This window comes from Paenibacillus sabinae T27 (assembly GCF_000612505.1).
GTDB classification, from domain to species: Bacteria; Bacillota; Bacilli; order Paenibacillales; family Paenibacillaceae; genus Paenibacillus_AQ; species Paenibacillus_AQ sabinae.
In genome coordinates this window covers 3,680,878-3,738,548 of record NZ_CP004078.1, presented here as the reverse complement: position 1 = coordinate 3,738,548, position 57,671 = coordinate 3,680,878, and the positions used below count along the sequence as shown (strand labels likewise).

Annotated in this window: 53 protein-coding genes, 3 tRNA genes, 2 pseudogenes and 1 riboswitch (2 of these 59 only partly in view); of the genes and pseudogenes, 49 read left to right on the top strand and 9 right to left on the bottom strand. The window is 47.6% G+C overall.

The annotated features are described in order from the left end of the window. Positions 1 to 66: the beginning of a TraR/DksA C4-type zinc finger protein gene (locus tag PSAB_RS17295; RefSeq protein ID WP_025335845.1), read on the bottom strand. It extends 663 nt beyond the left edge of the window; only the first 66 of its 729 coding nucleotides appear in the window; it begins with the start codon at positions 64 to 66; the stop codon falls past the left edge of the window. A 210-nt stretch (positions 67 to 276) separates the two neighbouring features. Here PSAB_RS17295 and lspA point away from each other — a divergent pair, with 210 nt between their 5' ends. From lspA to PSAB_RS17220, 16 genes are all read left to right on the top strand, one after another. After that, on the top strand, positions 277 to 786 hold the full coding sequence (lspA, locus tag PSAB_RS17290) for a signal peptidase II (RefSeq protein ID WP_025335844.1): 510 nt from the start codon (positions 277 to 279) through the stop codon (positions 784 to 786). 2 nt (positions 787 to 788) lie between these two features. Beyond that, positions 789 to 1,751, top strand: coding sequence for an RluA family pseudouridine synthase (locus tag PSAB_RS17285; RefSeq protein ID WP_025335843.1), 963 nt, complete (start codon positions 789 to 791; stop codon positions 1,749 to 1,751). A gap of 132 nt (positions 1,752 to 1,883) precedes the next feature. Next, positions 1,884 to 3,137, top strand: a complete 1,254-nt coding sequence (locus PSAB_RS17280) for an LL-diaminopimelate aminotransferase (protein WP_025335842.1) — start codon at positions 1,884 to 1,886, stop codon at positions 3,135 to 3,137. Positions 3,138 to 3,499: 362 nt separating this feature from the next. Beyond that, the gene (pyrR, locus tag PSAB_RS17275; RefSeq protein ID WP_025335841.1) at positions 3,500 to 4,081 is read left to right on the top strand and encodes a bifunctional pyr operon transcriptional regulator/uracil phosphoribosyltransferase PyrR; all 582 of its coding nucleotides are present in this window, start codon (positions 3,500 to 3,502) and stop codon (positions 4,079 to 4,081) included. A gap of 1 nt (position 4,082) precedes the next feature. Continuing rightward, positions 4,083 to 4,991: an aspartate carbamoyltransferase catalytic subunit gene (locus PSAB_RS17270; protein ID WP_025335840.1), complete on the top strand. Its 909-nt coding sequence runs from the start codon at positions 4,083 to 4,085 to the stop codon at positions 4,989 to 4,991. A 102-nt stretch (positions 4,992 to 5,093) separates the two neighbouring features. Further along, entirely contained in the window at positions 5,094 to 6,407 is a 1,314-nt protein-coding gene (locus PSAB_RS17265; RefSeq protein ID WP_025335839.1) for a dihydroorotase, read from the top strand. Between the two features lie 83 nt (positions 6,408 to 6,490). Continuing rightward, positions 6,491 to 7,669, top strand: a complete 1,179-nt coding sequence (gene carA / locus PSAB_RS17260) for a glutamine-hydrolyzing carbamoyl-phosphate synthase small subunit (protein ID WP_025335838.1) — start codon at positions 6,491 to 6,493, stop codon at positions 7,667 to 7,669. A 4-nt stretch (positions 7,670 to 7,673) separates the two neighbouring features. Then, positions 7,674 to 10,895, top strand: a complete 3,222-nt coding sequence (gene carB / locus PSAB_RS17255; protein WP_025335837.1) for a carbamoyl-phosphate synthase large subunit — start codon at positions 7,674 to 7,676, stop codon at positions 10,893 to 10,895. Positions 10,896 to 11,083: 188 nt separating this feature from the next. Then, entirely contained in the window at positions 11,084 to 11,800 is a 717-nt protein-coding gene (pyrF, locus tag PSAB_RS17250; RefSeq protein ID WP_038597286.1) for an orotidine-5'-phosphate decarboxylase, read from the top strand. Further along, the gene (gene pyrE / locus PSAB_RS17245) at positions 11,797 to 12,438 is read left to right on the top strand and encodes an orotate phosphoribosyltransferase (protein WP_025335835.1); all 642 of its coding nucleotides are present in this window, start codon (positions 11,797 to 11,799) and stop codon (positions 12,436 to 12,438) included. Before pyrF ends, pyrE begins: the two co-directional genes overlap by 4 nt. Positions 12,439 to 12,640: 202 nt before the next feature. Next, positions 12,641 to 12,805 carry a hypothetical protein gene (locus tag PSAB_RS25995; protein WP_165094904.1) on the top strand — a complete coding sequence of 55 codons (165 nt, stop codon included), beginning with the start codon at positions 12,641 to 12,643 and terminating at the stop codon, positions 12,803 to 12,805. 81 nt (positions 12,806 to 12,886) lie between these two features. After that, positions 12,887 to 12,963: transfer RNA gene (locus PSAB_RS17240), tRNA-Met, on the top strand. Between the two features lie 54 nt (positions 12,964 to 13,017). Continuing rightward, positions 13,018 to 13,091: transfer RNA gene (locus PSAB_RS17235), tRNA-Ile, on the top strand. Positions 13,092 to 13,229: 138 nt separating this feature from the next. Then, complete coding sequence (locus PSAB_RS17230; RefSeq protein WP_025335834.1) at positions 13,230 to 14,048, top strand: protein-glutamine gamma-glutamyltransferase; 819 nt, start codon at positions 13,230 to 13,232, stop codon at positions 14,046 to 14,048. Between the two features lie 54 nt (positions 14,049 to 14,102). Beyond that, positions 14,103 to 14,807, top strand: a complete 705-nt coding sequence (locus PSAB_RS24660) for an Ig-like domain-containing protein (protein ID WP_084266553.1) — start codon at positions 14,103 to 14,105, stop codon at positions 14,805 to 14,807. A gap of 282 nt (positions 14,808 to 15,089) precedes the next feature. Then, a riboswitch (cyclic di-GMP riboswitch) is annotated at positions 15,090 to 15,176 on the top strand. A 240-nt stretch (positions 15,177 to 15,416) separates the two neighbouring features. Then, positions 15,417 to 15,866, top strand: coding sequence for an ASCH domain-containing protein (locus PSAB_RS17220; protein ID WP_025335832.1), 450 nt, complete (start codon positions 15,417 to 15,419; stop codon positions 15,864 to 15,866). Positions 15,867 to 15,868: 2 nt separating this feature from the next. Here PSAB_RS17220 and PSAB_RS17215 read toward each other — a convergent pair whose 3' ends face one another. Beyond that, complete coding sequence (locus PSAB_RS17215; protein ID WP_051529877.1) at positions 15,869 to 16,273, bottom strand: NucA/NucB deoxyribonuclease domain-containing protein; 405 nt, start codon at positions 16,271 to 16,273, stop codon at positions 15,869 to 15,871. Positions 16,274 to 16,449: 176 nt separating this feature from the next. Here PSAB_RS17215 and PSAB_RS17210 point away from each other — a divergent pair, with 176 nt between their 5' ends. After that, entirely contained in the window at positions 16,450 to 16,965 is a 516-nt protein-coding gene (locus PSAB_RS17210) for a hypothetical protein (RefSeq protein WP_025335830.1), read from the top strand. A 163-nt stretch (positions 16,966 to 17,128) separates the two neighbouring features. Then, positions 17,129 to 17,401: a YolD-like family protein gene (locus PSAB_RS17205; protein WP_025335829.1), complete on the top strand. Its 273-nt coding sequence runs from the start codon at positions 17,129 to 17,131 to the stop codon at positions 17,399 to 17,401. Here PSAB_RS17205 and PSAB_RS25990 read toward each other — a convergent pair. After that, the gene (locus PSAB_RS25990) at positions 17,398 to 17,553 is read right to left on the bottom strand and encodes a hypothetical protein (protein WP_193373902.1); all 156 of its coding nucleotides are present in this window, start codon (positions 17,551 to 17,553) and stop codon (positions 17,398 to 17,400) included. The genes PSAB_RS17205 and PSAB_RS25990 overlap by 4 nt on opposite strands. Positions 17,554 to 17,684: 131 nt before the next feature. Here PSAB_RS25990 and PSAB_RS17200 point away from each other — a divergent pair, with 131 nt between their 5' ends. Beyond that, complete coding sequence (locus PSAB_RS17200; protein ID WP_025335828.1) at positions 17,685 to 18,029, top strand: WGxxGxxG family protein; 345 nt, start codon at positions 17,685 to 17,687, stop codon at positions 18,027 to 18,029. Between the two features lie 139 nt (positions 18,030 to 18,168). After that, positions 18,169 to 18,254, top strand: a tRNA-Leu gene (locus PSAB_RS17195). A 167-nt stretch (positions 18,255 to 18,421) separates the two neighbouring features. Here the strand turns inward: PSAB_RS17195 and PSAB_RS17190 are convergent. The 5 genes from PSAB_RS17190 to PSAB_RS17165 form a co-directional block, all read right to left on the bottom strand. Beyond that, positions 18,422 to 19,633 carry a tyrosine-type recombinase/integrase gene (locus PSAB_RS17190; RefSeq protein ID WP_025335827.1) on the bottom strand — a complete coding sequence of 404 codons (1,212 nt, stop codon included), beginning with the start codon at positions 19,631 to 19,633 and terminating at the stop codon, positions 18,422 to 18,424. Between the two features lie 77 nt (positions 19,634 to 19,710). Then, on the bottom strand, positions 19,711 to 19,980 hold the full coding sequence (locus tag PSAB_RS17185; RefSeq protein WP_025335826.1) for a helix-turn-helix domain-containing protein: 270 nt from the start codon (positions 19,978 to 19,980) through the stop codon (positions 19,711 to 19,713). A gap of 592 nt (positions 19,981 to 20,572) precedes the next feature. Beyond that, positions 20,573 to 20,773: a helix-turn-helix domain-containing protein gene (locus tag PSAB_RS17175; RefSeq protein WP_025335824.1), complete on the bottom strand. Its 201-nt coding sequence runs from the start codon at positions 20,771 to 20,773 to the stop codon at positions 20,573 to 20,575. 50 nt (positions 20,774 to 20,823) lie between these two features. Continuing rightward, positions 20,824 to 21,216 (bottom strand): sigma-70 family RNA polymerase sigma factor, encoded by a 393-nt coding sequence (locus PSAB_RS17170; RefSeq protein ID WP_025335823.1) that lies wholly within the window; start codon positions 21,214 to 21,216, stop codon positions 20,824 to 20,826. A 403-nt stretch (positions 21,217 to 21,619) separates the two neighbouring features. Beyond that, a complete protein-coding gene (locus PSAB_RS17165; RefSeq protein ID WP_025335822.1) occupies positions 21,620 to 21,826 on the bottom strand; it encodes a helix-turn-helix domain-containing protein in 207 nt (68 codons plus the stop codon). 316 nt (positions 21,827 to 22,142) lie between these two features. Here PSAB_RS17165 and PSAB_RS17160 point away from each other — a divergent pair, with 316 nt between their 5' ends. The 23 genes and pseudogenes from PSAB_RS17160 to PSAB_RS17045 all read left to right on the top strand — a co-directional run bounded on the left by PSAB_RS17160 (position 22,143) and on the right by PSAB_RS17045 (position 51,922). Next, a complete protein-coding gene (locus tag PSAB_RS17160; protein WP_158442599.1) occupies positions 22,143 to 23,849 on the top strand; it encodes a sensor histidine kinase in 1,707 nt (568 codons plus the stop codon). Further along, entirely contained in the window at positions 23,834 to 25,435 is a 1,602-nt protein-coding gene (locus tag PSAB_RS17155; protein WP_025335820.1) for a response regulator transcription factor, read from the top strand. The genes PSAB_RS17160 and PSAB_RS17155 overlap by 16 nt, the downstream gene beginning before the upstream one ends. A 203-nt stretch (positions 25,436 to 25,638) precedes the next feature. Next, positions 25,639 to 26,607 (top strand): ABC transporter permease, encoded by a 969-nt coding sequence (locus tag PSAB_RS17150; protein WP_025335819.1) that lies wholly within the window; start codon positions 25,639 to 25,641, stop codon positions 26,605 to 26,607. A 16-nt stretch (positions 26,608 to 26,623) separates the two neighbouring features. Beyond that, entirely contained in the window at positions 26,624 to 27,511 is an 888-nt protein-coding gene (locus PSAB_RS17145) for a carbohydrate ABC transporter permease (protein ID WP_025335818.1), read from the top strand. Positions 27,512 to 27,598: 87 nt separating this feature from the next. Next, a complete protein-coding gene (locus tag PSAB_RS17140) occupies positions 27,599 to 29,122 on the top strand; it encodes an ABC transporter substrate-binding protein (RefSeq protein ID WP_025335817.1) in 1,524 nt (507 codons plus the stop codon). A gap of 36 nt (positions 29,123 to 29,158) precedes the next feature. Continuing rightward, positions 29,159 to 30,442, top strand: a complete 1,284-nt coding sequence (locus PSAB_RS17135) for an alpha-amylase family glycosyl hydrolase (RefSeq protein ID WP_038596009.1) — start codon at positions 29,159 to 29,161, stop codon at positions 30,440 to 30,442. Positions 30,443 to 30,900: 458 nt separating this feature from the next. Then, complete coding sequence (locus PSAB_RS17130) at positions 30,901 to 32,610, top strand: sensor histidine kinase (RefSeq protein ID WP_025335816.1); 1,710 nt, start codon at positions 30,901 to 30,903, stop codon at positions 32,608 to 32,610. After that, positions 32,607 to 34,016, top strand: a complete 1,410-nt coding sequence (locus tag PSAB_RS17125; protein ID WP_025335815.1) for a response regulator transcription factor — start codon at positions 32,607 to 32,609, stop codon at positions 34,014 to 34,016. The genes PSAB_RS17130 and PSAB_RS17125 overlap by 4 nt, the downstream gene beginning before the upstream one ends. Positions 34,017 to 34,039: 23 nt before the next feature. Continuing rightward, positions 34,040 to 35,686: an extracellular solute-binding protein gene (locus tag PSAB_RS17120; protein WP_025335814.1), complete on the top strand. Its 1,647-nt coding sequence runs from the start codon at positions 34,040 to 34,042 to the stop codon at positions 35,684 to 35,686. Positions 35,687 to 35,963: 277 nt separating this feature from the next. After that, a complete protein-coding gene (locus PSAB_RS17115; protein WP_038596005.1) occupies positions 35,964 to 37,688 on the top strand; it encodes a type 2 periplasmic-binding domain-containing protein in 1,725 nt (574 codons plus the stop codon). 79 nt (positions 37,689 to 37,767) lie between these two features. Continuing rightward, complete coding sequence (locus PSAB_RS17110; RefSeq protein ID WP_025335812.1) at positions 37,768 to 38,685, top strand: ABC transporter permease; 918 nt, start codon at positions 37,768 to 37,770, stop codon at positions 38,683 to 38,685. A gap of 13 nt (positions 38,686 to 38,698) precedes the next feature. Continuing rightward, positions 38,699 to 39,592, top strand: coding sequence for a carbohydrate ABC transporter permease (locus tag PSAB_RS17105; protein ID WP_025335811.1), 894 nt, complete (start codon positions 38,699 to 38,701; stop codon positions 39,590 to 39,592). Between the two features lie 4 nt (positions 39,593 to 39,596). After that, the gene (locus PSAB_RS17100; RefSeq protein WP_226991719.1) at positions 39,597 to 40,919 is read left to right on the top strand and encodes an alpha-amylase family glycosyl hydrolase; all 1,323 of its coding nucleotides are present in this window, start codon (positions 39,597 to 39,599) and stop codon (positions 40,917 to 40,919) included. A 23-nt stretch (positions 40,920 to 40,942) separates the two neighbouring features. After that, positions 40,943 to 41,974 (top strand): LacI family DNA-binding transcriptional regulator, encoded by a 1,032-nt coding sequence (locus tag PSAB_RS17095; RefSeq protein WP_025335809.1) that lies wholly within the window; start codon positions 40,943 to 40,945, stop codon positions 41,972 to 41,974. Between the two features lie 124 nt (positions 41,975 to 42,098). Next, positions 42,099 to 42,608, top strand: a complete 510-nt coding sequence (locus tag PSAB_RS17090; protein WP_025335808.1) for a hypothetical protein — start codon at positions 42,099 to 42,101, stop codon at positions 42,606 to 42,608. A gap of 84 nt (positions 42,609 to 42,692) precedes the next feature. Then, complete coding sequence (locus PSAB_RS24655) at positions 42,693 to 43,943, top strand: CBM35 domain-containing protein (protein ID WP_158442598.1); 1,251 nt, start codon at positions 42,693 to 42,695, stop codon at positions 43,941 to 43,943. A 275-nt stretch (positions 43,944 to 44,218) separates the two neighbouring features. Next, positions 44,219 to 45,372: pseudogene (locus tag PSAB_RS17075) on the top strand (IS3 family transposase). Positions 45,373 to 45,508: 136 nt separating this feature from the next. Further along, positions 45,509 to 45,912, top strand: a pseudogene (gene tnpA, locus PSAB_RS17070) (IS200/IS605 family transposase). A 370-nt stretch (positions 45,913 to 46,282) separates the two neighbouring features. Beyond that, positions 46,283 to 46,510 carry a DUF6199 family natural product biosynthesis protein gene (locus tag PSAB_RS26585; protein ID WP_025335805.1) on the top strand — a complete coding sequence of 76 codons (228 nt, stop codon included), beginning with the start codon at positions 46,283 to 46,285 and terminating at the stop codon, positions 46,508 to 46,510. A gap of 110 nt (positions 46,511 to 46,620) precedes the next feature. Continuing rightward, a complete protein-coding gene (locus PSAB_RS17060; RefSeq protein WP_025335804.1) occupies positions 46,621 to 47,547 on the top strand; it encodes a hypothetical protein in 927 nt (308 codons plus the stop codon). Positions 47,548 to 47,692: 145 nt separating this feature from the next. Then, positions 47,693 to 49,021, top strand: coding sequence for a galactokinase (locus PSAB_RS17055; protein WP_038596002.1), 1,329 nt, complete (start codon positions 47,693 to 47,695; stop codon positions 49,019 to 49,021). Positions 49,022 to 49,188: 167 nt separating this feature from the next. Further along, complete coding sequence (locus PSAB_RS17050; protein ID WP_025335802.1) at positions 49,189 to 50,730, top strand: spore germination protein; 1,542 nt, start codon at positions 49,189 to 49,191, stop codon at positions 50,728 to 50,730. Further along, the gene (locus tag PSAB_RS17045; protein ID WP_025335801.1) at positions 50,720 to 51,922 is read left to right on the top strand and encodes a Ger(x)C family spore germination protein; all 1,203 of its coding nucleotides are present in this window, start codon (positions 50,720 to 50,722) and stop codon (positions 51,920 to 51,922) included. The genes PSAB_RS17050 and PSAB_RS17045 overlap by 11 nt, the downstream gene beginning before the upstream one ends. Positions 51,923 to 51,941: 19 nt before the next feature. Here the strand turns inward: PSAB_RS17045 and PSAB_RS26650 are convergent, their stop codons facing one another. Next, positions 51,942 to 52,169 carry a YczF family membrane protein gene (locus tag PSAB_RS26650; protein WP_025335800.1) on the bottom strand — a complete coding sequence of 76 codons (228 nt, stop codon included), beginning with the start codon at positions 52,167 to 52,169 and terminating at the stop codon, positions 51,942 to 51,944. Between the two features lie 154 nt (positions 52,170 to 52,323). On the opposite strand from PSAB_RS26650, the gene PSAB_RS17035 reads away from it, so the two are divergent. The 6 genes from PSAB_RS17035 to PSAB_RS26490 all read left to right on the top strand — a co-directional run. Next, complete coding sequence (locus PSAB_RS17035; RefSeq protein WP_025335799.1) at positions 52,324 to 53,427, top strand: GerAB/ArcD/ProY family transporter; 1,104 nt, start codon at positions 52,324 to 52,326, stop codon at positions 53,425 to 53,427. A 227-nt stretch (positions 53,428 to 53,654) separates the two neighbouring features. After that, entirely contained in the window at positions 53,655 to 54,407 is a 753-nt protein-coding gene (locus PSAB_RS17030) for a methyltransferase domain-containing protein (RefSeq protein ID WP_025335798.1), read from the top strand. A gap of 70 nt (positions 54,408 to 54,477) precedes the next feature. Further along, positions 54,478 to 55,287, top strand: a complete 810-nt coding sequence (locus PSAB_RS17025; protein WP_226991718.1) for an aminoglycoside phosphotransferase family protein — start codon at positions 54,478 to 54,480, stop codon at positions 55,285 to 55,287. Between the two features lie 32 nt (positions 55,288 to 55,319). After that, positions 55,320 to 56,087: a YdcF family protein gene (locus PSAB_RS17020; protein ID WP_025335796.1), complete on the top strand. Its 768-nt coding sequence runs from the start codon at positions 55,320 to 55,322 to the stop codon at positions 56,085 to 56,087. A 162-nt stretch (positions 56,088 to 56,249) separates the two neighbouring features. Next, the gene (locus PSAB_RS17015; RefSeq protein WP_025335795.1) at positions 56,250 to 56,708 is read left to right on the top strand and encodes a GNAT family N-acetyltransferase; all 459 of its coding nucleotides are present in this window, start codon (positions 56,250 to 56,252) and stop codon (positions 56,706 to 56,708) included. Continuing rightward, positions 56,709 to 57,671, top strand: partial view of a GNAT family N-acetyltransferase gene (locus PSAB_RS26490; RefSeq protein WP_084266552.1) — the 5' portion only. The gene runs 180 nt beyond the window's last position; 963 of the gene's 1,143 nt are visible here — the first part of the coding sequence; its start codon is at positions 56,709 to 56,711; its stop codon lies beyond the right edge, outside the window. It begins immediately after the preceding gene.

Genomic DNA, 57,671 nt, shown 5'->3' with positions numbered 1-57,671 from the left:
ATCGTCCCGCTGCTGGACAAGAAGCCCGTGCAGGTGGTCAAGCTGCTCCGAGGTCAGGTGATTCATAAGTCTCGGCTCCTTTCCTTGTGCCTTTTTCCTTACTAGGTTGGCCTGTTGCTTCGCTTTTTACCGCTGGCAAATTGTGCTCCGGATAAGACTGCGGAAGCGATGGGTCAATGGACGGGTTCTCAAGCCTTGTGCTACAATATACGAGTCTTTATACATGTTTTGGATCGCTTTCGGGCGGGAAAAATAAGAACGGAGTGACTAGCTGAAGTGGTGTACTATCTGATCGCGCTCATTGTGTTTTTGATTGACCAGGGAACGAAATACTTAATCTCCTCACGTCTGCAGCTCGACGAGCAAATCCCGGTAATCGGGAATTTTTTTCTCATCACATCTCACCGCAACCGCGGCGCCGCTTTCAGCATTTTGCAGAATCAGCGCTGGTTCCTCATCCTCGTGACTGTTGTTGTCGTGGTCGGAATCGTCTGGTACCTGAATAAGGTCAGAAAGACGCGCCGGCTGCTGCCTTTGGCGCTTGCGCTTGTGCTTGGCGGGGCGATCGGCAACTTTCTCGACCGGCTGTTGACAGGCGAGGTTGTCGATTTTCTGCAGTTTAATTTCGGCAGCTATACGTTTCCGATCTTTAACGTGGCGGATTCATGCATTGTCGTCGGCGTGGCGCTCATCATTCTGGATTCCCTCCTTGATATGAAGGGCGGGGGCCAGACGGAAGTAACCGAAGTGAAGGAAACCGGCGAGGCAAAGGAAGGGAATGAATAGTATTGAATAAGGACGCTCTTAATGAGCGGACGGAAGGCGAAAGCCCGGACAACGGGGTCGCTTGGACCGTTCAGGAAGAATACGCCCGTGAACGTATCGACAAATATATTACCGAGGCTTGGGAAGAAGACATTTCACGCTCCCAGGTGCAGCAGTGGATTGAAGCCGGACTTGTCACGGTTAACGGCCGTACGGTAAAAGCGAACTACAAGCTGTCGCCGGAGGATTTGATCTCGGTGACGGTGCCTGAGCCCGCAGCCGCAGAGCTGACCCCGGAAAATATTCCGCTTAATGTCGCCTACGAGGATTCGGACCTAATCGTTGTGAACAAGCCGAGAGGCATGGTCGTGCATCCGGCGGCGGGGCACCCTTCCGGCACACTGGTCAACGCCTTGATGTATCACTGCAAGGACCTGTCGGGAATCAACGGCGAGATTCGTCCCGGCATCGTTCACCGGATCGATAAGGACACCTCCGGCCTGATTATGGCCGCCAAGAACGACGCCAGCCACAATTCGCTCGCGGCACAGCTCAAGGCGCATAGCGTGACCCGGCGTTATCTTGCGGTTGTTCAGGGCAATGTGGCTCATGACCAAGGGACCGTTGACGCGCCGATTGGCAGAGACCCGCATGACCGCAAGCTGTATACGGTAACGGAGAAGAACAGCAAGACCGCCGTTACCCATTTTACCGTGCTGGAGCGGTTCGGCGATTGTACCTTGCTGCAATTGCAGCTGGAAACCGGACGCACTCACCAAATCCGGGTGCATATGAAGTTTATTGGACATCCGCTCGTCGGCGATCCCGTATACGGACGGAGCAAAGGAATATTTATGGAAGGCGGACAGGCTCTGCACGCGGCCGTACTTGGTTTTGTGCATCCGTCCTCCGGAGAATATCTGGAATTTTCGGCTCCGCTTCCGGGAGACATGGAAGATCTGCTGGCCCGTCTGCGAAGCAGATAAGTACAAATGAACTGCGGATTTGTCCATTGTGTTGCAGCGGCTGTTGCGTCATATTTAACAATATGGAAATGAATAGGCTGAGCGTTCGTTCATCCGTTTACTATTTCAAAAGCCAGGAGTGAGAACACCTTTATGAGTATCGAACAATACCAGGATACGTTTATCCAGAACAATTTCGCGGATCGCATCGGCGGAGCGAACTACGGCAAGGATACCAACATCTATAAATTTGAGAAGATCAAACGCGCCAAGGCTGCGGCCAAGAAGGATTTTCCCGATATCGAATTGATCGATATGGGCGTCGGCGAGCCGGACGAAATGGCGGATGCTGGCATCGTCGCCAAGCTGGCCGAGGAAGCGGCCAAGGAAGAGAACCGCGGTTATGCGGACAACGGCATTGCCGAATTCAAGGAAGCGGCGGCCCAATATTTAAAGGACGTATTTAATGTGAACGGCATTGACCCGGCTACCGAGGTACTGCATTCCATTGGCTCGAAGCCGGCGCTGGCCATGCTCCCTTCCGCTTTTATCAATCCGGGAGATATTACGATCATGACCATTCCGGGCTATCCGGTGCTGGGCACGCATACGAAATATCTGGGCGGCCAAGTCTACAATGTCGAGCTTAAGAAGGAAAATAACTTCCTTCCCGACCTGAGCTCCATTCCGGAAGACATCGCCTACAAGGCGAAGCTTCTTTACCTGAACTATCCGAACAACCCTACGGGAGCCAGTGCAACTCCGCAATTTTTTGCTGAAGTCGTAGCCTGGGCGAAGAAGTACAATGTCGTCGTCATTCATGACGCCCCTTATGCCGCGCTGACCTATGACGGCCTGAAGCCGCTGAGCTTCCTGTCTGTTCGCGGTGCGAAGGATGTTGGCGTAGAGCTGCATTCCCTGTCCAAATCGTACAACATGACGGGCTGGAGAATCGGGTTTGTGGCCGGCAATCCGCTGATCGTCAAAGCTTTCGGCGACGTGAAGGACAATAACGATTCCGGTCAGTTCATCGCTATTCAGAAAGCGGCGGCTTATGGCCTGGCTCATCCTGAAATTACAGAAGCCATCGCGGCCAAATATTCCCGCCGACACAACCTGCTGGTGGACGCGCTGAACAGCCTTGGCTTTAAGGCAACGAAACCGAAAGGCTCCTTCTTTATGTATGTTGAAGCGCCAAAGGGAATCAAAGGCGGACGCCGCTTCGAGTCGGGCGAGGATTTCTCCCAATATCTGATTCGCGAAAAGCTGATCTCGACCGTGCCTTGGGATGATGCCGGCGCGTTCGTTCGCTTCTCCGTCACCTTTATCGCCAAGGGTGAAGAAGAAGAGCTGCGCGTTATTTCCGAAATCAAGCGCCGCCTCAGCGACGTGGAATTTGAATTTTAATCAAGCTTTTGCGTTTAACAGCCTCCGTGCCGATTTTCGGTTCGGGGGCTGTTTTTTGCTGTAGAATCCGCTGGTAAATTTGTATAGGTCCGGAGTTGACATGGGCTGTCCGTTCTGTCATAATTCTAATGATAAATGAATAGCGCCTTTAAATCAGTCCCGTGAGGCTGGCAAGGTAACGTGAATCGAGGTTCGCGGCTTTTTAAGTGAGGTATCCGTCTGTCTGTACGGAGCTCTTTTGCTGCGCGCTTGTCACCGTTCTTCAATCTGCGGATTCCACTCCTTGCCTGCTTCAGGCAAGGAGTTTTTGATTTCCACCACAGATATGGGGATACGGCGCATTACCTGGAGGGTAACCTGGCATGATTATCGAGAAGAATGTCATTATGGACGAGACGGCGATTCGCCGGGCGCTATCGCGCATAGCGCATGAGATTCTGGAGAAGAACAAAGGCATCGAAGATTGCATGCTGATCGGTATCCGCACCCGGGGCGTATATCTCGCACGGCGGATCGCGGAGCGAATCAAAGAGATCGAAGGCGCCGATGTTCCTTGCGGCGAGCTTGACGTCACTTTTTACAGAGACGATCTGGAGCCGGGGAAGAATAAGAATGCGAACGACGGAGATTGTAACGGAAAAGGGACGTTGATCCTTCCCGCCAACATTTCGGGTACCCGGGACAAAAAGATTATCCTGTTCGACGATGTTCTCTACACCGGACGGACGATTCGGGCGGCGATGGACGCGCTGATGGACTGCGGACGTCCGCGGATGATCCAACTGGCGGTTCTGGCCGACAGAGGCCACCGCGAAGTGCCGATTCGCCCGGACTATGTGGGCAAGAATGTGCCGACCTCAAGGCATGAATCGATTGAAGTGGCGCTGAAAGAAGTCGACGGCACGGACGAAGTGCACATACTATCGAACTGGGAGGCAAAATAATATGATGACAGCTACCCGAGTAAAGGAACGGAGCCTGCTTGGACTTAGAGGTTTGGACGCGGCGGAAATTTCCGCGATACTGGACAGAGCGGCGTATTGGGACAAGCAGACGGAGAAGGCAAGCTCGGTGCTGGCCTCGCGGTTTGTCTCCAACATGTTCTTCGAGAACAGCACGCGCACCCGCTTCTCGTTCGAAATGGCCGAGAAGCGTCTCGGTGCCCAGGTTCTGAACTTCACGGCAGCGGCTTCCAGCGTTGAAAAAGGCGAGTCGATCTACGATACCGTCCGCACGCTGGAGTCAATGGGCATCGATGCAGGCGTCATCCGGCTGAAGCCGGCGGGCGTGCTGGCCCAGCTCTCCGAGAAAGTATCCATTCCGCTGATTAACGCCGGCGACGGGAACAATGAGCATCCGACGCAGGCGCTGCTGGACCTGTACACCATGCTCAAGACCTTCGGAGACATCAAGGGTCTGACCGTATCCATCATCGGGGATATAATGCACAGCCGGGTAGCACGCTCCAATCTGTGGGGGCTGACCACGATGGGAGCCAAGGTGCAGTTCTGCGCGCCGGAGAATATGAAAGCCCCAGAGCTGATGGATTATGCGCCTTATGTCTCGATGGAGGAAGCGCTGAGAGCGGACGTGGTTATGATGCTGCGCGTACAGCTGGAGCGGCACGCTTCGGGAATGCTGTCATCGGCGGAAGAGTACCGCCGGCAGTTCGGCCTGACGGAAGAACGGGCCGCGAAACTGGCTTCGCACACGGTCATTATGCATCCTGCGCCGGTCAATCGTAATGTCGAAATTGACGACGCGGTAGTCGAAAGCGCGAAATCGCTGATTTTTCCGCAGATGTCCAATGGAGTTCCGATCCGGATGGCGGTCATTGAAAGAGCGATCCGATAAACCCCTGCTGATAAAATTAATAAATATACACAGATATGAATTTTTATTATATAATAACGATAGAGCCCGGATGCTCTTGTCGCGGGCAGAAGGAGAAGCAACGTGATTATCAAAAATGCCAATGTTTTGAATGCGGAAGGCGTCTTGGAACGCAAGCACATCCAGATTGAGAACGGTACGATCTCCGCGATTCTGAATGGGAACGAGACGATCGCCGAAGGTTCGGAAACGATTGATGCCGCCGGCAAGCTGCTGGTTCCGGGGCTAATCGATATGCACGTGCATTTGCGCGAACCGGGTTTTGAACATAAGGAGACGATTGAGACAGGCAGCCGTTCGGCGGCCAAGGGCGGATATACGACGATTGCCAGCATGCCGAACACCATGCCGGTAACCGACAGCCCGGAAGTGGTGAAGCTGGTGCAGGACAAGGCCCGCGCGGCCGGACTGGTCAAGGTGCTGCCTTACGCCGCGATCACGAAGAGTCAGCAGGGGCAGGAGCTTACGGATTTTGCCGCGCTGAAGGAAGCCGGAGCGATTGGCTTTACGGATGACGGCGTAGGCGTGCAGACGGCTCAAATGATGAAGGATGCGATGAGCATCGCGGCATCCATGGATATGCCGGTCATCGCGCACTGCGAAGACAACTCCCTGGTTGTGGGCGCACCGGTAGCTGAAGGAAGCTTTGCCCGCAAGCACGGGCTGAAGGGCATTCCGAATGAGTCGGAAGCGATCCATGTCGGCCGGGATATTTTGCTGGCTGAGGCGACGGGCGTGCATTACCATGTGTGCCATGTCAGCACGGAACAATCGGTTCGGTTGATCCGCCAGGCCAAGGAAATCGGCATCCGCGTGACCGCCGAGGTATGTCCGCATCATCTGCTGCTGTCGGAGGAGGACATCCCGGGGCTTGACGCCAACTGGAAAATGAATCCGCCGCTGCGCTCGCGCCGCGATGTGGATGCCTGCATCGAGGCTTTGCTTGACGGAACGATCGACATCATTGTGACGGACCACGCGCCGCACAGCGCCGAAGAGAAAGCCAAAGGGATGCAGGCTGCACCGTTCGGCATTGTCGGATTCGAGACGGCATTTCCGCTGATGTATACGAAATTTGTCGCCGCAGGCAAGATGGATCTTGCCCTGCTGGTCAAGAGAATGACGGCCGATCCGGCCCGCGTGTTCAGGCTGAACACCGGTGTGCTGGAGCCGGGAGCTCCGGCGGATGTAACGCTGATCGATCTGGAGACGGAGAAGGAAGTCGACCCGGAAACCTTCGCAAGCAAGGGCCGAAACACGCCGTTTACAGGCTGGAAGCTGAAAGGCTGGCCGGTGTTGACGATTACGGACGGTCGGGTTGTATGGAGCGAGGAACTAGAAGAGAACCGGAAGAACGAAGCGGAGCAGCAGGCCTAACAAGCTGACAAGCGAACGGGACACTCCGGCGTTAACAGGAAATATACAGTTTGAAACTACAGAATGAAGAGGAGTGGAAAGGGATGCAGGCAAGATTGCTGCTACAGGACGGAACGCTGTTTACCGGCACCGCATTTGGGGCGGAAGGCGAGAAGACTGGCGAGGTTGTATTTAATACGGGGATTACGGGATATCAGGAGGTATTGTCCGATCCTTCGTACTGCGGGCAAATCGTTACGATGACGTATCCGCTGATCGGGAATTATGGCATCACTCGTGATGACTTTGAGTCCGTGCGGCCTTTCGTACACGGCTTCGTTGTGCGCCGTCATGAGACGGTGCCCAGCAACTGGCGGGCCGAGTACAGCGTCGATGACCTGCTGAAGGAGTACGGCATACCTGGGATCAGCGACATCGATACCCGGATGCTGACACGCATCATCCGCCACTATGGCACGATGAAGGCGATCCTGACCACCTCCAACAAGCCGGTGGAAGAGCTGATGGAAATGATGAACGATACCTCGATTGACGAGCTGCGTAACCAGGTGGCACGCACTTCCACTGCCAGCGCATACAGCAGTCCGGGAACGAAGGAAAAAATCGTGCTCGTGGACTACGGCGCCAAGACGGGGATTCTGCGCGAGCTGAACAACCGCGGCTGCGACGTCATCGTCGTTCCCCATAACGTGACCGCGGACGAAATCCGCCGTATCAATCCGGACGGCATCCAGCTGTCCAACGGTCCTGGGGACCCCAAAGACGTGCCTTACGCCGTCAAGACGATTTCCGAGCTGCTCGGCGAATACCCGATCTTCGGCATCTGCCTGGGACACCAGCTGTTTGCACTGGCCTGCGGCGCGGATACCGAGAAGCTTAAATTCGGACATCGCGGCGGCAACCATCCGGTCAAGGAACTGTCGGGCGGACGCTGCTACATCACCTCGCAGAACCACGGCTACACCGTTAACGAAGACTCGGTAAAAGGCACGGAGCTTGAAGTGACACACATCAACAATAACGACAAGACGATTGAAGGGCTGAAGCATACCCGCTACCCCGCTTTCTCGGTGCAGTACCATCCGGAAGCGGCTCCGGGACCGCATGACAGCAGCTACCTGTTCGACCGTTTTCTGGAGATGATTGCGGAGCACAAACGGAATACTCCCGCAATTTCCCGTCAAGCCCAGCATGCGGCGAACGCGCGGATCGCGGCGCCTACCCCGAAACAGCAGCTTGAAGCCGTGAAAGGAGCCTACTAATAGAATGCCTAAGAACGATAAGCTTAAAAAGATACTCGTGATCGGCTCAGGGCCGATTGTCATCGGCCAGGCGGCCGAATTCGACTATGCCGGAACGCAGGCCTGCCAGGCGCTGAAAGAAGAAGGCGTAGAGGTTATTCTGATCAACAGCAACCCCGCCACCATCATGACCGATACGAATATGGCGGATAAAGTATATATTGAACCGATTACGCTTGACTTCGTTACCGGCATTATCCGGCAGGAGCGTCCTGACGGACTGCTGCCAACGCTCGGCGGGCAGACTGGCCTGAACATGGCCGTCGAGCTGGCGCGCGCGGGCGTGCTGGAGCAGGAGAACGTCAAGCTGCTCGGCACCCAGCTACACTCCATCGAGAAAGCGGAAGACCGCGACCTGTTCCGCGACCTGATGCGCGAACTTGAACAGCCCGTGCCGGAGAGCACGATTGTTACGACGCTGGACGAAGCGCTGGCGTTTGCCGCGGGGATCGGCTATCCGCTGATCGTACGTCCGGCTTATACGCTGGGCGGCACCGGCGGCGGGATTTGCGCGAATGAAGAAGAACTTCGCGAGACAGTCAAAGCCGGCATTCGCTACAGCCCGATCGGCCAGTGCCTGATCGAGAAGAGCATCGCCGGCATGAAGGAAGTCGAATATGAAGTCATGCGCGATGCGAACGACAACTGCATCGTGGTCTGCAACATGGAGAACTTTGACCCGGTCGGCGTGCATACGGGCGACAGTATCGTCGTGGCGCCGAGCCAGACGCTGTCCGACCGCGAGTACCAAATGCTCCGCAGCGCATCGCTGAAGATTATCCGCGCGCTGAACATCGAAGGCGGCTGCAATGTGCAGTTCGCGCTCGATCCGCAGAGCTATCAATACTATGTCATTGAAGTGAATCCGCGTGTCAGCCGTTCGTCGGCGCTGGCGTCGAAGGCAACCGGCTATCCGATTGCCAAGATGGCAGCCAAAATCGCCCTGGGCTACACGCTTGATGAAATCATCAACCCGGTTACGGGGCAGACTTATGCTTGCTTCGAGCCAACACTCGATTATATCGTCAGCAAAATTCCGCGCTGGCCGTTCGACAAGTTCATCTACGCGAACCGCAAGCTCGGTACCCAGATGAAGGCGACCGGCGAAGTTATGGCCATCGGCCGCACCTTCGAAGAGTCGATTCACAAAGCGATCCGTTCGCTGGAGATCGGTGTTCACCGGTTCAAGCTGCCTGGAGCCGAGCTGATTGAGGATGAAGTGCTGAAGACTCGTCTGGCGAAACCGGACGACGAGCGCATCTTCCTGATTGCCGAGGCATTCCGCCGCGGATATCAGCTACAGGAAATTCAGGATCTCACCCAGGTTGACTGGTGGTTCCTGGATAAGATTGAAGGCTTGATCGGCTTCGAGGACCGCATCCGCGAAGAGGAGAGCCTGACGCCGGAAACGCTGTACCAGGCGAAGCGTCTTGGCTTTACTGACCGCGCTATTGCTGAACTGCGGGCTGAAGGCCAGCCTGGCGGCAAGGTGACGAAGGAAGCCGAGGTTCGTTCGATGCGTCTGGAGCAGGGACTGAAACCAGTCTACAAAATGGTTGACACCTGCGCGGCCGAATTCGAGGCAACTACGCCTTATTATTACTCGACTTACGAAACCGAGAATGAAGTGCTTCCATCCGATAAGAAAAAAGTGGTTGTGCTAGGCTCCGGCCCGATCCGTATCGGCCAGGGCATCGAGTTCGACTACTCGACGGTTCATGCCGTCTGGGCAATCCAGAAGGCCGGATATGAAGCAGTCATTATCAATAATAACCCGGAGACGGTATCCACCGACTTCAACACCTCTGACCGGCTTTATTTCGAACCGCTGTTCTTCGAGGATGTTATGAACGTCATCGAGCAGGAACAACCAATCGGCGTCATCGTGCAGTTCGGCGGACAGACGGCCATTAACCTGGCTGCTCCGCTAAGCGCGGCAGGCGTCAACATTCTTGGCACAAGCCTTGAAAGCATCGACGAAGCGGAAGACCGCAAACGGTTCGAAGCGCTGCTGTCACGCCTGGATATCGCACAGCCGAAAGGCAGCACCGTAACGACGGTTGAAGAAGCTGTGGGCACGGCTCAATCGCTTGGCTATCCGGTTCTGGTGCGTCCTTCGTACGTACTGGGCGGCCGTGCAATGGAAATTGTCTACTCCGATACTGAACTGCTCAGCTACATGAAGGAAGCTGTGAAGGTCAACCCGGATCATCCGGTCCTGATCGACCGTTACATGCTGGGCAAAGAGGTTGAAGTCGATGCCATCTGCGACGGCGAAACCGTAGTTATTCCAGGGATCATGGAGCACGTGGAACGCGCGGGCGTTCACTCCGGCGACTCCATCGCGGTATATCCGCCGCAGCATCTGGAAGACAGCCTGAAGCAGAAAATCGCCGATATCACGATCAAGATCGCCAAGGAATTGAAGACAGTCGGACTGGTCAACATTCAGTTTGTCATCTACCGCGGTGAGGTTTACGTCATCGAAGTGAATCCGCGCTCGTCGCGTACCGTACCGTTCCTGAGCAAGGTGACGGGCATTCCGATGGCTCTTCTGGCAACGAAGGTCATTCTCGGCGGCAAGCTGAAGGACGAAGGGTACAGCGAAGGCCTGTGGCCGGAGAGTGACTTCGTCTCCGTCAAAGTGCCTGTCTTCTCGTTCGCCAAGCTGCGCAGAGTAGAGCCGACGCTGGGTCCGGAAATGAAATCGACCGGCGAAGTCATGGGCCGTGACAGATTGTATGCCAAGGCTCTGTATAAAGGTCTGATCGGCGCAGGCATGAAAATCCCGACCACTGGCTCGATTATCGTAACCGTGGCCGACAAGGATAAAGCGGAAGCGATCGAACTGATGAAAGGCTTCCACCGTCTGGGCTATAAGATCATTGCTACGGGCGGCACCGCTTCGGCGCTGGAAAATGCGGGCCTCAACGTCATGAACGTCAACAAGCTCGGTGAAGGTGAGCCTACCATTATCGACATTATCCGCAGCGGCCAGGCGAACTTCGTGTTCAATACGCTCACGAAAGGCAAGACGCCGGAGCGCGACGGCTTCCTTATCCGCCGCGAAGCGGTCGAGAACGGCATCGTCTGCATGACGTCGCTTGATACCGTAACGGCGCTGCTGCGCATGCTGGAGACGATCAACTTCTCCTCGCAGTCGATGCCGGCTTTCGTAGGACAATAAGATAAATTGCGCAAGGCAAGGCATAGGGAACTTCAGGAACGGTTTGCGTCATCTCGCAGACCGTTCCGCTGTGCCCGGACCTTTGAAGCTTACAGCGAAGGAGTGTTGTTATGACCGGAGAAAGGCAGCCACTGCAGGAAGCTGCGGCGCAGGAGAATACCGTCACACAGAACACGCAATGGGAGAGCATGGCCAACCGGCTGATGATCCCGCTTGATTATCCGGATGCCGGGCAGGCGAAAGAGCTGATCGGCAAGCTGAAAGGCATCCCGTGCTACATGAAGGTCGGCATGCAGCTGTTCTACGCCGCCGGTCCGGATTTTGTCAGAGAGCTGAAGGCCCTTGGCTATTCCGTATTTCTTGACGTGAAGATGCATGATATCCCGAACACGGTAAAAGGCGGAGCCGAGAGTGTGACAGCCCTTGGCGTCGATATGTTCAACGTCCATGCATCCGGCGGCTCGGCCATGATGGCGGCCGCAATAGAGGGCATTGAAGCGGCCCTGCACAAGAACCCTGCGCTTGCCCGTCCCCTGGTTATTGCGGTGACCCAGCTCACCAGCACCAGCCAGACGGTCATGAACAATGAGATCGGCATTCCCGGCGAAGTGCCGGACACAGTCGTGCGGTACGCGAAGCTTGCCGCAGCCGCCGGCTTGGACGGAGTCGTGGCTTCGCCTCAGGAAGCCGCAGCCATATCGGCTGCCTGCGGTCCCGCATTCCGCACCGTCACCCCTGGCATCCGGCCTTCCGGATCATCGCTGGACGACCAGAGCCGCGTCATGACACCTGGCCAGGCGATCCGTCAGGGAAGCCACTTCCTGGTTGTTGGACGGCCTATTACGGCCGCTCCCGACCCGCGTCAGGCAGCAGAGCAAATTATTGAGGAGATGATCAAAGCGTGAGTCCATTGCTGAACAGAAGTGAACAAATTGCCTCTTACTTATTGAAGATCGAGGCGGTCGCCCTGCGCCCGCAGGAGCCTTTTACATGGACATCCGGCATCAAGTCCCCGATCTATTGCGATAACCGGCTTACTCTTTCGTATCCGGAAATCCGCAGCTACATCGCCGACGCTTTCGCCGAATTGATCGCTACCGAATACCCCGGTACGGAGGTTATTGCCGGAACCGCAACCGCCGGCATCCCGCATGCCGCCTGGGTGGCGGACAAGCTGAATCTGCCGATGGCCTACATCCGCGACAAAGCCAAAGGACACGGCAAACAGAACCAGATCGAAGGCATTATCTCCCCTGGTCAAAAGGTCATCGTGATCGAAGACCTGATCTCCACCGGAGGCAGCTCGCTGAAAGCCGCTCAGGCGGTTCAAGAAGCGGGAGGCGAACCGCTTGCGGTACTGGCGATTTTCAGCTATGAACTGGATCGTGCGACCAATGCGTTCAGTGAGGCGGGCATTCCGCTGCAAAGCCTGTCCAACTACAGCACCCTGATCGACGTCGCGCTCGGTCAAGGCAAAATCGCAGCCGAAGACGTCGAACTGTTGCAATCGTGGAGACGTGATCCATCCTCATTCGGGAAATAATATTGTTTAGTTGAAGCGGATGATATAACGACTTGTATTAAAACCGTCCAGCAATGGGCGGTTTATTCATTAATTTCATCAGGTTATGTGGTTGTGCTATTTCGGAGAACTTGAACGGGTCCCGTAAGTTTTTTAAAAAAATGGGCAAGCTAACAATCGTTGAGGACTTGAACAACTGGCCATGAAAGGGGAAGAGCGCATCATGAATTGGATTTATTTCGCCAAGCTGTTCAGAACAAGGTTTCAGGCGGGCTGTTTAGCCAAGCGGCTCGAACAGGATGGCTGGATTTATGGCTATCATGATCTGCAGCTGGTGGAAATTTACCGTTCGCGCAAAGGGAAATACGGGGTCCGTTTTCTTCCTTAAAAATGGCAACATTTTTTCCTTGACTTAACACCATGTTGTGATGTATACTATTTATTGTCGCTGTTTGAATATGATTACTGACGCGGGGTGGAGCAGCCCGGTAGCTCGTCGGGCTCATAACCCGAAGGCCGCAGGTTCAAATCCTGCCCCCGCAACCAATTCATTTACGTGCAAGTTCAAACAGTACTTATTGCATACGGATATTTTGATCAGGGCCCTTAGCTCAGTTGGTTAGAGCGGTCGGCTCATAACCGATTGGTCGGGGGTTCGAGTCCCTCAGGGCCCACTACACTAAAACCCTTGGCGTAAGCCAAGGGTTTTTTGCTATGTAAGGATATCAAAAATCGCATATTTCGCACATACCTGGTCGGCGCCATGTACAATAACACATATCCAGAGAAAAACGAGTAATGGAGGAACAGCGGTGATTATTTTTCTGAACGGCGACCAGAACGGAATCGATATGTCAACGCTATCGGGTGTGGAGAGAGAGATAGTGGAGAAGAAGCAGAGAAGTCCTGAAACCTATGTTTACGAATCTCCCGCTGCGCTCGCATTTGAGCTGAATATGAGAAGGCGCATTGTTGAAGCGGCTGTCGCGCTCGATGCAAGCGGAGTGACCTTTGTCCGGTTTGAGAACACCAGGGGCAATCGTTACTTTTGGTCCCGTACCAATAAAGGAGGACTCCTCTTAAATAACGGGGTCTTACCGTCCGACGCGATCAATGATATTTTCCGGAACGGCCGTATGTATGCCTTTGAGTGCGCAACAGCCGTGGTGGTTGTTTTATATAAGGGAGTCCTTGATGCGCTGGGTGAAGAGGTATTTAATTCGTACTTTAGAAACCTGCTGCTCTATGATTGGCAGTATGACAGAGATTTACAGTTAACTGCGATCAATAACAGGGAGGAAGCCTATCCCGGTGATGTGCAGTATTTCAAGAATCCCGACCATGACCCGAACAAGCCGGAATGGCAGGGCGAGAACGTTATCGTACTGGACAAAGGAATGTATTACGGGCATGGAATCGGTATTACCACCACCGAGGGAATGATTACCGTTCTGAACAGAAAGAGAGTGCCTGGAAGCAGAACATCTGCTTATCTTCTGGATAAGACGTTTAGCCCGGACTTTGAGTATTTGCGGAGATTATCCGCGGGAAGAAGCCTTCCGTCAGCGGCAGGCCGTTATACAGGCTATACAGTTGTCATAAAAATCGGTTCGCATAATTACAGAATGTAGCTAAGAAAGTTATTTATAGGTCAAATTATGGATTTAGCCTGTTTCAGGTAGTGCATAGTCAACCCGAGCAAGACGATTATTCAGGGCGACAGCCAGCTGTTGCTGGCGACCGTAACGCCGGCGAATGCAACGAACAAGGATGTCATCTGGACATCGAGCAACCCGGCAGTGGCGACAGTGGTGAACGGCAACATTTCGGCGAAATCGGTCGGCACGGCCACGATCACCGCGAAGACGCGTATCGGCGGCTTCACCGCGACGACTGCCGTAACGGTCACGGCGGAACCGGCGCATGGGGAACTCGCCAATCACGATTTTGAAGACGGATTGAACGGTTGGACGATTCTGTCCGGCGACGCCTTCACCGCCCAAGATGTGACGACGGCCAACGACTGGGGCTGGGGCGGCCCGTTCAACCAGAATGGCGCCAAGCATCTGTGGGGGGCCCAAAGCGGTAACGACAGTCAGACCGGGGCTATGCGATCTGAGCAATTCGTTCTCGGCGGCAACGGACAGATCAATTTACTGGTCGGAGGGGGCAACAATTATTATGATCTCTATGTTGCGCTCGTTCGCGCCTCTGACGGTAAGGAGTTGTTCAAAGCAACCGGACTCGACCAGGAATCGTATACCCGAATTTATTGGGATGCCTCAGATTACATCGGTACGGAGTGCTACATCAAGATTGTCGATAACGCCACCGGCAGCTGGGGCCATATCAACATTGATGATGTTAACGTCCCCACCGTGGCTCCGTAGTAAAAGGTCAATAGCCCGAATATCGAGACAGGCAGTTTGACGGTTGAAAATCAGTATGATCCCCTCTTGGCAGACAGTGAAAAAAGAGTTCATGACAGCATGAATCAACACTGTAGACCGGAGGGGATTTTATAATTTAGTTCTGTACTGTGGGATGTCCCGGACGCAATACCCAGGCACTGTTCATTTTCCCAAGCATGTAATAGGCATTATTACTTAAGACCGTTGTCTTCTTTATTTTGTCTATGCTAAAATGTTCCTGTATACATAGTCACATAAATCGTACGAAAAAGGCAAAGCTGATGAAAATCAGTGACGCAAAGCTAAAGGGACTAAGTGGAGAAATCCGTATGTCAGCCAGCTCCCGAATAATCGCACCTCCCGTAGATTTATGTGAAATGAAGGAGGAGAAGCATGGGAAAGTATTGGCATTCTTTTTGGTTGGGGTTTAACGAAACTCTACTTGAAGATTGTATGTGCGAGAGCGTGAGATCGAAGATCTGTAGCAAGATCGGGTATCATAGAAGCAAACTGAATGCTTAAGCAGAAGAGGCACCTATTTTAGGTGCTTTTTTCTTGAGTCAGCGAAGTACAGAGGAGCGGTTAGTCTTGCGGTGTATCACGATATGGCAGCCTTGGGCGACCCTGATTGCACTTGGAGAGAAAAAATTCGAAACGAGAAGCTGGGCTACACAGCACCGGGATGCCATCGCCATTCATGCCGGGAAAAAGGTGGATAAGGCCATCTGCCAGAAAGAACCATTCCGCAGTATACTAGCAAAACACGGATACACAGCGGATACCTTGCCGACAGGGAGCGTGGTGGCGGTATGCAGGCTGGCCGATTGTCTTGAGGTCACCGAGTCTTACGGTGAAACGGCAATGCTTGAAAGCCCATCGCAATCCATCGTCATCGGCGACCTTGAAAAAGCATTCGGATTGTTTGAATTAGGCCGATTCGCCTGGGAGCTTGCGGATGTCCGGCGGCTGCCGAAGCCGATTCCGGCCAAAGGGATGCAGGGGCTCTGGAATTGGGAGGAGACACATGATTTTTTGTGAGTTCATCGAAAGATAAATTCTACTCTGGTCCCATCCTTCAATTTCTCCAGCTGATTGCCGACCCAGCTGCCTGCACCACGGTTATCGGCTGGGGATATGTATGCGATGTCCGCTCCCGTTCCGCCTTCCTCGCACATGGCCATGGGCCATTCATCGCGATCATAATGTTTTTTGGTGGGAATTCCCTTCAGCGACTCCCGGCGGTTCTCTTCAGCTCCTTCACGGTTGATCGTGCATACGCTGGACTCGCCTCTCTCGATCGCTTTTTCAATATGCTTTGCCGTTTCCGGATACTCGTCTGATGGAAAAATCAGCTGTACCACTTCCTTATCGGAAGAAGGAGCGTTCCTGAAATCCCACCCGTTTCTTTCGGCAAGATACGACAGCAGCAAAAGCAGCAGAAGCATGGCAAGAAGAGCTGTGATCCGATTTTGTTTACGCAATGTTCTACTCCTTTTCTTATGTAAATCGTAGAATTTAATTATAATTCATTTTAAGGATTTGTTTACATAGCATTTCCCATTTTTTTTAGTTGCGCATTCCCGCAATCTTCTCTATCCTTTTAAAAGGAGGGATAGTAGAAATGAGAAAAGCCTTACTGGCAGGCGCAGCAATTGCCCTTGTGCTGCTCAGCGCCTGCGGCGGAAAAGAGCCGGCTGCATTGTCCCATGAGGATGTGCAGGAGAGCGTTCAGGAATTTTATAATGAGATCTCTTCGCTTGATCAAACCGCAAAAACATCTCTGAATGACTTCAATGAAGCGCTGGCTTCATATTCAGGAGGCAGTCTGACGGCGGACGAGCTGGAGAAGGCGATTGAGAAGTTTCAGGATACGGCCTCTGATTTGTCGGATAAGGCGGATGACGTCGAGGTTGCACCCGGACTTCCGGATAACGTGGAGAAGCTGCTGAACGAAGCCAAGGACTCTTTTCAAAAAGCCTATGAAATCAAGAAAGAAGCCTCGCAAAGCGCCGATTCACCCGACGTAACCGCTGAGCAGTTCAATCAAATGAACAAAAATGCCGATATTGTCATGCTGTACGGGATCTCCAAGCTTAATCAGGCGAGAGAAGCGATCGGGCTCCTTGAACCGAAGTAAAGCGAATAGTACGGAATTAAACGTCTATACAAGGCGCGCAGCGTTAATCAGCTGATGGCGCCTTTTTCGCTTGTTTTTTCATGGTTGATTAGAATGCCGAAAAGTGGTTATAATACAAACATACGTTCCTGTTTATGGCTGATTTTAAAGGAGGCGACTCCCTTTGGGGAAGAAACTGGAGGGAAACCGGTTGTTTGATAACAGCCGAATGATGTTGACGGATGAACGGAAACGGGAAGAGATGGAAAGGATGCTGTCGCTGTCGCTGCGTGAGCATGTTCGAGTGACGGTTGTTTGGTACGATTCGGTTGAGGAGTTGCAGCAGAGCGGATTTATCACCTCCATTCATGCCCATTCGCGGGAAATTAAGCTGCAATGGGCAGACGAATGGAAGTGGATCGGGCTGGACCGTATTTTGGAAGTGTATCCCGGTTAGCTTTCGGGACCGCTGCTTTTTTCATATGCGATCAACGTAACCGGATTGCCCGTCAATTGTGCGATGCGGGTTTCGGCATTTTGGATGATTTCGACGGCATCCCGCTGGTCCTCCAGTGCTGCTACTTTGTAGCTGTCGCTGTGTATATCCATAGTTCATCCCACCTTTCCGCAGATTAGTGTTCCCGTCTGGCGATAAAATCATGCGACATTTCACTTTTGCATAGAACGGGGCGTTAAGGGGGAAGATAACAGCGACTCACACTACAAGGAGGTACTCACCTTTGAACAAGCTGATGGCTAGCTTTGCATGCACCGCTGTTTTATCGATGAGTCTGATGGGTGTCGGGTATGCATCGGACGCATCCGCTACAGTTGGGGAGGAAAGTGTCGCGATCCATGGTACCAATGATATGTACCGCGGAGACGGCACAACCTATCCTACAGGCGTAGGGACGCTGCGTACCAACGACAATACGGTTACTCCGCTCGTGAACACAACACGCACCGGCGCTTACCGTACCACTGCAGTCAACAACAACCGGAATAACTACTCTTGGGGTTGGCTCGGTCTGATCGGTCTGTTCGGTCTGGCGGGCATGAGAAACAGAAATCGCGAACACCGTTAATTTTGAAGCAGGACGATGGCCCGTATCGGCGAACCGCTGGTGCGGGTCATGCTTTGTGAAAAAAAAGGGATTGCGCCAAACCCTGAACCATGATATTATATATCTTGTCGCGTTATGCGGAATATGATTTTTTACCCCTGCCGGGGTGGCGGAATTGGCAGACGCACAGGACTTAAAATCCTGCGGTACGTGAGTACCGTACGGGTTCGACCCCCGTCCTCGGCATCCTTGATTTATAAGGGTTTTTTCCGAAAAACCTTGGTTTTCGAAACAGCTTGGGAGAGAACTTTTTATAGAGTTCTCTCCTGTAGTTCTCTCCTTTTTCCGAAGGAGAGAAGAGGAGAAGACCGCATGACTCTCATGTAGTATTGAGGGCAATGCGGTCTTTTTTATTAAAAGATCAGAACATTGCTCATCGTTGATGCAGAAGATAGTTTGGAACTGTACTCTAGATGAGAATAAATGTTTGCCGTTGTAGAATAGTTGCTGTGCCCCAGCCATTCTTGAATTTCTTTCATACTGACTCCATTTGCGAGTAAGAGGCTTGCACAACTATGACGCAGGTCGTGATAGCGAATATGACGTAAACCATTTTTTTTAAGAGTTCTAGTAAAGTTTTGTGTGATATAGCCGGGTTTAACTCGTTGTCCCAACTTGTCCAGATAGATATACTCCTCGTAATCAGTGCAGTAGGATTTACGACATATGGCTTTATTGAGTGCTTGAAGCTCACGAATACGCAGCAGTAATTCCTCAAAGGTTGGCACAAGAGGCAAGGTGCGGCGACTCGGTTTGTTTTTAGTTCGATCCTTTTCAATGATGTGCTCTTTTCCCTCAAAATAAACCGGAGTTACAGTGTGACGAATATTAATCGTTTTGTTTTCAAAATTTATAGCTGTCCACTTTAATCCGACTACTTCACTTCGCCGCAACCCATAAAAAGCAGCAAGAATAACAGCTAGTTCAATAAGTTCACCCTTTACTTTTTCAAACAGAAAATTAATCTCCTGCTTGTTGTAAAAACTACCGACAAAATCATTCTTCTTAGGTCGTTCAATCTTATCTGCCGGATTAGTGTTGATTAAATCATTCTTGAGAGCATGTTTTAGCGCTTTGCGAATATTGGCGTGATAATGGAGAACCGTGTTGGTTGTCACTCCATTTTCGTCAAGCTCATACTGATAGTAATCTTGTATATGACTTGGTAATAATTCTTTGAGAAAGAAACCCTTTTCTTCAAAGTAAGGGACCACATGATTAGTTATAACATTGTGGTAGGAAGCGTAAGTGATAAATTCAACCTTGTGTCTCATCATTGCTAGCCACTGAAGCATGAAGACAGAAAATAGGGGGCCCTGATCAACTGGCTCTTCGGCTGGCATTTCTTCGATAATTTCTTCAACTATCAGTTCTTTCTCAGTAGCATTTAAAAGAAGACTAAATTCCCTCCTTGTCTCTAATAGCAATGCTTCTGCTCTTTTTTTGTTTCCTTTCACCGTAAGTCCAGTAGGAATCCACTTTGGTTTTCTCTTACCTTCTTCATCCTTGCAATTCAAGACCATATAAAAAAGACCCTTTTTTTCTTGTAGGTGGCCTGCTACCATGAGTATTCCTCCTTCATAGCAGCCCGCATTGATCCTACCATTGACGCATTAATTATAACACGTAAAGAAAGCGTGATTCAATGCGGTAAAGCGTCGAAGTGGGGCCGTTCAAATGTAAAAGTAAATAGATTTAGATATAACAAGATATTTATTTTTGGGATTTTATAGTTTCGTCCAATTTTGAAGTGACTTATTTTATTTTCTTGCAGAAGCTTGTAGGCAGTCTTACTACTTATTCCGCCTAGCATTTCACACATTTCTGGGATATTGACTACGTCAGGATAATGCTGAAATAAAAGATCATACATAACTTGTTGATTAATATGACTAAGTGTAGATTGATTCATAATCTAACCTCCACTTCAGTTGTTTAGTTGATGAAACAAAAAAATGGTAATGATAGCTATAAGGGAATAAGGCAAAGAACAGTAGTTATTTTGTTGAAGGAAATATTCCAAACTGTCGTTGGTTAAGCGACATCATAGCTCCTCTATTAGAATGAAGCTCCCCCTCATCCGAGCAGGCTGCCCCCAATGCCGTGACGCTGGCCAGGCAGAAGTATCATTATCCCTCTTGCAGGTCATTGCGAATCTATCCACCATAGATAGATTTTAGCCGGAAAGTAGTCGCTCTAATCTGGAGGAGGATCAATTTCATGATCTGCTTCAGGTTGTCATGGCGCTTCCGCTTCGTCGCTTCCGTGTTTACGGATACAAGAGTAAAGTGTTTGAAATATAATTATAAGTTGTCAAAGGACAACGAAGAGGATCTCTCTCACTACAACATTGAATACTCTTCATTTATAAAATGGAATTATTTCAAAAAAAGGCAACCCTATTGCCAAGAAAAGCATGAGAATATGTCAATTAATCCAGTGAAATCGTAAAATGAAAAGTATAATTTACATTGATAATTTGGCTCAGAATCTAGACATTATTTTTAGTGACTATATCTAAAAAGGTCAAAACGACGAACGGCTAAAATAAATTCAATTATCAAATGCTGTTTACAGTCTTCATTAATGTTACCATTTTGTCTTGAATATTTATTGATAAGTGGCTCATAACGTTCAATAAGTTCTACTACAGCTTGCTGGTTACCATTTTGAGCTAATTCAATTAAATCAATTACCTCGTTCATGTGTTATCCCCTTTTATTAATGTATTCGGGGCAGTATAAGGAGCGGGGATTTAGTTTTCAGTATTTATATTAATCTGATTTTTAAGCTTTAATAAAATGTTAGTTTTAGATTTGGAAATAGCCTGTCTTGTCACTCCAATGGTCTGGGCAATTTGCAGATCAGTTTTGTCTTGATAGTATTTCAGATACAATATTTTTTTCTCAAAAGTGCTTAAATTTCCTATTGCTTGAAAAAGAATTTCATAATCTTCGACTCTAGTTGGAATAGTTGTATAGATGTTAAAAGTGATATTTACTCCTGAAGTAATATCGTCAAGTGATTTGGTTCTGGAAGAATCTCGATAGATTTTTTTGAAATAGTCTCTACTAGCATGCTGAAGGCATAATTTAACGTAGCTACTAAATCCTTTTTCAACGGCTAAGTGGCTATGATTAATTCTCAATATTAACACCTCCTCTCATTATGCAAATGGGGAAAAAACAAGAAAAAGGCAACCTTGAAACAAAATAATGAAAAAAATGTAATATAAAGTATAAAAATTCGGCTGATAGACTTATGGGGTGTATGTATAAATACTCTGGTTGCAACTAAAATTATTCGTAGTAGATTTCTTCTTTAAGAGACGTTAATACTCAACTTTTTAGTATCTATGGAATTTATATGGAATTTATATGTAATTTTATTTGTTAACAAAAAATAAACGTCTGCTTAAACGGTAAAGACCGTCAGCAGACGTTTATTTAATGATTTTACTTACCCGTGAAACAAGTTTAATAGAGACCTATAGAACTCCATTGCATTTTCATGTCAGAGTTTAAATTCTGAATTTAATCCATTTTAAGTTGCTATTTTGCTTTTACATATCGATCAAGATCAAAACGGCGGATAGCTAAAATAAACTCAATTGTCAACTGTTGCTTGCAATCCTCATTGAGAATTCCATTTTGTCGTGAATACTTATTGATTAATGGTTCATAACGTTTAACAAGTTCTGCTTCAGCCTGTTTATCTCCTCTCTGTGCTAAATGAATTAGATCAATAATTTCATTCATGATTTTTATTCCTCCTTTGTTCGGTCTTTTATGATTAAATAAAAGGAGGGTATAATACTGAGTAATAGTGATTTCCATTATAATATAATCTTTCTCAGTATTGTGTGCAAACGTTTGTGCAATTTGAAGAATTGTATCTTCTACCTGCTAGTGTTCTTTTTGAAAATAGGAGGAACGTATTGATTAATTAATTCACCAGTTCATTTTCGAGGAGAAAAACATGAAAAAGTCGAGTCTGAGTTCTCGGATCATAATAGGATTTATTTTGGTAACCGTTCCGTTATTTTTTCTGCTCGTAATCAACAATGGATATTCTATGAAAGTCGTTCAAAAACAAGTGGCGGGCTCCAATAAAAATATGGTTGGTGTTAATATGGACCAGATCGATCAACGATTGACCGAAGCGGAAAAATACCTGTTAAAGTCATCTCTGCTCGATGTAAATTCACTCTCACTCGGATCTTATCCTGTGGGAAGTAAGGAATCCGCCTACAATGAAGTTAACATCTTTACCACGCTCACTCAGAGTATAACGTATTACTCGGATTTGAATGCTTTTTTTGCCTACAATTCCAAAACCAAGACGCTGATCTTTGCAGCTCAACAAAATATAGAATATATGCGCAAAGAGGCAATACGAACGAAGTTGACAGAAATTATGGAAAATCCAGAAATTCAACTGGCGCTCACCCAGACATGGATTATATCTAATATCGGTGGAGAATATGCGTTATTCCGGATTATGGAGACAGGTGAGAAATCTTATCTAGGAGTATGGGTAGATTTGAACCGTTACTTGAAGCCATTTAATAATCTCAATTCTGACAGTCTTAAGGGACAACTACTAATAGCCTCCTCCGACGGCACAATACTGGCAAATGTGGAGGATTCAAGTTTAAGCCAAATTTCTTCCGCCGATTTACAGCAGGCCCTGACGGAAGACAACAAATTGTATAGTCTGATGAAATACGGAGACGACCGTTCGGAGATCATGGTGGTGAGCCGGAAATCGCAGATTGCCGATATTTATTTGGCTGTGCTATTGCCGGTAAAAAGCTTACTGGAGCAGCTCCCGCTCTTTCAGTATTTGATATATATTACGCCAGTACTTGCGATTGTTATTTTAGTCATCTTTTTGTACTACATTCGCCGTTCGATTGCGCTGCCTGTTCATCGGTTGCTTAAAGGCATGCAGAACATGAGGTCAGGTAACTTCATGTTGCGTCTTGAGCCGTCCACCTTGACCGAGTTCAACAATATCAGTGAAACCTTTAATGCGATGTCGGGTGAAATCGAGGATTTGAAGATTGATATTTATGAAGAGAAGCTGAACACCCAAAAAGCGGAACTGCGGCATTTGCAGGCGCAGATTCATCCGCATTTCTTTACGAATTGCTTGAATTTAATTTATAGTCTTGCACAGGTAAATAATATTGAACAGGTACAGAAGCTGACACTGCATCTGGCTCAGCATTTACGATTTACAATCCGTACGAATGTTACATCCGTTTCCTTACAGGAGGAATTGGATCATATTGAGAATTATTTAATCATTCAGAAGGTCCGGTTTCCCGATGGATTTGAATATCGCATAAAGGGAGTTCAGGATGTGCTATCCTTTCAGCTTCCGCCATTGACAGTGCAGCCATTTGTGGAAAATGCCATACAGCATGGATTCAATTATATCGATGAAGAACCATTTACCATAGAAATCAGCACACATGTTGAAACCTATGGAACTATTCTTGGCACAGTTCAGGATTACCTGGTAATCAAGGTTTCGGATAACGGGATTGGCTTTAATGCTTCTATTTTGGAAAAGCTGCAATCCGGTGAATATTTCCGCGAGGAATTCGACCGCCATATCGGTATCAGGAATGTGCACCACCGTTGCAATTTATTTTATGGTGCCGAGACCAGTATAAAATTTGCAAACAACCCGCAAGGCGGGGCTGAGGTTACTCTTAAGCTGCCAGTTGAGAAAGTTGTGCCGAAGGAGGATTTAGAATGTTCAGAATATTAATTGTTGATGACGAAATCCATGCTGTAAAGGGAATCGTGGATGGGGTGAACTGGGAACGGTTAGAAGTATTTGAAATACATGAGGCTTATAATGCCCAGCAGGCCAAAGGAATCTTAGATCACGAGCCCATAGACTTGATGATCTGCGATATTGAAATGCCAGTGATGAACGGGTTATCCCTGCTAGAATGGGCGAACACCGAGCATCCTGGTCTGAAGAGCATACTCCTTACCTGCCACGCGGAATTCAAATATGCCCAGCGCGCACTGCAACTGAGAGTCCGGGATTATTTGCTTAAGCCTGTCATTTATGAAGAGATGGAGAAAGTGGTAGCCAATAATCTTGGTGAGATCCGGGAGAAGCGGAATTTGAACACACAAGCGGAAATTTTCAAAAAGTATTATCAGCTGTGGCATCAGCAAAAGCCGGAACTGATAAAGTCGTTTTGGCAGGAGATGATGAACGGAAACGGCAATCTGCAGCAGCAGAAATTGGAGCAGACCATACGTACATTTGACCTACCACTGGCCGCCAAAGATAATCTGCTGCTTATTCTCTTGAGTATTGAGGAGTGGAAGAAGCAATTCAGTGCCTTTGATGAAGAACTGATGGGTTATGCGCTCCGTAAAGCGGCCGAAGAGGTTATCCTTCCGGATCATGCCGGCCATGTCATCAAAGATGAACTGGGCAATATGCTGATTATTCTTTATTTGGAGGACAAAGAGAATCCCGGGTATGATCTATGGAAAGGGCGGTGCGCCGAGTATATCGAGGCTTGCCAGGTATACTTCTTCTGCTCGGTCTCTTGTTATATAGGTGAGGTTTCCTCCATTAAGGATATTAGCCTGAAATATCATGAACTGCTGGAAATGGAGTATTCCAACATCACCCGGCATCAACAGGTTTTGTTTTATTCGGAGCAAATAGATAGCGATAAAGAACCAGGTGGAATTTCATTTCTGCATTGGACAGAGAGTCTGGAGTCCGGCGATATGCAGCAGATCGAACTGCTCTTAAACGAAACCTATGACTGGATCAGGCAGCAGCATGGCAAGCGGGAGGCTTTGACCAACGTATTTCATGGGCTGCTGCAGGTTATTTATTATGTGCTGCTGCGTAAAGGGATATCTCCTGACATTCTATATGATCAAGGCCTAACTTCAGACCCTTTGGAGGTCACCAGATCTTCAGCCCATCTAAAGCAATGGATGGAGGGAATTCTTCGGGCTGTTATAACGTTAGCAGAACCCGGAAGAGCAGAGCCGCTGAACAACAGTATCGTCGCCAAGATTCAGAACTATATTTTGGTCAATTTGCACCATGAAATCACCAGGGATGAAATCTCGAATGTCGTACACTTAAACCCGTCCTATTTATCCAGATTATTTCGTATGAAGACGGGGATGTCGCTGTCGGAATATATTCTGCAGAAAAGAATGGAGCGTGCGGCAGAGTTACTGACAACGACCAAAGACAATATCAGTCAAATCGCCAATTCTCTTGGGTACGATAATTTTTCCTATTTCGCAAAAATGTTCAAAAAGGTTTATCAGGTGTCGCCGCAGGAGTTTAGGAAAGCTCTTTAGGGGCAACCCAATGCCGGTTTCTTCGGAAGCCGGTTTTTTGTCGTATTATCGCGAAAGATGCAGATAAAGAGGTAACAATTGTTGTATCAAGACGTAACCCCAGTGGTAGGGGGAACGCTGTAGAACCTTTATAATTCAATACACAGGGAGAAACGTAATACCCAAACCATACAGACTAAAAGAAATACTAGGAGGGGAATAACATGATTGATGCGAGGCAAATTACAAGCGAGTTTATTAACGAGCCTGTTAAGAAGAGAAGTACAATATGGAAAAGAGTACGCCAGCACCGTGCCTTATATCTAATGATGCTGCCGGCCATATTATATCTGCTAATTAATAATTATCTGCCAATGTTCGGCGTAATTATTGCTTTTAAAGACATCAACTTTACTAAAGGAATTCTACACAGCGAATGGGTAGGGTTCGCCAATTTCAAATATTTGTTCGCAACAACGGATGCTTATGTTATCACTAGAAATACGATTTTGTATAATCTAGCCTTTATCATCATTGGATTAATTACTTCGGTTGGCATAGCGATTCTTCTCAATGAGATCCGGTCAAAAATCAGCAGATTTTATCAGAGTGCTCTGCTACTTCCCTATTTCATATCCATGGTTATCGTAGCTTATCTGCTGTACGGAATGCTTAATCCTGAATACGGATTTATGAATAAGACCATCCTTCCTTTGCTCCATATCGACCCAGTGTATTGGTACATGGAGCCTAAGTATTGGCCGCTGATCCTTATTCTGGTCAATGTATGGAAAGGTGTCGGTTATTCGGCAATTGTCTACATTGCATCTATCGTCGGCATTGATCAGGAATACTATGAAGCGGCAAAAATTGATGGGGCTACCAAATGGCAGCAAATCAAGCATATCACTATTCCTTTGCTGGTTCCGATCATGACCATTATGACACTATTGGCGGTAGGGAGGATTTTCTATTCCGATTTCGGTCTTTTCTACCAGGTGCCGATGAATTCAGGTCCCTTGCTGCCTGTCACTAACACAATTGATACCTATGTCTATCGAGGGCTTATGCAGCTTGGAGATATATCGATGGCCTCTGCAGCCGGATTATATCAGTCCTTGGTAGGGTTTTTGCTGGTGCTGCTTTCTAATTATGTCGTGCGTAAAATTAACCGGGACAACGCGCTTTTCTAAAGAGGGGGATATCGTTATGAACAAAAAAGAGAAAGAATCGTGGGTGATCCATCTGTTTTTTGGAATCACTTCATTATTAATGATTTTACCGCTGCTCCTGGTGCTAATCGCGTCTTTAACGGATGAACAATCGATACTTGCCAATGGGTATTCCTTTTTCCCGGAGAAATTTAGTCTGGATGCATACCATTATCTATTCATCTTGGACCCGGGTGTCATATTCCGTTCGTACGGGGTCACCATAATTGTAACTGTTGTGGGTACGATTGTGAGTCTGCTGCTTACAGCAATGTTGGCTTATCCGCTTTCGAGAACTACTCTTCCTTTCCGCAATGCCTTTGCCTTCTTTGTTTTCTTTACCCTATTGTTTAATGGAGGCCTTGTGTCCTGGTATTTGGTCTACGCCCGGTTTATTGACCTTAGAGACACGGTCTGGGCGTTGATCATACCCGGTCTCCTGCTGAATGGGTTCAACGTTCTGATTATGCGAACCTTTTTCACAACAACGATCCCACCGACGATGATCGAAGCCGCGCATATTGACGGGGCCGGCGAAGCAAGGATTTTTGCCCAGTTTGTCGTGCCTTTATCGAAGCCGGTATTTGCTACGATCGGTCTCTTTAATACCATTGCCTACTGGAATGACTGGTATAACAGTCTGGTGTTCCTGTCCAGGGCTAAGTTCTTCAGTCTCCAGTATATGCTTAACATGTCTTTATTAAATATTCAGTTCCTGTCGCAGAATTCCCAGAATACCAACGCCGCCTCGCTTATGCAATCTACCCCCCAGGAAACGATGCGTATGGCGATGGCGATCATCGGAATCGGACCCATCCTGCTGGCGTATCCGTTCTTCCAGAAGTATTTTGTGAAAGGTCTGACCATCGGTGCCATCAAGGGTTGACCGGAAGTTCTGAAATCGGTTACCGGCCCACGGTTGCCGCTTGCAGAGAGTTTCGTACATTATATAGATGAACAGGGAGGGTTTAATGTGAAAAAAAGGTATATTTCAACGCTGTTTGCCTCAATGATGATGGTCTCTTTGGCACTGTCCGCATGTTCGGGAAATACGAATAATTCACCGGACAACACTGGAGCAGCACAAGGCAACAATCCGGATGAAACAGCGGGCGGACTTAAGCCTTACCATCTGGTAATGGCTTTCCCGGGCAGCACACCCAAGGATCTGGATGCGGTAAATGAGGCGATGAGCAAGTATTTGCAGGAGAAAATCAACGCCACAATAGAGCTTCGGCCGATTGATTGGGGCGCATGGAACGATAAAACCAATCTGATGTTTGCTTCCCAGGAGCCCTTTGATGTGATATGGACTTCTTCGTGGCAAGGTCTTGGCCAGCAAGTAGCCAAAGGGCAGATAATTCCGGTAGATGACCTGATAAACTCCTATGGTAAAGATATTAAGCAAATCATTGATCCTGAAGTGGTTGAGGGCGGGAAAATTAACGGGAAAATATATGGCGTGGTTACTAACAAGGAGTTCGCCTCCACCCGGGGCATCGTCATGCGCAAAGACTTGGTAGAGAAATACGGCATCGACACAAGCACTTTGAAGGAACTCAAGGATTTCACGCCAGTCTTTGAAAAAATTAAAGCCGGTGAAGCGGGAATGACTCCTATTGAGGCGGAAGCGAACAATTCACCTTTGACACAAATGCTGCAATATGACGGTCTGGGAGATGGGCCAGGAGGGGTCGTACGGGGAACAACTGATCTCAAGGTTGTGAATATGGTTGCGACTCCAGAGTATATGGATCTGGCCAAGTTGATGAACGAGTGGTACAAAGCGGGTTTTATCAACAAAGACGCCCCTACACGAAATGACGGTGTGGCCAATGCAGTAAAGGCGGGTAAAGCTTTTTCTTATGCCGTTTCCATGAAACCAGGAATTGAACTGCAAGAATCCCGTAATACAGGAATGCCTATGGTTGCTGTAGAGCTGACTCAGCCGTTCATGACGACAGGCGATACTACAAGTTCCATGCTGGCGATTCCAACTACGTCATCTGACCCAGAGCGGGCGATGATGTTCATTAACCTGCTTTATACGGATAAGTATTTAATTAACCTTCTGAACTGGGGCATTGAAGGCACGCATTATACCAAAGTGTCAGACAATATCATTGATTATCCGCAAGGTGTGACTTCGGCAAATTCAGGCTATAATTTGAACCAATCCTGGATGTTTGGAAATCAAATGAATACCTATCTGTGGAAACAGGAAGACCCCGATTTATGGAGTAAGTATAAGACTTTCAACGAATCAGCGGAGAAGTCCCCTGCCTTGGGCTTTGTGTTCGCTCCGGATTCAGTGAAAAACGAGATTACTGCGGTCAACAACGTAAGCCAACAATTTTCACCTGTTATCGTCACCGGTGCTGTAGATCCAGCGGTAACAATTCCCGATTATTTGAAGAAGCTGGAGGCAGCCGGTGTTGACAAGATTATCGCCGAGAAGCAGCGCCAGTTGGATGAATGGGCTAAAACCAATAAATAAGCTCAAATAAAAATATAAGAAATAGGAGTGGAGAAAATGGCAAAGGATACACAAAAATCATTGCGTAATCAAGTTATGTATTCAGTTTATGTCCGCAATCACAGCGAAGAAGGAACATTCAAGGCAGTAGAGAATGATCTGGACAGAATCAAAGAACTTGGAGTGGACATTGTTTGGCTGCTCCCTGTTCATCCTACCGGAGAAAAAGCGCGCAAAGGTGAACTGGGCAGCCCATATGCCAACCGAGATTACCGCAAGATCAACCCTGAGTTCGGTACGCTGGAAGATTTTAAAGGGCTTGTAGAGGCCATTCATGATAAAGGAATGAAGTGTATTATCGATGTGGTGTACAATCATACTTCACCTGATTCCTGGCTGGCAGTTAATCATCCTGAATATTTCTTTAAAAAGCCGGATGGCACAATGGGTAACCGTGTCGGCGAATGGGATGACATTGTAGATCTGGATTATAATCAGGCCGGATTATGGGAATATCAGATTGAAACTCTGAAGATGTGGGCTGGAATTGTGGATGGCTTTAGGTGTGATGTGGCACCGCTGTTGCCGCTAGATTTTTGGCTCCGCGCTCGTGAAGAAGTAGGAAAGGTCAGGGCAGATTGTTTGTGGCTTAGTGAGTCGGTGGAGCCAGAATTTATTATTGATCTACGGGCAAAGGGAATGATTAACCTGTCGGACTCTGAAATTTTCCAGGCGTTTGATATATGTTACGACTACGATATCCATAAATATTTCAGAGGTTATCTGACAGGGGATTATAAGCTAAGCTATTATGCGGAGAAAATTAACATGCAGGAGTACATTTATCCCGATAACTATGTCAAGCTGCGCTATCTGGAGAATCACGACCAAGCGAGAGCCAAGGAAATCATACAGGATGATAATGATCTAATTAACTGGACTGCTTTCATTTATTTTCAGAAGGGAATGACGCTGATCTATGCCGGACAAGAAACTGAAAATGATTTTCGTCCGGATTTGTTCAATAAGGATACTGTGAACTGGAATACTGGCAAAGATATCTCGGCACTTCTTAAATCACTCTATCCGATAAAGAAAAAAGAAATTGTCGCGAAAGGCAGCTACCATGTCACTGCACTGGATGAAGAAGATATCCTCGTAGGAACCTATACCTTGAATGAGCATAAAATGATGGGTGTATTTAGTGTGAAAAGCAAAACAGCAGAGGTTGAAACCGGTCTTCCGGACGGTTCATATCAGAATTTAGTGGATGGAAGTAACGTCTTTGTTAAAGAGGGAAAACTGCTCTCGGAAGGAAAGCCTATCATTATTGAACTCTAAAAATGAAGGTCTGAATACACGAATATAGCTATGAGTATTTCCTATCTCGGCTTGTACCTATATACGAGTTCCCATAATGGAATTCTGGGTCGCAAGCCGAGATTTTTTTGTGAAAAACATTTTGAAATCTCAAAATATCTATGCAGAAGCTGTAACAATTATTTGCTGGGGAAAGTAACAATTATGGCAGGCGAAAAAACATCAAACATTTATAATGTTGAAAAAAGAGCTTTCCAGGGCAAATTGAATGTTGACACTATGATGATATCGGTTTTATAGTTAGGAGCAATATACAGATTCAAATATAGTCATTTGTTAAAAGAAAGTGCTTGAAGATTAAGTTCGAAGTTAAAATGGCGTTGTCCTTTAAGCGAACCTAAGCCGCTTTTCGGGCAAGGCTTTTTTCATATGGCCATTTATATTTAATTTCCAAAAAAGGCAGAGGGAGCAACAAACGAATGACTTTAAAAAGAAGAATTTTCTTGCTGTTTTTATTTAGCTCACTGGCTCCTTTTTTAAGTATTTTTATCATTTCCTATTATACGATAGATTCTATTTTTGTGAATAAAATCGATAATGGGATCAAAAGCAATTTAAAACAAGTGACGTTCTCCCTACAAAATTCGATAACTAACTTAAATCATATTACGCAGCAATTATCTTACGGAGGCACGATTGGGAAACAGCTGGATGAGGTATTGCAGTCTAATCAGAATCAATTTCAACGCATGGAATCCAGAAATGAGTTAATGAGTGAGCTGAATGTTGTTACCTTCACCAACCCGAATATAGGATTAGTCCTATATTATTTTCAAGATAGCGGTGAAAGCGAGTTTGAAAACTTCCCTGTCAAGGATCACTTCTCACCTGCGTCTCTACCGGTGCTTTCCCGCTCGTATGGGATTTCTTACTTTGGCCCCCATGAGAGTATGAACCAATATGACGATCAGCTTGTTCTTTCCGCACTCCGGAAGGTGGAGCTGCCGAACCGGGATGATGTGTACATCTACGTTGAAAGCGGTCTTAATCTCACTCAGAATATTCTTGAAAATGATCAGTACGACGGTGCATTGTCCCATCTTATTTTGGATGGAAGCGGTCAAATTGCTTACAGCGAAATTTCGCAAATTTTTGGGAAAGGAACTGAAATTCCAGACCTGTCAAGCGGTCAAATGGAAGGGGAATTCCACGGGTATCATTGGTTCAGGGCGCGTTCGGATCAGGATTGGAGTGTCGTTTCGGTTATTACCCAATCGGATTATCAACACGAAAAAAATCAGTGGCTCTTACAGATTCTGTTGGTCGCCTTGTTTTTCCTTGCTTTAACTCTGCTGCTAGCCTGGCTGCTTTGGAAGATGGTCTACCGTCCGCTGAACCTTTTTCATGCAGAGATTCATTGGATGTCGCAGAATCCCCAGTTGGTCAAGCGGCAAACCTATACCCGGATTCCGGAGTTCGATCTTTTGCTGAATGAATTTTCGGACATGGGCAAACAAATCGGGTTTTTGTTCAAGGAAGTAGAGCAAAAAGAGAAGAACCGGATAGATCTCGAGGTCGAGAAGCTTCTATATCAGATCAATCCCCACTTTTTAATGAACACACTGAATACTGTGCACTGGCTTGCTGTCATGAACGGACAGGATGAGATCGACCGGCTGGTCCAATCCTTGAATAAATTATTGTATTACAATCTGGGGAAATTAGGACAGGTTTCAACCATGAGGGAAGAAATTGATGCGCTTCGGCAATATTTGATTTTGCAGCAAATCCGGTATGATTTTGAATTTGATGTCCGTATTTCTTTGGACGAGAAGGTACTCCAAATTCCGGTGCCCCGCTTTATACTGCAGCCCTTGGTTGAAAATTCACTTTATCATGGGTTGAGCGATGAGGGTTATATTCAAATTGAAGTCAAACTCGATGACGATATTCAAATTTCGATTCAAGACAATGGAGCAGGGATGTCAGAGGAAACGATTCAAAACCTTCTGAATAACCGGACGGTGGAGCAAGGAAAAGTTGGAATGGGAATCGGCGTCAATTATGTGAACCGAATGTTAAAGGCCCAGTACGGAAACAGGGCAAAGCTAGAAATAAAAAGTGAAATGGGTAAGGGAACAAAGGTTTTACTTATTTTGCCCATTGCTGGAGAGGAGGTTTCAACATGATCAACGTTCTAATCGTCGATGACGACAAGTTAGTCCGCAAAGGGCTAATCTCAGCAATGCCCTGGAATGAATTTGGAATGCAGGTTGTAGGTGAAGCCGGCAACGGAGGAAAAGCTTTGGAGTTTATGGAAACTCAGCAGGTTGACTTGCTGTTGACCGATTTGGGGATGCCGGTAATGTCAGGAATTGAACTGATGAGACATGCCAGGCAGCGTTATCCCCGCCTCCATATCGTTGTATTGACGCTGCATCAGGATTTCGACTACATTCAAGAAGCGCTTAGGCTTGGTGCCATTGACTATATCGCCAAAGTACAGCTAGAGAAGGAGCAGTTCGAAGAGGTTCTTGGGCGGATAACGGACCGTATGCAGAATATGATGGAACTGAATCGGAAAAAGATCCATTTGGATGATGTGAACACTCGCTATGAACAGGCCTTTGTGCTGCAGTCCATGGACCATGAATCACACCAGTGCTGGGCCGATGAATTTGAACTGCATCTGGAAGAAGTACAATTAGAGGTCGAACGCAATTGTATGCTCTGGGCCGCTCCAAAGAGTAAATCTGATGAATTAGGTGCGAAGCTGTCCGAGCTTGTACCTGCGGTGCCAGAAGGATCACTGCTCGTTCTGCAGGATATTTATAACTTGACCTGGAAAGAAATTCAGACATGGATTCTGGACTATACAAAAGTATTGTTTTACGAGTACTCTCCGGATCGTCCCTTCGTTTCGGTTTCTATGACAGAGGATATTAAGCAGCCGGCAGAAACGAAGGATGAAGATGTAAACAAGATCAAGGAGATTTGGATTTCCGCCCCGTGGTCCTATAATGATACTGTTTATGAGCAGCTTCTACTGGATCTTAAGTCTGCCAGACTAAATAAAAGCCAGCTGATGGGCGTGCTCTACTCTCTGGTGATGGAATGGAATCATTTATTTGCATACACGAAGATAGGTAAAATTGCTATGATCCACAACTTCCATTCCTGGCATCAGGTTAGGCAATGGATGGATCAGACTCGGGAGACGATTCGAAAAGCGGCCGAACGCACGGTTTATTCACCGGAGATTGTCGATTGTGTAAGAAAAGCTGTATTGATTATGCGCAGCGAAATGAATCAAGCATTTACCGCCGCGGAATTGTCCCTGCGTTTTAATATCAGTCGAAATTATTTCAGTCAATGTTTCAAAGATTTGATGGGCAAGACCTTCAATGAATATTCCCGCTCAATCCGAATTGAAAAAGCCAAGGAATACTTGCTTAACACGAAACATAATGTGGCATGGATTGCCGAACAGACCGGATATGCCGATGAAAAATATTTCAGCAGGACGTTCCGCGAACTTACCGGTATGCTTCCAAGTGAATATCGGCAGGCCAACCGAAATGCGCCACAGAGTTAGATGAACCGAAAAGAGGGAGAGCGATGATAAGGAAGGTCGCAACGGTTCTTGCCGTTTCCATATTCATACTGACAGCATGCTTCAATCATCCGCATCCATCGGATCAACAGGCTTCAAATGAAAACCCGAAACAAACTTCGGTAGCACTTCCCTTTGCTAAGTACTCTGAACCGGTTACTATTTCTTTGGGATATACTGTAGACCCCAGCATGAGGTCAGTTCAAGGAAATACGCTCGGAAACAATCCTTGGAGAACCGCGATGAAGGAGAAGCTCAACATAGAGCTTAAGATTGCCTGGATGGTCTCCAAGGAGAACTTTGACCAGAAGATAGACTTGGCCATTGCCAGCAATGATCTGCCAGATGCAGAGATCGTGGGCCGTGAACAGCTTAATCAGATGGTGAAAGCGGGCGAGCTTGAGGATTTGACAGAGGTGTACAATACGTTTGCTTCGCCCGAAATAAAGAAAATTATTGATAGTACCAAGGGACTTGCTATGGATCAAGTTACCTTTAACGGAAAGATGATGGCTGTTCCATCTGTTGCAACGGAAGATTTCAGCATGCTGTGGATTCGTCAGGATTGGTTGGACAAGCTTGGACTGGCACCTCCTAGATCGATAAGTGAACTGGAACAGGTAGCAAAAGCGTTTGTGGAACAGGACCCGGATGCGAACGGCAAAGCGGACACCATTGGCTTAGCCGCAAATACAGGGTTATATAATGATTTTAATGGCGGTTCATTTGCCTTTGATTTAACACCCCTTTTTTCTGCTTTTGGTGCGTATCCCGGATATTGGCTAAAAGGAGCGGATGGCATGCCGGTTTATGGTTCCACCCTGCCGGAAACAAAAAATGCTCTGGCCCTGCTGAGTGACATGTACGCCAAGGGTTTGATTGACCCCCAATTGGGAACCCGTAAAGCAGCTGAAGAAGTTGTGGTTAACGGAAAAGCAGGAATGTTTTTTGAAGGTTTCTATGGAGGATATTGGCCCTTGCCAAGCGCCTGGGAAAATGACCCGAGAGCCAACTGGCAGGCCTACGCTCTGCCTCTTGATGCAGACGGGAAGTATAACATTAAGGTCTCCAACCCTTCCGACTCATTTCTGGTTGTACGCAAAGGGTATGCGCATCCGGAGGCTGCAATTAAGATGAATAATCTTTATTTCAGAGATGAGCCGGAATACGGAAATGAATTCATGCTGATCCGCAACTTTTTTGCTCCGGTGGATGAGGCTGCCTATGAAGCTGAGGCAGTGCAGCAAATACTCGCGGGCAGCAAGCAACCGGAGGATTTTATGGATAGGCCTGAGTATAAGCTGCTTAGAAACAGCGTGCTTTCCATTAAAAAGGCCAAACTGGAGCCTTATACTAAACTCGATATCCAATATTGGAATCAGGGTGATGAAAGTTTCATGCGTGCATATTCCCTGCTTGTTGGCGGCAGAAACTTTTCAGATCCAAATCTTAACAGAATAGAAAGTCTGACTTATACACGTTCTGTAACGGCCGAAAAAGCTTGGAGGACATTATCCAAAATGGAGAATGAAGCCTTCTTAAAAATCATTCTAGGTTCTGCGTCTATTGAATCCTTTGATCAGTTCGTACAGATGTGGAAAGAACAGGGGGGCGAAAAAATCACAAATGAGGTTGCCCAAAGCTTGCAATGAGGGCAGATTAAAAACTAAAAGGAAATTCTAAAAATGTCGCAAACACAAGGCGTTGACAGTGTTTAGCGACTTTTTTAATTTTATCAGACTTGTAAAGTTAGAGATATGCACAGTAAGAAGGGGGACAGATGGCTGAAGTGTTCGTGTTCCTGCCCTTTTGAGACTGCAATTTGTGCTCATTTCTCTAACCTATCAAGGGTATTACCTCTATCCTGCCTTCTCTATTCCTTCTCTTATAATCAAGAGGTACTAAACGATAATAAAAGGGGACGAACTTATGAAAAGCAAAGACTTGTTTAAGCACCTTGGAGTCTTATCCATTTCTGCGGCAATGGTAGTTTCTATGGTGGCATGCAGCAATTCATCCGATAACGCCACTTCAACTAACGAACAGAATAAGGGGAATAATGCTGAAGCGGCAGCGACAGCAGATCCGCTCGGTGCCTATAAGGATGGTATAACCGTGAGCATGGGCCGGGTTACAACCTCGAACCCCAAACTACCGGAGGGCGATACGTATGAGAACAATGCGTATACACGATTGGTAAAAGACAAATTAAATGTAACGATTAAGGATACATTTGAAAGCAAGGATGAAGCCTATGACAGACAGGTTTCTCTTGCAATCGCTTCCGGGGAACTGCCGGATATGATGCGTATTAATTCCAAATCTGAACTACAAGAATTGGTAGATAATGATCTGATTGAGGATTTGACCGACGTGTATGACCAATATGCTACTGATAATATTAAGAAAATCTATGATTCTTTTGAGGGGAGAGCGCTTGGAAATGCAAGTGTTGATGGCCGTTTAATGGCTCTTCCGGCAACATCTGTTGACTCTGCACCTGCTATGATTTGGGTTCGTCAGGATTGGCTGGATACGCTTGGTATCAAGCTTGATAGTGATGGAAGCGGTGGCATTACCCTGGATGAACTAGAGGCGACTGCCAAGGCATTTGTGGATAAAGACCCTGGGCATACAGGCAAGCCAGTAGGAATTCCGTTTGTAAATTATTTGAATTCAGCAGACTATGGTAGCTCTTCGCATACAATGTCCGCAATAGCGGGGATCTATAATGCCTTCCCTCAATATTGGCTGAAAGGAGAGGATGGCAATATTGTATATGGTTCCACTACGGAAGGTACAAAAGAGGCATTGGGAATCATGGCGGACTGGTTTAAGAAAGGCATTATTGATCCGCAGTTTGGAACAAGAACTTGGGATGAGATCACGGCTCTTCTTACGAACGGACAGACGGGGATTCTCTTTGGACCTTGGCATATTCCAGACTGGGGCTTAAGCGCAGTCAAGCAAATGGACAGCAAGGCTGTCTTCTCAGCTTATGCGCTTGAAGATGCGAACGGCAAAGTGAATGTAGCCCATGCTAACCCAAACGGGCAATTCATCGTGGTAAGAAAGGGTTATGAACATCCAGAATTAGCGATTAAAATACTTAATCTTTTCTATGACACGTTGGCCAATGATAAAAATGTCGAGACGACCATGCCTGAAGTTGCAAAGTATCAGAAGGATGCTGTAGACGGCTCCGCCAGACCCTTCAACATTGAAGTACTCTCGGCTACCTCCTTGCTGGATGATTATTCGGATATCTCGCGCGGTGCCAAGGACGAGATCAGTATGGATGAAGTGCGGACTACAGAATCTAAAAATGTTATTGAAAATGTAAAAAATTACATGGCAGATCCGGATAAAGCAGATGTTGCAGATTGGTCGAAATATCATTCGCGGATGAAGGGCGTTAGCCTGATTGATAAACTAACGAAGGACAATAAATTTAACTGGACCACCCCTGCTTTCTCTGGGTCCACCGAGAGTATGAAGCAATCCTGGGCCAATCTTGCCAAGCTCGAACAAGAAAGCTTTATCAAAATTATCACGGGGGCGGAGCCTCTCAGCTATTTTGATACTTTCGTGAAGAATTGGAAGAGTCAGGGCGGAGATCAGATTACGAAAGAAATCCAGGCAGAACAACAATAAAAGCTGAAAAAAGAAAAGTGAAACGTGTGCCGTCCTGAGGGGACGACACACCCGTTTCTTCTTTTGGAAGGAGCCGAATATGAAGCAACTACCAAGTAAAAAAACTAAACGGTTAACGGGCAATGGAAGTGTATACCACTTAATGATGCTTCCGGGAATGCTGTTTCTTCTGGTCTTCAGTTATATTCCGATGGCAGGCATAATAATGGCATTTCAGAACTATATTCCGGCAAAAGGTATGTTCCATTCCAAATTTGTAGGGCTGAAGCATTTCAGGTATATGTTCCAGCTGCCGGATATTGCTCAGGTTATCAGCAACACTCTGGTAATTGCCCTGGGCAAAATTCTTTTGGGGACCTTAATGGCGATTGTTTTTTCCATTCTCTTAAATGAAATCCGGGTAAAGTTTCTGAAAAAATATGTTCAAACCATTGTATATTTACCGCACTTTCTTTCCTGGGTTGTCCTCGCTTCCGTAGTGATCAATATGTTCAACCTGGATGGAAGCGTAAATCAGATGATGTCTTTCATGGGACTCGACAAAATCAATTTTCTTGGAAGCAATACATGGTTCCAGCCGTTAATCATTGGCACAGATGTATGGAAGGAATTCGGGTATAGCTCGATTGTCTACCTGGCTGCAATCACAAGCATTGATCCGGGACTCCATGAAGCAGCCGGTATTGACGGTGCAAGCTGGTGGAGAAGAATCTGGCATATCACTCTGCCAGGCATGCTTCCGATCATCCTTTTAATGGGTGTCATGAGTCTTACCAATATCTTAAGTGCAGGGTTTGACCAGATCTACAACTTGTATAATCCGATTGTTTATGAAACAGGGGATATCCTGGATACCTATGTATATCGAATCGGTTTAGTGGGGCGGCAGTACAGCTTTGGTACAGCCGTGGGCTTATTTAAATCAGTGATAGGCATCGTTCTATTACTGTCCGCCAACGCTCTGGCGAAAAAATATACGGACCGGAAAATATTCTAGGAGGCTTGAAGCTATGGTACAATATGCAGGCTTTAAAGGCCGCTTAGGCCGCTTTATCATTTATGCCGTCGTCATCTTATTGGCCCTGATTTGTCTGCTTCCCCTGTGGAATATAGTCGCTATCTCCTTCAGTAGCAGCGATGCGGTATCCGCGAACGCTGTTGGACTGCTTCCTGTCAAATTTACGACAGCGGCCTACCGACGAATTATTGAAGACAGCCAGTTCTGGCGGTCTTTCGGAATATCCGTACTCCGAGTTGTTCTGACGCTTATTCTGAATATGGTTCTAATTATCTTGATGGCCTATCCGCTGTCTAAGTCAAGTAAAGAATTCAAGGGCAGAAATATATACATGAATATTATCATCTTTGCCATGCTTTTTAGCGGTGGTATGATTCCCAGTTATCTTATTGTGAAGGAGTTGCATCTGCTGAATACGGTATGGGCTCTTGTGCTTCCGGCAGCGGTACCGATCTTCAGCGTGATTTTAGTGATGAACTTTTTCATTGGCGTGCCCAAAGCTTTAGAGGAAGCGGCAGTGATTGACGGAGCGGGCCAGCTGCAGGTTTTGCTGAGAGTATTTATTCCCATCTCGGTCCCATCCCTGGCTACTGTCGCGCTGTTCAGTATCGTGGGGAGCTGGAATGACTTTTTTGGCGGGTTAATTTATATGACTAAAGTCAGTAACTATCCACTAATGACCTACATCCAGGCTTTGAATGTCAGTATTGCGGATATGTTGAAATCAGGCGTCAGTGCAGGAACGCTGGCGAACGCCACGGAGGTCTCCAACCGGAATTTGAATGCGGCGAAAATTGTGGTTGCCGTTATTCCATTGCTGCTGATCTATCCTGCTTTGCAAAAATACTTCATCACAGGCATTGTTGTAGGATCGGTTAAAGAATAATTTATTGAAAAATAAAATAATCGGAATAAAGGGGAGTGCAATTATGGCTGGTCAATCTGATATTGCTCTAAGAAATCAAGTGATCTATTCAGTTTTTGTAAGAAACCATACGGAAGCAGGAACCTTTCAGGCGCTCGAGGGAGACCTAGACCGCATCCAGGCACTCGGAGCAGATATTCTGTGGCTGCTGCCCATTCACCCTATCGGAAAGGAGAGCAGAAAGGGCAGGCAGGGCTCTCCGTATGCCATTCAGAATTACCGGGAGGTTAATCCTGAATACGGCACAAAAGAAGAGTTTATCCATCTGGTGGAGGAAATCCACAAGCGGGACATGAAATGCATGATTGATGTGGTCTACAATCATACCTCACCGGATTCATGGTTGACGGAGCATCATCCAGAATTCTTTTATAAGCAGGAGGACGGCAACAGGGGAAACAAAGTGGGCGATTGGTCAGATGTGGTGGATCTGGATTACGGAAATAAGCGGCTCTGGGATTATCTAATTGAGACTCTATGCATGTGGGCGGAGATTGTCGACGGATTTCGCTGTGATGTGGCTTCCCTGGTACCGCTAGAATTCTGGATTCAGGCGAGGGAGGCAGTTGAAAGGATCCGACCCGGATGCATTTGGCTGGCGGAATCCGTCTATCCAGAGTTTGTCCGGGATCTGCGTAGCCGGAATTTCACGGCGCTGTCGGATAATGAAGTGTATCAGGCATTCGATATCACTTACGACTATGATGTGGAAGATTTGAAAACGAAATATAGAACCGGCATGATCCCCCTTAGTACTTATGTCGATGCGCTGAATTTGCAGGACTGCATCTATCCGGCAAATTATATCAAGCTCCGATACCTGGAGAATCACGATCAGGAAAGGGCAAAGTTCAAATTCAGCAATCGAAGTGATCTGATTAACTGGACGGCGTTCGCCTATTTCCAAAAAGGAGTTATGCTAATCTACGCCGGGCAGGAAAGGGAAAATGAACATGCCCCGAGCCTGTTTGATTACGATAAAGTAGATTGGAACACCAATTATGATATAAGCCTGCTGCTACAGCGTCTGTATTCTATTAAGAAGAAAAAGATTGTGGCTGAAGGGAATTACTTCCTGGAGGTAAGTCGGAACAGCGAGACCGTTGTCGGTACTTATGAGCAGGAAGGTCAACTGCTGGTCGGTATTTTTCCGTTAAACAGTGAAATCAGCAATGTTAAAGTTTCAATTCCCAATGGAAATTATCTCAATTTGCTGGATGGTCAATCTGTTGAAGCGGATTCCGGCAGAATCCGCATTCAAGGACGGCCTGTTATTTTTGAAGCCTAGCCCAGGGACTAAAGGTGACTATTATGGTTTACAAAATCAAGGATGTGGCAAAAAGAGCCGGTGTCTCCTCCGCAACTGTGTCCAGGGTCTTATCGGGCCATCCGGCAACCCCTAAGGAAACCGTTAAACGAGTCAGGAGAGTTATGGAGGAAATGAACTTCCAGCCGAACCTTGTAGCGAAGAATCTGGTCTCCAAAACTACTGGAAGCATCTGTGTGGTCCTCCCGCAAATTTCGGAGGAATCGTTCTCAAATTCCTTCTACATAGAGATGATCCGCGGAATTGTCAAGCAAGCCAGGGATTCGGGCTATGATGTCATTATTAGTTCCGGAGCAAATGAAACAGAGGAAAAGGAAGCGGTATCCCGACTTTTGAGGGGGCGGCAGGTCGACGGTGCGATTCTTCTGTGTTCCCGCAAAGAAGATGCTGTGGTCGAATTTTTGAAGACGGGCGGGTATCCCTTTGTTCTTGTTGGGCGGAGCAACCAGTATGATGATATTCTTTCTGTCCAGACGAACAATGTAACAGCGGCTTACGATGCCACCAGGCATTTAATTTCTATGGGCCATACAAGAATCGGCTTTATCAGCGGTCCTAGGGAGTTGATTGTTTCCGCTGACCGGCTGGAAGGGTACCGCAATGCGATGAGGGAAAGTGAACTTAGGGTGTGTCCGGATTGGGTGCTGGAAGGACAGGTCTTGAGGGATAGCGGTTACCGGGCGATGTCGGCGTATATGAGCCTTTCTGAACGTCCGACAGCACTTGTTGTCGTGGATGATCTGATTTCGTTCGGTTTGCTGCGGAGCCTTAAAGAACTAGGCTACAGGGTACCCGACGATCTGGCGCTTGTCAGCTTTAACAATATCCAGCTGGTGGAACTGTCAAGCCCTCCAATCAGCAGCATTGATATGGATATGTATTTTCAAGGCTATACCGCATCCCAAATATTAATCCGCAGCCTTAAGCTTCCAGGTAATCGCAGCAGTGAGATGCATAAACAAATTGTCCCTCACCGGCTTATCGTTCGAGAATCTTCCGTTAAAGCCAGAATTTAAATCAAAAAAAGGTAACAAATCTTTTATATGGAAGTAACGTGCTTGGCAGGAAAAGAGCTTTTTATTGCCTATAATCGGTATTGGAAGGGACAGGTATTACCAGAACAATACGAGGAGGAGCAGAATGAAGAAGACAAGCAACAAAATAAAGACAGGTTTTTCACTAGGTCTTACAGTTTTGTTAATAGCAATGTTTCTGCCAAGCCAGGTATTTGCAAGGGATAGTTTAAGCACTAGAAAGGGCACGACTCTTTATCCGCAGTACTGGACCGCATACGAACAATCGTATACCACGGATGCACCGATTTCAGAGGCAAGATGGAAATCAAATGTTGATTGGGTAGCAAGCACCCTGCTCCCGTACGGCTATAATATGGTCACAACGGATGGCTGGTTGGGTGGTTCCACGCTTACCAACACCAACGGGTATCTGCTGAAGTATAACGATGGATGGGCACATGATTGGTCCTATTGGGCCAATTATGCCAATTCAAAAGGCCTGGATATGGGGGTCTATTATAATCCGCTGTGGGTGGCGCAGTCCGCTGTGGATGATACAAGCAAAAAGGTGAATATGCTACCGCGCTGCAATGGATCTCTGAGGCTGCCGGCGATGATATGGAGATCAGCCTAGTCATGCATGCACGGATTCACCGGTACTTATGCCGATAATGAGAAGAGAACTGCCGTATCCTTATTCACGATGGCAGGATCACCTTTGGCTGTTGCGGACCAATATGATACGATCGGTAGCAATTTGTCTTACTATACCAATCCTGAGATCCTCAGCCTCAAGCAGGAAGGGTTCGTAGGCAAGCCGATCTTCTATAACGGTAATCCGTTTGAGCCTGCGGTCAGTGGACAGCCGGATACAGGCAGCCGGGATTCGGAACGCTGGATCGGCCAAACGGCAAACGGGGATTGGGTAGTCGCCCTATTCAACCGGTCGGATAGCGCAAAGACACAGTCAATTGATTTTGCCGGCATTCTGGGCCTAAGTAGTGGCGGCAATGTTCATGATGTTTGGCAGCACACCGATCTGGGCCTGAAGACAAGTTACAGCGTCACGCTGAACCCGCATGATGTAAGTATGATCCGGATATCGCCGAAGAAATCGGATGCTACCGTCAACCGGTACGAAGCCGAAGTAGGTACGTTCCGCGCAGGCGCTCATTTCAATAATGACCACACGGGCCGTTCGGGCGAAGGATTTGTGGACCGGCTGGGAGCAGAAACAGCTGGTGCGAATGTCGTTATTGGTGTGAATGCTGATAAGGCTGGTACCTATAATCTGGGCATCCGTTATGCAAATGCTACCGGCAGCGCAAGTACCGGAAGTTACAAGGTTAGCAATGTGAACAATGCAACGCTCTCCTCGGGCTCATTCTCTCTCCCGACTATGACGAATTGGGATCAATGGGGAACGGTGAACAAGACGGTAACGCTGGCACAAGGACTAAACCTGATTACCATTTCCAGAAATGCTGGTGATACCGGCGGATTCAATCTGGACTATATTGAATTGAATAATGGAACACCTATTCTTAACGGTGGATTCGAGACCGGAAGTATCGCGAATTGGACAGAATGGCATCCGACAGGACAGGAAGCTTCCTATGGCGTCAATACGAGCGATGTAAAAAGCGGGAGCTACAAGCTGTATTTCTATAATGGCACCATTCCTTTTAAAGAAAGCGTCCATCAAGCTGTAACGGTACCTAATGGAACTTATACCATCAGCGCTGCGGTTAAGTTGACCAATAATACCGGCGCAGCACCCAATATAGCCCGTATGGAGCTTAGCGGCTTCGGTGGAACGCAAATCAATGCGGATATTTCCTCAAACAGCGCCTATCAGACGATTTCTAGGACTGTAACAGTTACGAACGGACAATTGGATATCGGTTTTTATTTCGATGCCAACGCAACTTATTCTCTCCAAATTGACGATATTACACTGACACAATAGCAAATGGTATAGAAGAGAGACTGAGGTCATAGCCCTCAGTCTCTCTTTTGTATGTAATCTAGTAACAAATGTTGCAGCATAAAGTAACTCTCATGGCAGGAATTAAAATGATCAATTCTTATAATATTGAGTAGACAGGCACAATAGCTGAAGAACATTATCCAACATAAGAAGAAATGAGGATTAAGGATGCCAAACTGCTGTTAGACTAAAAAGTAGACACCGAGAACCGAGAATGCGATAGAATAAACTCATCAAAATTCGAGGTGTCAATCATGAATAAAAAGTATGACAAAGACTTCAAACTGCAGACGGTTCAGATGATTCAGGAAGAGGGCAAGCCGGTGGCGCAGGTCGCCCGGGAATTGGGAATCAGCAACAACACCCTGTACCGTTGGATGGCCGAGTACAAGAAGGACGGTCAGCAAGCCTTTCCCGGCAGCGGTCAGTTGAAGTCGGAGGACAAGGCTACACGAGACTTGCAGAAACGAATCCGCGATCTGGAAGAGGAGAACGAGATTTTAAAAAAGGCGATGCACTACTTCGCCAAAGACCGGCGCTGATCTATACCTTTATTCATGATCACCGCTTCAAGTGCCGGGTCTCGAAGATGTGCGATGCGTTTCAAGTTTCACGAAGCGGCTACTATAAATGGACACGACGTAAACCGAGTAAACGGGAACACCGCCGGAAGCATTTAGAACGGCGCATTCGCCGAATCTTCCTAGATTCACGCCGTTTATACGGGAGCCCCAAAATTACGGAAGTGCTCCGAAAAGAGGGGGTTCCAGTGTCCGAAAAAACCGTGATGTGAATCATGCAGGCACTCGGACTCAAGTCGCGTACGGTCCGAAAACACAAGGCAACGACGAATTCCAACCATAATCTGCCTGTATTTGACAACGTACTAGACCGAAAATTCAAGCCAGCAGCACCGAACCAGACCTGGGTTTCGGATATTACCTATATCGCCACCGATGAGGGCTGGCTCTATTCGGCAAGCGTCATGGACCTGTACAGCCGCAAAATTGTCGGCTTCTATATGGACAGCCGGATGACCAAGGAACTTGTCATTCAGGCGCTTGACCGCGCGGTTCAGCAGCGGCGTCCACCTAAAGGCCAGGTACTTCACCACTCGGACCGCGGCAGCCAATATGCTTCGCATGACTACCAAGCCCGCCTCGACACGTACGGGATGAAGGGAAGCATGAGCCGCAAAGGGAACTGTTACGATAACGCCTGCATCGAGTCCTTTCATAGTGTTTTAAAGAAAGAACTCATTTATCTGAATAAATTTAAGACGCGAGAACAGGCCCGAAAAGCGATTTTCGAGTACATCACATGCTTCTACAATGGAAAACGAATCCATTCAGCTGTGGGCTTCTGCTCGCCCAATGAGTACGAGCGTGTTCTCCTCAAGGCAGCGTAATTTTCTCGATTCTAAGTGTCTACTTTATTGACAGAGGTACAGTTCAAGCTACTATGTCTAACGAAAGGAGAAGGTGATTTTTGTGGCACAAGCCAGAGACGGTATGGCACATACCAAATGAAAGTGCAAATACCATATCGTATTCACCCCAAAGTATAGACGAAAGGTAATCTACAATCAATACAAGGAAAGTATTCGCGATATTCTGAAGCTACTGTGCGGATACAAAGGAGTAGAGATTATCGAAGGTCACCTCATACCGAATCATATTCACATTCTGGTAAGTATTCTACCGAAAATGAGCGTCTCGATTTTTATGGGATACCTGAAAGGGAAAAGTGCGCTGATGATTTTTGATAAGCATGCAAATTTGAAGTACAAGTATGGGAATCGTCATTTTTGGGCGGAAGGATATTATGTAAGCACGGTAGGACTCAACGAGGCAACGATTAAAAAGTATATCCAGGAGCAGGAAAGTCACGAGATATTGCGCTGGATAAACTGAGTGTGAGAGAGTACGAAAACCCCTTTAAGGGGTAGCCGGTAATCAGGCACCCCTTCAGGGGTAGCAAAAGAGGCAAAGGCATAGTAGCTTGAACAAAGTGAAAGCCAGCGCCTTTAGACGCTAGCCGGTGACAAAGGCTTATAGCCGCAGAGCAAACCACCCGTTAGACGGGTGGTGCTGATTTTTAGCAAGAGCTAAGAATCCTGGGTGCCTAAATGTACTGCACAGGATTCATTATAAGAACCTATTATCCCTCCTTTGCGGTATCTGATTAGTCAGATGTCTGCGAAGGAGGTTTTTGCTGTTTCAGACCGATAATCATTTACATGATCTCCCAAAGGATTTAAGCTTGTTTTTAGGATTTGAAGGACTCTTTATCCAAACAATGTAAGGAGAGTGAACGGAATGCCATACGCTTTTATTTGGTTTTATACTGCCTTTTTATTGATTTGGACGGGAATGGCGGTTTTTGCGGCTATTCGGCCGTATTATTTCTGGAAGGTCACCCAAGGCTGGAAGGCTGTTAAGGAACCGCCCCGAGCGTATTTTATTTTTTCCCGGATCATTGCTGTATTGTTTTCGGTGATTGGAATTTACTTGTTAACGGTTGGTTACTGGTCCCGGTTATTCTAGCTCACCATGAAAACGCATTAAATCTATGATAAAATAATAGAATGTGGAGATTTAGCTTTGGCCGCTTGCGGGATGCGGGCGGTCATGTTAGTTAAAGGAGAGAAACGGACTTGAAGGATGAAGTGAAAGAAGCTTACAGGCTCTTGGGACTGCCAGATGATGTGACCAAAGAAGAGGTGAACCGCCGGTTCGACCTCCTGCTGAAGCGCAGAAAATCTGCATCTTCAAGCGAGACTGCCGATTCCGGGCTCTCCCAGGCCTATGAAGATGAAACGAAGGCTTTTCGCTTGATTCTGGACGACTGGGCCAGAACCGAAGTTCAGGAGGCCGAAAATAAGCGCCTGGCCAAATGGGGGAGATTTGCGGGCACGGCCGGCAGGGTGGAGGATTTTTTTAGGCTGTATAGGACTCACGTGCTGGTAACCATTGCGATTGTTGCGGTTCTGATTGCCGGGGTAGCCGGTGTGCAGAATTATCTGGAGAAGAAGAGAATAGAGGCCAGCCTCCCGCCGGTCGATCTGAATATTATATTCATCGGCAACTATACGGCAGAGAATGATCTGGAGGGAAATGGACAGCCTGTGGAAGAGGCGATATTAAAGGCGTTTCCCGAGTGGCGCCGAGTGGAGGTTACAACCTTGTACATTCCTCCATCCAATTCGGAAGGCGGGGGCGGGGACATGGTCTACGTTCAAAAGGCCATTGCGGAATTGACCGCGAGCACGCCTGATGTGCTGATCCTTGATAAAGATACTCTACCTTGGCTGGCCCAGCAAGGCGGACTTGAGCTTCTGGATGATTCTCGGCTGTCCAAGTGGTTTAGTGCCGGCTCTAAAGATAGTCATGTCCGGAAAGCGTTAAACGACAAGGACGGAGCCGAGCATCCCTATGGAATTGATTTTACGAACAGCAAGTTGGCGTCTTCCCTGCCTTTGAAGCATGGCGAACTGATTGCCGGGGTTTCCGCGGGTGCAGTGAATAAAGATAAAGCTTTTCAATTCCTGGAACGGTGTGCGGCTGAGGCCGGCTCCAACTGACCGGGATAGTCATTTAATTCCATGCAAAAGTAATGTTTCTCCATGTAACTTCACCCGATTCTGAGTTATTCTTATCCTAAGTTATGTCAGGTTCAATCTTGATTCAAGCCCTTAGCGGAAAAATAACTTTAGGAGGAACGGTAACATGCCATCCATTGCAGATACGCTTCAGTTGATCCATTCGGAGTTGTTCAGAGACAGGCTGACCGAACTCTATGGGGATGGCCAAGAGGCGCTCTCCAGCCAAACCGAAAGATACAGCGCTTTAGTCAATGAGTATAGCCAAAGATTCGGCGGATCGGATGTCTATCTGTTTAGCTCGCCCGGCCGTAGTGAAATCAGCGGCAATCATACCGACCATAATTTGGGCAAAGTGATCGCGGCCAGCATCAACATGGACTGCATAGGCGTTGCTGAAAAGACCGGGGATAACAAGGTCAGCATCAGAAGCATCACTTATAATGAAGATTTTACGATCGATCTGGGCCGTAGAGCAGAGAACCCGAATGCTTCCGGAACGTACACTCTCGTTGAAGGGATTCTGAATGGGTTTGAAAAAAACGGCTATTCCATCGGCGGCTTCAACGTGTGTTTGACGAGCGATGTGATTAGCGCGGCCGGAGTGAGTTCGTCGGCGTCTTTTGAAATGCTGATCTGCGCGATCCTCAATTTCTTCTACAACGACAATCAACTGGATATTGTAGCCTGCGCCAAAATCGGGCAATACGCCGAGAACACCAAGTGGGACAAGCAATCCGGCCTGCTCGACCAACTCGCCTGCGGGCACGGGGGACTTATCTCGATAGACTTTAAGGATGCGCAGCACCCGGTTATTACAAACTTGAATTTTGAGCCGGTGAACCAGGCCTACAAGCTTCTGATTGTGCCCACAGGCGGAAATCATGCAGATCTAAGCCAGGAGTATTCTTCAATTCCCTCGGAAATGAAAGCGGTAGCGAAGGAGCTCGGGGCCCAGGTTCTCGGCGATTTGAGCGCGGCTGATGTGCTGAGCCGTTTTCAGGAACTCCGGGAAAAGGCAGGAGACAGAGCCGTTCTGAGAGCGCTGCACTTTTTCGAGGAAAACGACCGGGTGGATAAGCAGATTAAAGCGCTGGATGAGGGCCGTCCGGACGAATTTCTCAAGCTGGTCAATGAATCCGGCAACTCGTCGTGGAAATGGTTGCAGAATGTCTATTCCAATTTAACCCCGGAAACCCAGGGCGTATCCCTGTACCTGGCCGTTACCGAACTGTTCATCAAGAAAAATGGCGCCGGGGCGTGCCGGGTACATGGCGGCGGATTTGCCGGTGTTATTATGGCCCTGCTTCCCAAAGACCTCGTCGATTCGTATACCGAATATATGAAATCATTTGGCGTTGACCACATTTACTCCATTCGGATGCGCAAGTATGGCGCAGTTAATGTGAACCTTCTTTTAAGCGACGATACGCTTTCCGCGACTGCACGGAATTAATCGTACGGACCTGCCAACATCAGCTTGGCGGGTCCGTTTTTTAGTTAATATTTCTTTATAGACAACGGGTACCTTCCAGAGGGAGGGTGCCCGTTTTTGCTTCATATTTTCCATAAGTTGAATAAAAAACAGGGGGCGGCGAATAGTAAAGGCAGGAGGTGCCGGCTATGTCCATTTGGAGAACCAAACCAAGAAAACCTGCAGCGGTGAACAGCGGCAAACGAAAGAATGCTCCCCTCTCCTCCAGCCTGGATGAAAATGTAAAGCAGGTTAGTGAATGCTTCGGCAAAAGCCCTGACCTCATTATACGGTACTTTCAAATGATGCATTCACAAGTTCGAGTGGGAGCTGTATATATAGAAGGGATTACCGATAAGGCGGTGATTGAAGATTTTATCGGACATGCTATGTCCTTTGAAGGAAGCGGATATCCGAGTGCTCCAGACGTTATTAAGATTAACAATTATATGAAAGAAAAAGTGCTCGAGATGGGCAAAGAAAAGGCTATCCAGGATATGGACGGGCTGCTCGAAGCTCTGCTTTCCGGAAATATGGTGATTCTCATAGACGGTCTGAACCAAGCTATAGGCGGAGATACGAGCGGAGGCGAGGTAAGGGCGATATCTGAAGCGGCTACACAGATTTCGATCCGAGGTTCCAAGGAAGCTTTTACGGAAAGGATTGGAACGAATATTGCAGCTGTGCGCAGAAGAATAAAGAATCCGGATTTATGGGTAGAGACGTTAACTTTAGGTTCCGTGACACGAACCGAGGTGGCGATTATGTATGTTCATGGGATTGCAAACGAGAACATGATTCAGGAGGTCAGAACAAAGCTGAACAATATTCATGTGGACTCCATTTTGGAATCGGGCTATATTGAGCAGCTTATTGAAGAAAATAAGAATTCTCCTTTCCCAACGATGTATAATACCGAGCGACCGGACAGCGTGGCCGGAAATCTGCTGGAAGGACGAATCGCTGTTTTTGTGGACGGGACGCCCTTCGTTTTGATTGCTCCTACAACATTTTTTATGTTTTTCCATACGGTTGAAGACTATTACCAGCGATATGATGTCTCGTCTTTGATCCGGATGTTGAGGCTTATCTGTTTGTTTATATCATTATTCGGCCCTGCCCTCTTTGTTGCGGCCCTTACCTTTCACCAGGAGATGATTCCTACTCCGCTGCTGATCAATTTCGCTTCACAACGCGAAGGCGTCCCCTTTCCTACTTTTGTCGAGGCATTGCTGATGGAGGTCACCTTTGAAATCATCCGCGAGGCCGGTATTCGTATGCCTTCTCCGATCGGCCAAACGGTATCCATAATCGGAGGTCTGGTATTGGGACAGGCGGCTGTTCAAGCCGGAATCGTCTCTCCGGCCATGGTTATTGCCGTTTCCTTAACGGGCATCTCCAGCTTTACAACCCCGGCTTATAATATGGCGCTGTCCATACGTCTGCTCCGGTTTATCAATATGTTTGCGGCCGCCTTTATGGGGCTCTATGGCATCGCCATTATGAGCTTGATTTTTACCGCCCACTTATGCAGTCTGCGATCCTTAGGAACTCCTTATATGTCCCCGATAGCTCCCTTTATACCGGAGGATCAGAAAGACACGTTTATCCGTTCTCCATTGAATTTCTTGAATAGGACCGGGGGAAAGGGCGGGGAAACGAAATCAGGGGAGGGTAAGCATGAAAGCTAAATGGATATGCTGTCTGGTTATTCTTTCAGGCCTGCCGCTGCTGCTCACAAGCTGTTGGAACAGTCGGGAATTGAATGAACTTGCTATCGTAAGCGGTATTGGAATTGATAAGCTCCCGGGAAAAGAGGAATACAGGGTTACATTTCAACTTGTAAATCCGTCAGCTACTTCATCGAGTACAGGACCCGGTAAGGAACAGTCTACAATAGCGGTCTACTCGGCAAACGACAATACTTTATTCGGGGCCATGAGGAAAGCCTCGAGGAAGGTGAGCAGGCAGCTTTTTTTTGCTCATACCCAGCTTGTCATCTTGGGAGAGTCCATGGCGGAAAGCGGAATTGATCATGTATTTGACATTTTCGAAAGGTCTCATGAACTCAGGCTTAACTCGGCTGTGCTTATATCGAGGGATACGGATGCCGCTTCCATGATGAAGCAATTGCAGCGGGCGGAGACCATTCCGTCTATAGGAATAGCCAAAAAAAACAAGAACTCATCCCATTTATGGGGAGAAAACCGGTATGTCAATGTTAAGGAGTTAATTAGCGGATTTACCGGGGAAGGAGGCATGACCATAAGCGGTATTCGGCTCATCGGAGATAAGGAGGAAGGCAAGAAGAAATCGGACCTTGAACAAACGGAGTCGTCGGCGAACATCGTAATGAGCGGACTGGGTGTGCTAAAGGACGGTAAGCTTGTCGGTTGGCTGGATGGTTCCGAGGCCAGAGGAACCTTGTGGCTGCTGGACAAAATTGATGAGACCACTTTAAATATTGACTCTGAAGAAAAAAAAGAGTCGACTGCCGTCAATATTTTTACTTCCGAAACCAAAGTCAAAGTAGATGTCCGGGATGGAGTGCCCGTCTTTCATGTGCATATTTTGGAGGAAGGAACTGTGATTGAAACCAAGGATACGCTGGAGCTTAGCAATAGGGAAGTGATCCGGAAGCTTGAAGATAACCTGAAGAAAATAACGAAAGAAGAGGTGACGCAGGCCTTTCAAGCCGCTCAGCGTATGAACACTGACGTCTTTAATTTCGGAAATGAGCTTAAGCGAGTAGACTCCGATGGTTGGAAATCAGTCGGGAAGGATTGGGATCATGCATTCGCCAAAGGAGAGCTGGATATCCATGTCGAAGCGTTCATCCGCAATACGGGCATGAGATTAAATCCGTTCCTGTCGTCTGAATAGCACAGCGATTTACTCATCGTCATTTTTTTTGCCTCTTTTTGTTTGTTAATGAATCCACTATGACTACTATAAACGGTGCTGAGAAAAAAAGCGCCATGGCTGTGGTTTCCATTGAATTCGCGGTACGTAAAGTGGTACGTAGGGACTGAAGGGTAGAGAAAAGACTCATACCGGAGATAAGATCTACAAAGACGGTCATTGACAAGCCCAAAAAGCAAAGAAGTACATACAGAAGAAGGATTTTCATCAGATAACCCCTTTGGTATGGATTTAAAGAGCCGATTTCCGAACGGAAACAAAAATAGTATTGCCCTTCGCAAGTACCCCTAGTCCATAACGCCTTGTCATTTGCGGGGGCGCTTTGAGGATTGAATTTAAAGATAGGGTCGGGTGAGGCGTTTATGAGAAAAGAAGTCATCAGTTCTAAACAATTAGTTTCCTTGATTGTCCTGTTTGAGCTGGGCACGGCGCTTGTAGTTCCAGTCGGCCTTGAAAGCGGACACGCCGTATGGTTGTCCATCCTGCTGGCCCTCCCTGGAGGTGTAGTATTATATTTGATTTATGCTCATTTGTACCGCCAATTTCCCAATCTGATCCTGAGCGGGTTAATGCAAAAGATTCTGGGCAAATGGATCGGCTGGACAATAAGTCTGCTGTACGTACCGTTCTTTATGTTTAGCGGCTCAAGAAATTTGGCGGAAGCGGGATATCTGCTGCTCGCGGCCTCATATGACAAGACACCCATCCTGATCATTAACGCAATTATGATTGTTGCTGTTGTGTATGTATTAAGCAAAGGAATAGAAGTGTTTGCCAGAACAGCGGAAATCTATTTCCTTGTGATTGTTGTGATCGGTGTAATCAGTAATTCAATTATTATTGCATCGGGACTTATGGATTTCCAAAATTTATTTCCTCTGAATATTAAGGACTTGAAGGAGGCCCTTGCTTCAGCGTATCCGAACATATGGATGTTTCCATTCGGGGAACTCATGTTAGTCACAACCATCCTGCCCTTTCTCGGAAAAGGTCAATCCGCCAGGAATTCAGGGCTTGCTGCCCTCATATTAAGCGCGCTGTTGTTGAGTTTTACGCATGCGATCGAAATGTCGGTGCTTGGAGAGGAGATATACCAAAGAACCAACTTCCCGTTGTTTACAACCATTTCACTCGTAAATGTGGCTGATTTTATCCAGAGATTGGATGCGTTTGTGATACTGGACTTGATCATCTGCATCTTTTTCAAAGTGACGGTTTACTGTTACGCCGCCATGGTCGTTGCTGCGGATCTGTTCAAGGTGAAGGAGCCCCGGAAATTGGCTGTACCTGTCGGAGTGGTCATGCTGTTGATCTCCCTCATCAGCACGGAGAGCTATACCAGACATCTGGAAGAAGGGAGAGTTGTACAACAATATATTTTAACTACTGTCTGCGCGGTCATTCCCTCCATCTTGTTTGTAACCCACTGGATACGCAAAAGATTCGGGCTTTACAGGTTGAAGTAGCGGAACGAAGGGAAACTCGAATATTAGTCTAATTGTGCTGTATTAATTGAAAGTTTCGGCGGCTTGTCAACGCTGCAATGCGAAGGTATTATCAGAATATCCAATAGTTAGAAATCTTATTTGCTAGGCATAGAAGAAATGCAAAGGCGGGCTGGCAAATGAACAAATTTATTCAGAGGCCAATGGATAACGTTTGCCGCTCGAAAAAAAGTATGATGGAGGCATAGATGAACAAATCAGAAGCCTTTTCGAACACGCTTGAGCAGTACCTGAACTATACAAGGATGCCATGGGGGCGGTTGTTCTATGAAACGGCATGGACGCAGATCGACCGGTTTATGACCCGGACTGGGATGTCAGTTTTGGATATCGGCTGCGGTTTCGGCATTTCCAGCCATGAATACGCAAGGCGAGGGCATAAGGTTACGGGTATTGATCCGACCAAATCCATGATTGAGATAGCGACGGGGCAGGGATCAGGTGCTCAATTTACATGCGGCTCTTTTGAGAATCTGGCGGATGGGCTGGGAACCTATGAATGGATTTTTTGCCACAATATATTGGAATATACGGAAGACCCGAAGCTATTTATTGAGAAAATCGGTGCTCATCAGCAGGAAAAAGGATATTTGTCGCTAATCGCGCACAATCCGGCGGCCAAAGTGATGAAAAAGGCGATCATTAACAAAGATCCGGACAGTGCTCTGGCGGGAATGGAAAGCAATAAAGAATATAGCGCAATCATTCAGACCGATATAATGACATATTCTTTTGAACAGCTATCCGAATGGTTGAGAGAAGCGGGATATGGGTCAGTCATGCGATTTGGTATTCATAATGTCTACGGGTACATAGCGGATAACGATATCAAGCAAGATGAAGATTGGCACCGCCAGGCGATGGAGCTGGAGTTTGAACTTGGATGCCGGAGCCCTTATCGGGAGATTGCGATATTCACGCATATCGTTGCCACGAAATGAACGGGATGCTACTGGCGATTGAAAGTTTTCACAGGCTCCGGGAAGAGGAAGGGAGTGAGAAGACGGCCAGATGAATGAGATGAGCCGGATTGGGCAAGGGAGAACCGCCGATATTTTTGAACATTCTGATGGAAGAATAATCAAGCTTTATAAAAAGGATTTTCCTGCGGAGGCAATCCATCAGGAGCTCAGGGTCAGCCAGTTGGCTTATTCGCTGGGCATTCGAACTCCGGAGCCTTTTGGACCTATTGAACTGGAGGGCAGGAACGGATTGGTTTTCCAGCGCATTTCAGGCGCTTCTTTGCTTGCACTTCTCACGAAGAAACCTTGGACTGTCAATAAATATGCTAAGCTGCTGGCTAATCTGCACGCGGAAATCCATGCTTTTAATGCCGCTGAATTAAACCGGAAACAGAAGAAGATGCTCTATGAAAATATAAGGAACGCTCCGCTCCTTACCGAACAGGAGAAGGCCCGAATTATTCGTTACACGGAAGTGCTGCCTGACGGGAATCGGCTGTGCCACGGCGACTTTCATCCGGACAACGTGATGTTGGACGGAAGCTGCCGGGTCCTTGACTGGATGACGGGGGTGTCGGGAAATCCTGCCGGTGACGTCGCGAGATCGGTGATTTTGCTCAGCATAGGTTCGATGCCTGATGGCACACCGGCCCCCATCAAGGTATTGGCTCAATTCCTAAGAAACAAGCTGAAGGCAGCCTACCTTAAAGAGTACCTTCGCATAACCGGTCATGACCATGCAGCGATTGAGGAGTGGATATTGCCGACAGCCGCGGCCAGATTGACCGAAGGAATCCCGCAGGAGGAAAAAATCAAACTCGTATCGATCATTAGAGCAAACTTGGCTGCGGCGACCTAAGACTCATCACTTCAGAAAAGGAGAGGATTCTATTGATCTATGTCATCAAATTTATTTACAGCTTCGTGCTTCCTCCGGGAATCTTTGTCCTGCTTCTGACGCTTCTGGCATTGTGGATGCTATGGAAAAAACAGCGCGGCTTCGCAGCATTGCTGCTTACCGTAACGCTGCTTCTCTATTTGTCTTCGATTCCGCTGATCTCCGACCCGTTGATGCGGACGCTGGAATCGAAATACTCGCCCCCGGCGCAGGTGCAGGGCGATTGTCTGGTCGTGCTCGGGGGAGGAGCCACCCAGGGCACCCCCGATGTGGACGGCGAGGGCAATTTAGGCGGCTCGGCGGCGAACCGGCTGATCACAGCGGTACGGCTGCACCGCCAGACCGGACTGCCGGTGCTGTTCAGCGGTGGACAGGTGTTCGCTGACAGCGGCAACGAAGCCTATATTGCCCGCAGGCAGCTGATCGGGCTGGGAGTAGCCGAGCAGAACATCATCGCAGAGAATCGCTCGCTGAACACGGCGCAGAATGCCGAATACACGGCCGCGCTGCTCAAGGAACACGGGCTGAGCCGCCCGGTCCTGATTACCTCGGCTTTTCATATGCCGCGGGCGGTTGCCGAGTTCCGGCGGGCCGGACTTACGGTCCAGCCGTACCCGACCGATTATCATGCGAGCGCCGTATCTGCTGCGGCATGGTATGCGGGAAAGCTGGCGCCCAGCCCCGGAGCGATCGAAACGGTTGGGGGCGTTTTGAAGGAATACATCGGTTCACTGGCTGTGGCGTTTAAGGGGAACAAGTAGTGAGGAGCGCAGATTTGCACTACCCAAATTGATTTTTTAGCATGCGGCTCAAGCGCCAAAAAGGGGAAGCTTTTTGTCCGAACTTGTTGTCTTTTTCAATTGGGCTTGGCGGGGTACAATGGATTCAAGCTTTTTTGAACAGATCATAAGGAGAGAATACACATGCAAAATATTGAACTGGTACAAGTAGCACCGGATAATTCGGATTTGGCCCAGCTGATTTCACAGCTTGACGGTTATCTGTTTGAGCTCTACCCGCCGGAGGAAGTCTATCTGGTCGATTTCGAAGATCCTTACGTGAATGATATCTATTTTATCGTTGCTTATCTGGACTCGCGGCCTGTAGGATGCGGAGCGATCAAGAAGCTGGACGAGGACCATGTGGAGCTGAAACGTTTCTTCGTGGAACCGGAGTGCCGGAACAAGGGGATTGCAGGGAAGATTGTGCATAGGCTGGAAGAAGAGGCGGCCAGTCAGGGATATAAGGGAATCAAGCTGGAAACGGGGGATCTGCAGACAGAGGCCGTTGGATTCTATAAGAAAAACGGCTACGGCGAGATTGAACGGTTCGGTGAATACGCGGATTGTCCGTCCAGCCTATGTTTTGAGAAGAGAATATAAGTGACAGTACAAGAAGGTAATCCGGATAGAGAAGGTGAGCTTTTGAATTTTTCGCATATTTTATTTGATCTGGACGGAACGCTGACGGACCCGAAGATCGGCATAACAAAGTCCGTGCAGTACGCGCTTGCAAAGTTCGGTATTATCGAAGACAATCTGGACCGGTTAGAGCCGTTCATCGGGCCTCCGCTGACTCATTCGTTTAAGGAATTTTACAATTTTTCCGAGGAAGATGCGTGGCAGGCCGTGCAGTATTACCGGGAGTATTTTGCGGATAAGGGGATTTTCGAAAATCAGCTTTACCCCGGGATTCCCGAACTATTAACTATGCTGACTCAGCAGCAGGCCGTTCTGATTGTTGCGACTTCCAAGCCGCTTGTGTTTGCCGAGAAGATTTTGAAGCATTTTGAGCTGGAGCATTTTTTTCATGCGGTGGTGGGAAGCAACCTGGACGGTACATTGTCCGATAAAAGCGAAATCATCCGGTATATTATTGAACAAGAAAATCTGAACACAGCAGACACGGTAATGATCGGGGACCGGAAGCATGACATTATCGGAGCGCATAACAACGGGATATCGTCGATTGGTGTTTTGTACGGGTACGGCAGCGAGGCTGAGATGGAAGCTATTGCCCCGACGTATTGCATACATACCGTACAGGAACTGCATGAAGCTTTTGCTTCAAACGAAAAAGGCAGGCAGAGTGTGATTTCCATTCAACGAATCGACCGAGATCACTTGCCCGGTTTAAGCGGCTTATATGAGGAACTGATGGAGAGAAAGACCAATGATGCCAAGCTGGCAGAAGCTTTTGAATCGCTGGAGCAGGATGAACGATATATTTTGCTGGGCGCTTTTCATGGTGAAGTGTTAGCCGGCTCGCTGATGGGGATTATCTGTCAGGATCTGGTGGGAGAATGCAGGCCTTTTATGGTTATCGAGAATGTTGTCGTTGCCAGC

What these genes read in the sequence shown, in the direction of transcription:
- PSAB_RS17280 (WP_025335842.1), top strand. Translation starts at nt 1,884, where the DNA reads ATGAGTATCGAACAATACCAGGATACGTTTATCCAGAACAATTTCGCG.
- pyrR (WP_025335841.1), top strand. Translation starts at nt 3,500, where the DNA reads ATGATTATCGAGAAGAATGTCATTATGGACGAGACGGCGATTCGCCGG.
- PSAB_RS17270 (WP_025335840.1), top strand. Translation starts at nt 4,083, where the DNA reads ATGATGACAGCTACCCGAGTAAAGGAACGGAGCCTGCTTGGACTTAGA.
- carA (WP_025335838.1), top strand. Translation starts at nt 6,491, where the DNA reads ATGCAGGCAAGATTGCTGCTACAGGACGGAACGCTGTTTACCGGCACC.
- carB (WP_025335837.1), top strand. Translation starts at nt 7,674, where the DNA reads ATGCCTAAGAACGATAAGCTTAAAAAGATACTCGTGATCGGCTCAGGG.
- pyrF (WP_038597286.1), top strand. Translation starts at nt 11,084, where the DNA reads ATGGCCAACCGGCTGATGATCCCGCTTGATTATCCGGATGCCGGGCAG.
- PSAB_RS25995 (WP_165094904.1), top strand. Translation starts at nt 12,641, where the DNA reads ATGAATTGGATTTATTTCGCCAAGCTGTTCAGAACAAGGTTTCAGGCG.
- PSAB_RS17215 (WP_051529877.1), bottom strand. Translation starts at nt 16,273, where the DNA reads ATGCTTCTGCTGCTTTTGCTGCTGTCGTATCTTGCCGAAAGAAACGGG.
- PSAB_RS17210 (WP_025335830.1), top strand. Translation starts at nt 16,450, where the DNA reads ATGAGAAAAGCCTTACTGGCAGGCGCAGCAATTGCCCTTGTGCTGCTC.
- PSAB_RS25990 (WP_193373902.1), bottom strand. Translation starts at nt 17,553, where the DNA reads ATGGATATACACAGCGACAGCTACAAAGTAGCAGCACTGGAGGACCAG.
- PSAB_RS17190 (WP_025335827.1), bottom strand. Translation starts at nt 19,633, where the DNA reads ATGGTAGCAGGCCACCTACAAGAAAAAAAGGGTCTTTTTTATATGGTC.
- PSAB_RS17185 (WP_025335826.1), bottom strand. Translation starts at nt 19,980, where the DNA reads ATGAATCAATCTACACTTAGTCATATTAATCAACAAGTTATGTATGAT.
- PSAB_RS17175 (WP_025335824.1), bottom strand. Translation starts at nt 20,773, where the DNA reads ATGAACGAGGTAATTGATTTAATTGAATTAGCTCAAAATGGTAACCAG.
- PSAB_RS17165 (WP_025335822.1), bottom strand. Translation starts at nt 21,826, where the DNA reads ATGAATGAAATTATTGATCTAATTCATTTAGCACAGAGAGGAGATAAA.
- PSAB_RS17160 (WP_158442599.1), top strand. Translation starts at nt 22,143, where the DNA reads ATGAAAGTCGTTCAAAAACAAGTGGCGGGCTCCAATAAAAATATGGTT.
- PSAB_RS17155 (WP_025335820.1), top strand. Translation starts at nt 23,834, where the DNA reads ATGTTCAGAATATTAATTGTTGATGACGAAATCCATGCTGTAAAGGGA.
- PSAB_RS17150 (WP_025335819.1), top strand. Translation starts at nt 25,639, where the DNA reads ATGATTGATGCGAGGCAAATTACAAGCGAGTTTATTAACGAGCCTGTT.
- PSAB_RS17145 (WP_025335818.1), top strand. Translation starts at nt 26,624, where the DNA reads ATGAACAAAAAAGAGAAAGAATCGTGGGTGATCCATCTGTTTTTTGGA.
- PSAB_RS17135 (WP_038596009.1), top strand. Translation starts at nt 29,159, where the DNA reads ATGGCAAAGGATACACAAAAATCATTGCGTAATCAAGTTATGTATTCA.
- PSAB_RS17130 (WP_025335816.1), top strand. Translation starts at nt 30,901, where the DNA reads ATGACTTTAAAAAGAAGAATTTTCTTGCTGTTTTTATTTAGCTCACTG.
- PSAB_RS17125 (WP_025335815.1), top strand. Translation starts at nt 32,607, where the DNA reads ATGATCAACGTTCTAATCGTCGATGACGACAAGTTAGTCCGCAAAGGG.
- PSAB_RS17120 (WP_025335814.1), top strand. Translation starts at nt 34,040, where the DNA reads ATGATAAGGAAGGTCGCAACGGTTCTTGCCGTTTCCATATTCATACTG.
- PSAB_RS17115 (WP_038596005.1), top strand. Translation starts at nt 35,964, where the DNA reads ATGAAAAGCAAAGACTTGTTTAAGCACCTTGGAGTCTTATCCATTTCT.
- PSAB_RS17110 (WP_025335812.1), top strand. Translation starts at nt 37,768, where the DNA reads ATGAAGCAACTACCAAGTAAAAAAACTAAACGGTTAACGGGCAATGGA.
- PSAB_RS17105 (WP_025335811.1), top strand. Translation starts at nt 38,699, where the DNA reads ATGGTACAATATGCAGGCTTTAAAGGCCGCTTAGGCCGCTTTATCATT.
- PSAB_RS17095 (WP_025335809.1), top strand. Translation starts at nt 40,943, where the DNA reads ATGGTTTACAAAATCAAGGATGTGGCAAAAAGAGCCGGTGTCTCCTCC.
- PSAB_RS17090 (WP_025335808.1), top strand. Translation starts at nt 42,099, where the DNA reads ATGAAGAAGACAAGCAACAAAATAAAGACAGGTTTTTCACTAGGTCTT.
- PSAB_RS26585 (WP_025335805.1), top strand. Translation starts at nt 46,283, where the DNA reads ATGCCATACGCTTTTATTTGGTTTTATACTGCCTTTTTATTGATTTGG.
- PSAB_RS17055 (WP_038596002.1), top strand. Translation starts at nt 47,693, where the DNA reads ATGCCATCCATTGCAGATACGCTTCAGTTGATCCATTCGGAGTTGTTC.
- PSAB_RS17050 (WP_025335802.1), top strand. Translation starts at nt 49,189, where the DNA reads ATGTCCATTTGGAGAACCAAACCAAGAAAACCTGCAGCGGTGAACAGC.
- PSAB_RS17045 (WP_025335801.1), top strand. Translation starts at nt 50,720, where the DNA reads ATGAAAGCTAAATGGATATGCTGTCTGGTTATTCTTTCAGGCCTGCCG.
- PSAB_RS26650 (WP_025335800.1), bottom strand. Translation starts at nt 52,169, where the DNA reads ATGAAAATCCTTCTTCTGTATGTACTTCTTTGCTTTTTGGGCTTGTCA.
- PSAB_RS17035 (WP_025335799.1), top strand. Translation starts at nt 52,324, where the DNA reads ATGAGAAAAGAAGTCATCAGTTCTAAACAATTAGTTTCCTTGATTGTC.
- PSAB_RS17030 (WP_025335798.1), top strand. Translation starts at nt 53,655, where the DNA reads ATGAACAAATCAGAAGCCTTTTCGAACACGCTTGAGCAGTACCTGAAC.
- PSAB_RS17025 (WP_226991718.1), top strand. Translation starts at nt 54,478, where the DNA reads ATGAATGAGATGAGCCGGATTGGGCAAGGGAGAACCGCCGATATTTTT.
- PSAB_RS17015 (WP_025335795.1), top strand. Translation starts at nt 56,250, where the DNA reads ATGCAAAATATTGAACTGGTACAAGTAGCACCGGATAATTCGGATTTG.